This is a genomic window from Rhizobium sp. 01N447_2 (assembly GCF_056399245.1).
This window is the reverse complement of sequence record NZ_JBFTQY010000054.1, coordinates 1-45,357: the sequence shown is the minus strand read 5'-3', so window position 1 is coordinate 45,357 and position 45,357 is coordinate 1. Positions and strand designations below refer to the sequence as shown.

Here is a 45,357-nt window from a genome sequence, read left to right as displayed (position 1 = left end):
TCGTTCAAGCGCAGATCGGTGGTCACAACAGCCGGAAGCTTGATCTCGATCGTCTGCAGGCCGCCATCGACTTCACGGGTCACCTGAGCCTTGCCATCGCCRATCTCGATCTTCGAGGCGAAGGTCGCTTGGGGCATGCCCATCAGTGCCGCCAGCATCTGGCCGGTCTGATTGCTGTCGTCGTCGATCGCCTGTTTGCCGACGATGATCAGACCGGGCTGTTCGGCATCGGCGACAGCCTTGAGGATCTTGGCGACAGTGAGCGGCTCGATTTGATCGTCGGTCTCGATGAGGATCGCCCGGTCGGCACCCATGGCAAGTGCGGTGCGCAGCGTCTCCTCGGCCTTGGCTGGACCAATCGAGACGACCACCACTTCCTCGCACTTGCCGGCTTCCTTCAGCCGCAGCGCCTCTTCCACCGAGATCTCGTCGAACGGGTTCATCGACATCTTCACATTGGCAAGCTCGACACCCGTGCCATCCGGCTTCACCCGGATCTTCACGTTGTAGTCGACAACCCGTTTGACGGGCACGAGTATCTTCATGGGGTCCTTCCTTCAGGAGAAACTGGTTTCAGAGACTTTTTAGAAAATGCGCGCTCGGGCGCCGCTCCGATTGTCGAATGGCGACATGGATACGCGTTTTTCCTCCAAATTCAACGCTTCCATGACGCCGGCAGGCGATTTGCCTCGGCAATATATGGACGTTTACGTTCACGTCAATATTGCGTCAGCGACGACCCCAGGGAAATCGCTGTGCCGTGCGCCCGTCCGTGCCGGCCGCGATGGCTGGGCCGGCGCCCGGCTCGTTTCTGACGGCGCGGGGCGTGACGATCTGCCGGTCGAAGAGCGGCACACCAGGCCGGCGCAACACCAGGATCAGGAAAGCCCCGGCAAGGATGCCGCCGACATGCGCGCCCCAGGAAACGTCGCCGTCAGGTGCGATCGCCAGCATGAAGAACTGCTGCCCGATCCACAGAAGCAGCGGCACGAAGGCCGGCAGGGGCAACGGCACACGGAAAAACACCAGCACCCAGACCCGGACGCGCGGATGCAGCATGACATAGGCGGCAACGACGCCGGAGACCGCCCCCGATGCGCCGACCAGCGGCGCTTCCGAGGTCATGGTTAGCAGGCCGTGGCAAAGCGCGCCGGCGGCTGCGCAAACGAGATAGAAAATCAGGAAGCGCAGATGTCCCATCGCATCCTCGACATTGTCGCCGAAGACCCAGAGGAAGATCATGTTGCCGGCGAGATGCCAGAAGCCGGTGTGGACGAAGGCATAGGTARGGTAAGTCAGCGGCTCCGGCACGATTTCGAGCCCCTGCGCCAACACCGCGTGGCCGAAGGCGATTGCCGGGATATAGCCGAGCCCGACGGTCGTCGCCTGGGCTGCCTGTTCGCTCTCAAAACTGGTCAAAAGCCAGGCCGCGATATTCAGTGCGATCAGTGCGAGCGTCACCCACTGAACCTTGATATGTTTCAGCGTGTTGGCATCGTGAAGTGGTATGAACATAAAGGCCCCCGGGCGATCGTGATCGCGGCTAGCCTATCTGTTTTTTCCCGGAACCCAAAGCACATCCGCATGACCCCGGTCGTTTGCATGACGTGCGGCGACGAAGAGGAAATCGGAGAGCCGGTTGACATATTTCATCGCCGGCTCGCCGACGATTTCGCCGTCGGTGCGGGCAAGCGCCACCATCAAACGTTCGGCGCGCCGCGCAATCGTGCGGGCAAGATGCAGATGTGCGGCGGCCGGGCTGCCGCCTGGCAGGATGAAGGATTTCAGCGGCTCCAGACCGGCGTTCAGCTGGTCGATATCGTGCTCGACGCGGTCGACCTGCGTCTCGATGATCCGTAGCGGCTCGTAGGCCGGCGGCTCACCCGTGTCAGGGGTGGCGAGATCGGCGCCGAGATCGAAGAGGTCGTTCTGGATCGACATCAGCATGGCGTCGAGTTCGGGCAAGCCGGCCGTGTACAGCCGCGCCAGGCCGATCGCGGAATTGGCCTCGTCGATCGTACCGTAGGCCTCGATGCGCAGATCGTCTTTGAGCCGGCGCGGGCCGGACACCAGCCCGGTCGTGCCGTCATCGCCTGTTTTCGTGTAGATCTTGTTGAGCTTGACCACGGTTTCCCCCTTGAAGTCTGGTCAGGTCGGGCGGCCACCGCCGGTCAGCCAGAGTGTCAGCATGATCAGGATGACGGCAATCGCCTGCAGCAGCACACGAAGCTGCATCAGTTTGTTGGAAAGGTTGGGATCGCCGCCCTTCATCATGTTGAAGAGACCGCGGATCAGGACGAGGGCGACGACGCCCATGACGATGATCGCGAGGATATAGGTGACCGTGGACATGGTATTCAGCTTTCTCAGTMAGTCCGTCCGGCGCATCAGGCGGYAGAAGAGGTCTGCCGGAAGCAGCCGCTTCAGGAACATACCCTGCTTAGCCGGAGTCGTTACGGGATAATGTGGCCTCGGATTTTTCGAGTTCAATGCGTGGTTCAATACGGAATAGACCGCTTCCGGGCCGAGTTTGTGGCGATTGACCAGTCCCGATCCGTCGAGTCTCGCCAGTTGCCTGATGTAATCGACCGCGTGCGGCGAATTCTCGAGGTCGATATGCTCTTTGATCTTTGCGAGCGCATTGGCGGTGAAACGCGTGGCGATCGGTCCCGGTTCGATCAGGCTCACATGGATGCCGCTGCCCTGCAGCTCCATGCGCAGGGTGATGCTGAGGCCTTCGAGCGCGAATTTGGAAGCGGTGTAGGCGCCGCGATAGCGATAGGGGACGACGCCGAGGATCGACGAGCATTGCACGATCCGCCCTTGGCCACGTTTGCGCATCGGCGGAATGACCTGCCGCGTCAGTTCATGCCAGCCGAAGAAATTCGCCTCGAACTGTGCGCGCAGCGTTGCCGTCGAAAGATCCTCGACAGCGCCCGGCTGGCCGTAGGCGCCGTTATTGAAGAGTGCGTCGATGCGACCGCCGCTGCGTTCCAGAACCGCGCCGACCAGGTCGGAAATCGTCTCGGTCCTGGCATAATCCATCAGGAAGGCTTCGATGCCCTCCGCTTCCAGCCCCTTGAGATCGTCCGGCTTGCGCACCGTCGCGAAGACACGCCAGCCATCGGCTTTCAGCGCCCGCGCGCAATGAGCGCCGATACCGGACGAACATCCGGTCACGACGATGGTGCGCTGCTCCGCCATGGAATGATTCCTGTACAAAATGGGACTCGTTTCCCATATTCGGCCAGAGGATACAATCTGAAAGCCGGAGACAGAATGCTGAAGGTGCTGCGCACGATCTACGAGGTGGTCTATGACGCGATCTGTCACATGGTCGAGGACGACGGCTTCGCCATGGCAAGCCATGTGGCGCTTTCAAGCCTGCTTGCAGTTTTCCCCTTCCTGATCTTCGGCACGGCGCTTGCAAACTTCCTCGGCGCCGATCAGTTTTCCTCGACCGCCATCCACCTGATCTTCGACACTTGGCCCGAGGCGATCGCCAAGCCGCTCGCCGACCAGGTGCTGCAGGTGCTGACCATTCCACGCGGCGGGCTGCTGACGATCTCGGTGCTGGCGGCCGCCTATTTCGCCTCGAACGGCGTCGAGGCGCTACGCATCTCGCTCAATCGCGCCTACCGGGTGCAGGAAACGCGGCCCTGGTATTTCACGCGTCTCGCCAGCCTGGGCTACGTGCTGATCGCGGTCATCATCTTCGCGGCAATCAGCATCCTGCTCGTCGCCCTGCCGCTGGCACTCGACTATGCCAGGAAGTGGTTTCCGCTGTTTGCCGATACGCTCGACATCGTCTTCAGCTGGCGCATCTACGGCACGCTGGTGGTTCTGACGGTCGGACTGCTGGTCATGCATCTCTGGCTGCCAGCCGGCAAGCGGCGGGTCTTCGACGTCATTCCCGGCGTGCTGCTGACGCTGCTTCTCTGGCTCGCCGGCGCGCTGATCTTTGCCTATTACCTGGTGACCTTCGCCAACTATACGGCAACCTATGCCGGTCTCGCCTCTGTCATGATCGTGCTGATCTTCCTCTACATGGTCGGCGTCATCTTCATCATCGGCGCGGAGATCAATGCGGCGCTGATCAAGTTCCGCGTCTTCCGGATGTTCTCCCACACGCTTTCGATCGTCGGCAGAGAGCGTGTCGAAAGGCAGTCAGAGCCCGACAAGGCGGCGAATATCCGCTCCTGACATGCCCTGGGCGCGCAATTCGCCAAGCCCAGTGTCGCCTTGGCTTTTCGAAAGCTTGYGGCCATCCGCGCCAAGAATGAGACGGTGATGGTGATAGACCGGCTGCGGCAGGCCGAGCAGCACCTGCAACAGCCGGTGCACCGATGTCGCGTGGAAGAGGTCGAGCCCACGCACGACATGGGTGACGCCCTGCAGCGCATCGTCGACGACCACGGAAAGATGATAGCTCGACGGCGCATCCGAGCGCGACAGGATGACGTCGCCCCAGACGTCGGGCTCGGCGGCGATCTCACCTGTCCTGCCGTCGCCGGTTTCCGTCCAGAACAGCAGCTCGCCGATCAGGTCGAGCGCTTTGCGCATATCGAGCCGCCAGGCATGTTTCTTCCCAGGGGTCAGCAGGTCCCGCCATTCGTCTGCCGAACGCTCGCGATCATTTGCGGTATAATGCGGAGTGCCGTCGGGATCGCGCGGCCAGGATTCACCAGTCGCCTCGTAGGCAGCGACGCGCGCCTTCACCTCGCCGCGCGTCAGAAAGGCTGGATAGACCAGCCCGCGCTCGATCAGCGTGTGCAGCGCCGTCTGATATTCGGGAAAATGGTCCGACTGGCGCCGCACCGGGCTTTCCCAGCTGATATCAAGCCATTCGAGATTCCTGAGGATGCCGGCCTCGAACTCGGGCGTGCAGCGCGTCTGATCGATATCTTCGATGCGTAGCAGCAAGCGTGCTTGTTCGGCCTCGGCCATGTCGCGGTTCAGCAGGGCCGAGAGGGCATGTCCGAGATGCAACGGCCCGTTGGGGCTCGGCGCAAAACGAAAGACAGGTTTTTGACGCTCACTCGTGGTCATGCTTTCTTCTGCCATGGATTCGGCTTTTGAACCACTGCGAGGCAAAATGCAGATCATCCGCAACGAAGACGATGTCAGGCAGGGGCTCGAAGCGCTGCTTCGCCTCGATCCACGTCTTGCGCCGATTGTCGCGGAGGCCGGACCTATTCCGCTGCGGCTGCGTGAGCCCGGCTTTGCCGGTCTTGCCCATATCATCGTCTCGCAGATGGTGTCGCGCGCCAGCGCCGATGCGATCTGGCGGCGCATGCTGCCGGCGGACGGTCTTTTAACCGCCGGAGGCTACGCACTGCTTCACTCCGAGGCATGGCGCGAATTCGGCCTGTCGCGCGCCAAGGCCGAGACGCTGTCGCGGATCGCCGAGGCGGTCGCCTCCGGCCGCCTCGATCTCCCCGGGCTCTGCCTGAAGCCGCCGGGCGAAGCGCTTGGCGAACTCACCGCGCTGAAAGGCGTCGGTCCGTGGACGGCGGAGGTCTATCTGATGTTTTGCGGCGGCCATGCCGATGTTTTCCCGGCCGGCGATGTCGCGCTGCAGAATGCCGTCGGAGCGGCATTCGGTCTTGCAGCACGGCCGCCGGCAAAGGCGCTGACCCAGCTTGCGGAAGTCTGGTCGCCGTGGCGTTCGGTGGCGGCACGGCTTTTCTGGGCCTATTACGCCACGAAAATGCGCCGTGACATGGTGCCGATCGGCTGATCGGCAACACTCTTCAAATTGCCTTTATCCTCTGAATTTATTGGACTTCACAATCCTGTAACAACCGGCCTAATATACAGGTGCAGATGCCGAATCGATCAGGAGAGTCCCTTGACGATTGCAGTCTCCCCACAGGCCCTGCCGGCGCTCGTCCTGAACGCTGACTACCGGCCACTGAGTTATTACCCCTTGTCGTTGTGGTCCTGGCAGGACGCGATCAAGGCGGTATTTCTCGACCGTGTGAACATCATTGCAGAATATGAACATTCGGTTTCCTCGCCGAGCTTTTCGATGCGGCTTCCGAGTGTCGTGTGCCTGAAGACTTACGTTCAGCCGTCCCGCAATCCCGCCTTCACCCGGTTCAACGTCTTCCTGCGTGACCGGTTCGAATGCCAGTATTGCGGCGCCCATGACGACTTGACCTTCGACCACGTCATCCCGCGCGCCCATGGCGGCGAGACGACCTGGCAGAATGTCGTGGCAGCCTGCTCGCCCTGCAATCTGCGCAAGGGCAGCAAGCTTCCGAAGCAGGCAGGCATGTTCCCGGCGCAGAAGCCCTACCAGCCGACGGTGCAGGATCTGCACAATAACGGCCGGCTGTTCCCGCCAAACTATCTGCATGAAAGCTGGCTCGACTATCTCTACTGGGATACCGAACTGCAGCCATGATCGAACGGCCTACAGCGTCGCGCGTCTTTTCGGACGCGCAAAAGACGCTGTAGCATTTCGGTTTCCTGCATAATTTATTCAGTGGCGGCCTTGCGAACGCCGACAAAGGCGAAGGCCGCAAGCAGGATTCCGGCAATCACGTTCCAGCCGGCAAAAGACAGGCCGAGCACCCGCAGGGCCGCGTCGGTGCAGGACGGGCCCTTGATGGTGTTGAGCTCACCGAGCAGATCACCGGCATTGGTCGTCATGCTGCTTGCCGTCGTCGAGCAAGTGGCCGGGCCGGGCCAGAAATGCCATTCGACGCCGGCGTGATAGACACCCATGCCTGCCGTCACCAGCATCAGGATGCCGGCCGCGAGAATGAGCGCCCGGGTGATCCAGTTCGGCAGTCCGACGAGTTCGGAGATTGCGGCCAGGATCGCGATCGGGATGGCGTAATAATAGGGCTGACGCTGCAACAGGCAGAGCGCGCAAGGAATATAGCCGCCGATATACTGGAAGCCGAGCGCGGTGCCGACCGCCGCCGCCATGCCGATGGCGAGCAAAATGGAGTAGACAAAGCCSGGGCGGGCGAGCGGCGAGGAAGTGGCGGTCATGGCGGAGCTCCGCGAAATTGGCGCAGTGGGCAAACAGTTTATAAGCGATTCCGAGTGTGATGAGGACGCCTGCACCGATGCCGACGATCTGACCAAGGCGCTTCTCGACGAAGTGGCGGATCGGCTCGCCATATCGACGAAGCAGCCACGCCAAAAGCAGGAACCGAGCACCGCGAGCTATGATGGCTGAGATAACGAAGAAGCCTAGATTCATGCCAATGACGCCAGCCATAATGGTCACGACCTTAATCGGCGGAAGGTGTGCTAAGCCGGAAGTCACCAGCAATAGTAACAGGATTTCCCATTCGCCGTGAATTTCGCGTCGCAATCGCTCGAAATCATCGAATTTGCTGTAGAACTCAAGGACTGGTCTGGCGATTGCATCATAGGCGTAATAGCCGAGCGCCCAGCCGGCGATGCCGCCGAGGACGGAGGCGACAGTCGCAATCAGCGCATAGCGATAGGCGCGTTCCGGCTTGGCAAGCGCCATCGGCAGGAAGAGCACATCGGCGGGGACGAGAAAGACGGAGCTTTCGACGAAGGCGATGACGGCGAGCCAGACTTCGGCCGATTTGCGCGAGGCCAAAGACATGGTCCAGTCGTAAAGTCTGCGGAGCATTCCGTTTCCTTCCTGTTGCGGTGCAAAAAGCTTTAGGGGCCGTGCGCGGCGCTGTAAATGCTCGGCCGTGTCCTTCCTGCCACCGCCGTCGAAAAATTTTCGTGATGCGGGGTATCGGCACCTCTCCCAAGATTTCGTGGGATTGCGAATYGGCCATTCTGCGGCAAGCTGATTTGGGGTCGACGTGCAGGGTGGCAGGGGAATGTTCAAAGTGATCGAAGGCGGCCGTGGGCAGGCCGTGCAAATGGATGACCGATCCGAAGAGGGTCGTGGACCGAGCAAAGACGACGTGCGCCGGGAGGCTGCGCGGCGGCTGAACGAGAGCGGCTATCATCTCTCCCGCATCCGGGAATTCGCGACCGGCGTACCGATGCTGGCGTCTCTTAAATATTTGTCGCTGCAGATCGATTTCGCAGCCGAGACGTTGTCGCGGCATGATCCGATCCCGGAGGATTTCCACGCCGATGGCTATTGGCCGGCGGGCTGAAGCAATCACGGTGGCGCGATTGCCGCTGACATGCGGTGGCGTTTGCGTCAGGACAGGTCCATCGACTTTTCCCGTTGCTGACGCAGGACGTTCATTTCCGTCCGCTGCTGGGCCATTTCGCTAACGGCGGCGCGCAGATGTGGATGGTGCGACATGAACATGTTGAAGTCGCGCCGTTCGAGCACCTCGAACTGGCAGAAGTCGACGGCGATGACGTCGGCTGTCCGCCGTCCGCCGGTCAGGAGCGCCATTTCCCCGAAGAAGGCTCCCGGCTCCAGGCGGATCGCGCCGCTGGCGAGCCGCACTTCCACCGCGCCCGAGGAGATGAAATACATGCTATCGCCGCGATCGCCGCGGCGGATGACGCGTTCGCCGGGCGGCGCGGATTTCGCCTTGAAGAGCAGCAGCAGCTCCTCCTGCGCGTCCTCGTCGACCTCGGAGAACAGCGGGAAAGTCTCGATCAGCTGCTGCATCTTCAGTTGATGCTGGCGCTCGCGCTCTTCGCCGAGCGCCCTGATCTTTTCCAGTTCTTTGCCGAGCGCCTTCTGCCTGCTCCTGCCGTAGCTTTCCCAGAGAGAGGGCCATTTCGAATGGATGTATTTCTTCAGGCCGTCGGTCGCAAAGATCACGATCGGGTTGAGGGTGATCGACAGGATTGCTGCGGCCAGGATCAGATCCTGGCCCTCATGTGGCAGGAGCCCGAGTGAGACGCCGAGGCCGGCGAGGATGAAGGAAAATTCGCCGATCTGGGCAAGGCCGCCGGCCAACGTTAACCCCATGCTGATCGGGTATCGCAGCAGGATGACGATGAGGAAGGTGATGATGCCCTTACCGAGGATCACGAGCGCCAGCGCGCCGATCACGGCCAGCGGCTGGCGCACCAGGATCGAGGGGTCGAAGAGCATGCCGACGGAGACGAAGAACAGCACGGAGAAGGCGTTCTGCAACGGCAGCGAGTCGGCGGCTGCCCTGTGGCTGAGCTGGGATTCGCTCATGACGACGCCGGCAAAAAATGCGCCGAGTGCAAAAGAAACGCCGAAGATCGCCGCCGAGCCGAAGGCGATGCCGAGTGCGATTGCCAGCACCGTCAGCGTAAAGAGTTCGCGCGAGCCGGTGCGGGCGATCATCGTCAGCAGCCAGGGCACGATGCGAGGGCCGAGGAAGATCGCCATGGCGGCGAAGGCCACAACCTTCAGCAGCGTCAGGCCGATCGTCAGCACCAGTGGCAGGTCGCCGAGGCCGTGGTTGGTCGTATCGCTGGCGTTGCCACCCAGAAGCTCTGCGAGCGCCGGCAGCAGCACCAGCGCCAGCACCATCACCAGATCCTCGACGATCAGCCAGCCGACGGCGACGCGTCCGCTGGCCGCGTTAACGAGATTGCGCTCCTCCAGCGCCTTCAAGAGAACGACGGTGCTCGCCACCGACAGGCTGAGGCCGAGGACGATGCCGGCGCCGAGGCTCCAGCCCCAGAGTTTGCAAAGACCGATGCCCAACAGGGTGGCGAGGATAATCCGCCCGATCGCGCCCGGCACGGCGATGCCGCGCACGGCGAGCAGGTCGGAAGCGGAAAAATGCAGGCCGACGCCGAACATCAGAAGAATGACGCCCATTTCGGCGAGCTGGCCGGCAAGGGCGGTATCGGCGACGAAGCCCGGCGTGAACGGGCCCATCAGGATGCCCGCCATCAAATAACCGACGAGTGGCGGCAGCCGAAGCCTGTCGGCTCCATAGCCCAGGATCGCTGCGAAAACGAAACTGACGGCGACCGTCGCGATGAGTCCTACTTCCTGATGCACGTCCGCCCTCTCTTGTGATAGCGGCGGCCACTTTGGACGAAGCGCAAGCAAAATTAAACAGTTGATTTGGGGATGGGCTGCTGTTCGGGCCTTCGTTCTCAGTCCTGGCTGGTGCGGCGCAGACGTCGTCCGCGGCACGGTMGGGCCGTCACCGATGTTGGAACCACTTGCGTCTTGCCTCGTTGCCCTTTCATCAAGAAAGGAGAAACGACATGCGGAAGATGATCTTGAACTGTACTGTGGCGACCCTTGCCGTCTGTTCGTTTGCGGCGCCTGTTCTTGCCGACAGCGTGTATGTCAGGGAGCGTTCTTATGATGACGGCTATCGCCACGAGCGGGTACGACCCGGTATCACTATCAGCGAGCGTGGCGTCACTTTCGGTGCGGTGCGCGAACGTGAGCACCGCCGCTATCGCGATAATGGCTGCGAAACCAGGAGCGTCACCCGACAGACCGACGAAGGCGAGGTCACCAGGACGGTCCGACGCTGCAATTAACGAAAAAATATGCGATAAGGACGAAGCCCGGTTCCGACGAGCCGGGTTTTCGCCTTTTGTGGCAAGAATATCTCAATGCGGTGGTGAAAGTCGTCTGTCGGTGTTATGAGCACGCCTTTGGTAAAAGCGCGTTCCCAGCGCAAACACCGCCCGCACAGGATCTTTTAGTATGATTGAGCTTACGCCGTCCCAGATCGCCGCACTTAAACTCGCCAGGGATGGAGACCTTTATCCTCAGCCAGCCAACAAATGGACGCACGAGAACGCGACAGTGACTTATGCAAAAACTGACCGGTGGAAAGAGCGCCCGCAGAAAATAAAGTCGGTCACTGCCAAGACGCTCGGCGAGTTGAAGGAGCCGGGTTTTCTGGAGAGGCGGCATCTGGATGACGACGCATCAAAAGACGTCTACGGCATCACGATGGCCGGCAAGATGTGGCTGCTGAAAAACAAGTAAGGTCCGCTTAAGCGCTGAGTATTTTCACAAGCCTCCCAGCCTAACGGGATATGACGGCCTCATATCTGACTTTTCGGGAGGGACTTGAGATCGCCGCCAAAGCGACCTGGCCAATAAGAATTCTATCAGGTACGGGCGGCGGTCGAGACGGTGATGCAGTGTCGTCTTTCGCTGGCGCACAGCCGCCAGCGACCGTTATGACGCTCAAGCTTCACAGTGTCTTCGTTCGGAACTATGCGACTTCACGTGCCTGCTCGCAAAGCCATACGCAGAGTTGCCGTGGCGCCTGGCGCGCGTCATTGGAGCGCATGAGCGCAAAATGCCAGGCTGGCCCGCTCAGCACGTAGGGGAACGGCGCGATCAACCGGCCCTCGGTCAAAAGCGGCCGAAACAGCGACGGCGACAACAGCGCCACACCCACGCCTGCCAGCGCCGCATTGGCATCCAACTCGTGCGTGGGGTAATCGACCGCCAAAAAGCGCAAACCCTGCGGGGTCGCGCATTGAGCCTCCTTAAACCATTGCTCCCAATCAGGGTGCGGCAAAAGCTCGAAGTCAGCCAGCGCCTCCGGCGCGGCAAGCGTCCGCGTTCCAAGCAGGGAAGGCGACAGCATCGGCGTCACTTCTACGGGAGCGAGCCGATATTCTTCCAGCCCGGCCCATCCACCGCGACCCGTCCTTATGGCGACGTCGAATGCGCCCGTGTCACGTATTTCCGCCGAGACGTCGACCTCGATGATGGAAGCTCCAGGCGTAGGATAGCGCGCCAGACGCGGTGCAAGCCAGCGTGACGCAAAGGTCGGCGGCGCCGTGAGCCGGAGTGGCGGCGTCGCCGCCTGAAATTCTGCGAGCGCCTCACCGATCCCGGTTAATGCCTCCCGGATCCGGTTTGCCAGAACGGAGGCGGCGCCCGTCGGGACCACTCGCCGACCGGCGCGGATAAATAGCGGCTGACCGAGTTCAGCCTCCAAGGTGCGAATACGAAGGCTGACCGCCGCCGGCGTCAGAAACAAGCGTTCGGCTGCGCGCGCGAAGCTGCCGGCCGAGACACACGCCTCCAATACGCGCAGAGACTCCAATGACGGTCGCATGACCAGCTTCCCTTCACGATCAATTTATCTTGCGGTGACGACAAGCAAAGCGCGTTTTGAAGGCGGAACGCTCTGGTGCAATTTGGGGGCCAAGAATAGGAGATCTACTGTGTCCCTGCAATCTCAGCACCTGTTTACACTCTTTATCGCGCTTCATCCGACGCTGGAGCTTGGGCAGACGCCAGCCGGCGGCCGGCGCATTTTTCCTGTCTCGGGCGGACATTTCCAAGGGGAGCGCCTGAAAGGAGAAGTATCGCCGTTGATCGGATCGGATCTCCTGCTCGCTCGTACCGACGGAACATTTCAGCAAGATGTCAGGCTCCTCCTCGTCGCCGACGACGGGGGCCTCGTCCTCATGACCTATCGCGGCATAAGGCGTACGTCACAGGCCGTCGACGAGCGTTTGGCGCGCGGCGAAACGGTCGACGCTTCGGAATATTATCTGCGCACGACACCGTATTTCGAGACCGCCGCGCCAGCGCATGCGTGGCTCAACAGCATTGTCGCGGTCGCAAAGGGCGGCAGGTGTCCGGGCGGTGTCGAATACGAAGTCTTTGAAGTTCTGTGACCACGATATTGTCCTCGCCGCTCTCACATCGCGGGGGGGCCAGATCGTCCGCGCGAGACGACGCAGTCCGCTTGCGTTGCTTGAACTATCTGACGAAGAGCTTGAAGATTTTGGTGGTGCCCCATGCCGGAGTCGAACCAGCACTTCTTTCGAAACTCGATTTTGAGTCGAGCGCGTCTACCAATTCCGCCAATGGGGCAACGGATACGAACGGGCGGCTGTCTAACATGCGAGCGCCCGCGCGCGCAAGACGGGCAAGCGAAGTTATCGGACTGATCCGGTAGAGAGATCCGGCCTCGTTTCGAGGCCGGATCCTGTTTGACATCAATGGGCGGCAGCCGGTGCCGGGCTGCTCAGGCCGGACTTCTTCAGCGTGATCGCCAGGATCGAGGCCAGCAGGCAGAAGGCGCCGGCGACGAAGAAAGCAGGCAGGTAGCTCGAAAGCTCCGTGCGCGAGAGGCCGGCGCCATAGGCGGCGGTGGCGGCTCCCAGCTGATGTCCGGCAAAGACCCAACCGAAGACGAGGCCGGTCTTTTCGCGGCCGAAGCGGTCGGCGGCGATCTTGACGGTCGGCGGCACGGTGGCAATCCAGTCGAGGCCGTAGAAGACGGCAAAGATGGACAGGCCGTAAAAGCTGAAATCGCTGAAGGGCAGGTACAGCAGCGACAGGCCGCGCAGGCCGTAATACCAGAAAAGCAGCCAACGATTGTCGAAGCGGTCGGACAGCCAGCCGGAACCGATGGTGCCGAAGAAATCGAAGATGCCCATGACAGCCAGCACACTGGCCGCGGCCACCGGCACGATGCCGAAGTCGCCGCACAGGGTGACGAAATGGGTCTGGATCAGGCCGTTGGTGCTGAGACCGCAGATGAAGAAGGTGGCAAAGAGGATCCAGAAGGTCGAGGTCTTCGAGATTTCCTTGAGGACGGTGATCGGCGTCATCAGCGCGGCGCCGAGGGAGGTGCTTGCCGGCGGCGGCGTCACCTGCGTCTCACCGAAGGCGGGCAGGTTGAGGTCGGCGGGGCGGTCGCGCATGAAGGCAAGCACGGCAAGGGCTGCGACCATGATCATGGCGCAGACGAAAAACACCGTCGAGCGCCAGCCATAACGTTCCGTCAGCTCCGCCATCAACGGCAGAAAGACGAGCTGGCCGGTGGCCGAGCTTGCCGAGAGCATGCCGACGACGAGACCGCGATGCTTGGTGAACCAGCGGCTGGAGATCGTTGCGGCGAGCACCATGGCCGTCAATCCCGTGCCTAAACCGACGACGATGCCCCAAAGCAGCAGCAACTGCCACAGCGTCGTCATGAACAGCGAACCAACGAAGCCCGCGCCGATCAGCGCCAGTGCGAAGACGATGACCTTGCGCACGCCGAAATAATTCATGAAGGCGGCGGCGAACGGACCCATGAAGCCGAAAAGGATCAGGCGGATCGCAAGGGCCGAGGAAATCTGCGAGGTCTCCCAGCCGAACTCGTCCTGCAGCGGCTTGATGAGCACGCCGGGTGCGCCCATGGCGCCGGCGGTGACCAGCATGGTGAGGAAGGTCGCGGCGACGACGACCCAGCCGTAATGGATGTTGCGTCGGGCAAGGGAGGAGGCGAGGGCTGTGGAAACCATGGGCAAGATTCCGTTTGAATTCAGGTTCGAGAAGATACTAGATCGATTTACATGATGGCCATCATATTTCTTGCGTATTGATGATGGACGTCATATATTTTGTCAAGCGACTATTTCTGGAGACGACAATGCGGGTCAGCCGCGAAAAATTTGCCGAAAACCGCGAAAGGATTCTGAGCGTTGCCGGCGTGCTTTTCCGCGAAAACGGCTTTGACGGGGTCGGCGTCGCCGACATCATGAAGGCGGCGGGGCTGACGCATGGCGGCTTCTACGGTCATTTCGGTTCGAAGGACGACCTGGCGCTGGAGGTCAGCCGCAAGCTGATCGATAGGGTGGAAGAGCGCTGGAAGGAACATATCGCCGAATCGCCCGACCGGCCGCTGGCCGCTCTTCTCGACCATTATATCCACTGGCGCACGGTTGACGATCCCGGCGGCAGCTGTGTCTTCGCAACGCTGATCCAGGAAGTCAGCCGCAGCCGCGGCGCCGTCCGCGCGGTTTTCAGCGATGGGCTTTCCGTGCTGGTCGAGACGCTTGCCGATATCGTTCCCGGCGAAACGGAGGAGGAGCGCCGCGCCAATGCGACGACGACACTCTCATCGATGATGGGCGCTGTCATTCTTGCCCGCGCGGTCGAGGACAGGGCGCTTGCCGAGCAGTTTCTGGTGACCATGCGCCGGCAGCTCGATCCTGACAGCCAGACATAATCTCAGTCGCGAAAGGCGATGAGGACGTTGCTCTCGACGATCTCGGTGAATTTTCCATCCGGCGAGAGGGTTGCGAGTTCGTTTCGCAGCGCCTGCTCGAATTCTATCGTCCTGTCGCCGAGCGCGTGTGGCGAGGTGACCGACATGGAGAAGGCGCGGCCGATGATCTCGTCGGCATCGATCACCCGCTCCGTAACGATGCCGATGCGTTCGAGATTGCGGAAGGGGGAGCGCAGCAGAAATTCTTCGTGCTTTTTCCAGTCCGCTCCATGGCGGAGCTGCCGCTCGGTCCGCATCCGTTCCGGTGAAAAGCGTTCGGATAGCCTCTCCATCGCCTCGCGCCAGGCCGGTGAGGAGGAGATATGCCGGTCGCCGAAAAGGGCGACTGCTCCTCCGGGCTCTGTCAGCGTGTCCAGCATCGCAAGCGTTGCGGCGCGATCCATCCAGTGGAACGAGCGGCCCATGGTGGTCATCTTCAGCGGTCCGAAGGCGAAGCCGAGATCATAGGATGAACCAAGGACGAATTTGACGGCGACGCCAGCTGCCGCCGCATCCTCGCGTGCCGCCTCCAGCATTTCCGGCTCCGGATCGAGGCCGGTGACGTCGGCGCTGCCAAGGCGGGCGAAAGCGATGCCGATCTGGCCCGGGCCGCAGCCGAGATCAAGCAGACGATCGCCCGGCCGAAGGCCGGTTCTGGCCGTCACACGCTCGATCAGCGTGTCGGGATAGGGAACGCGGAAACGGCTGTAATAGGCGGCGGTGGTGCGGAAACGGCGGGGCTCGAAAGGAATGGTGGTCATGACAAACGATTCCTCGATATCTCAGGGCAATCGCTAGGGCCGAACTATGACCGCCGTGTGATGCCTTGCCGCCAGAGGTGCTGTTGCTTGGATAGGAGATGGTCGGTTCGATCTCCCTCTCCCGCAGACGGGAGAGGGGTTGCCTTACATGCACCGACGGATGGAGTCAGTCGGCCAGAGCCTATTTGAAGCCGGCGATGGCGTGCGGGACATAGGGTGCTTCCAGTGCTGCGATTTCCTCGGCGGTGAGCTTGACCGAGAGCGAGGCAACGGCGTCTCTGAGGTGGTTCGGTTTGGACGCACCGATGATCGGGGCGGTCACCGCACTCTTCTGCAGGATCCAGGCGGTTGCGACCTGGGCGCGGGAGATATTGCGGGCCTTGGCGATTTCGGCCACGGCTCCGACGATCTTGCTGTCGGCATCAATGGACTGGGTGTAGAGCGTCTTGCCGAATTCGTCGGTTTCGCTGCGCGCCGTCGTTTCATCCCAGTCGCGGGTCAGGCGGCCGCGGGCAAGCGGGCTCCAGGGGATGACGGCGATCTTCTGATCCTCGCAGAGTGGCAGCATTTCGCGCTCTTCCTCACGGTAAAGCAGGTTCAGGTGGTCCTGCATGCTGACGAATTCGGTCCAGCCGTTCAGCCTGGAGACGTAGAGCGCTTTGGCGAATTGCCAGGCATACATGGAGGAGGCGCCGATATAACGCGCCTTGCCCGATTTGACGACGTCGTGCAGCGCTTCCAGGGTTTCCTCGATCGGCGTCGTGTAGTCGAAGCGGTGGATCTGGTAGAGATCCACGTAGTCGGTGCCGAGGCGACGCAGGCTGTTGTCGATCTCGTCGAAGATCGCCTTGCGCGACAGGCCGGCGCCGTTCGGGCCTGGCCGCATGCGGTTGAACACCTTGGTCGCCAGCACGATGTCCTCGCGTTTGGCGAAGTCTTTTATGGCTCGGCCGACGATCTCCTCTGAGGAACCATTGGAATAGGTGTTGGCGGTGTCGAGGAAATTGATGCCGAGGTCGATCGCCTGCTTGATCATCGCCCGGCTTTCTTCTTCCCTGAGGCTCCAGGCATGATTGCCGCGGCCGGGGTCGCCGAAGGTCATGCAGCCCAAGCAGATTTTCGACACTTCGAGACCGGTCTTGCCAAATTTTGCGTATTCCATGAAACGACTCCGTGATGAATTGGATGACCCCCAGGCGGCTTTCCATGATTTAGCGCGCGATGGCCAAAGTCGCAGGGCGGCAAATGAAGAATCTATGCTGCATGCGCACAATGATCCGTGATCGACTTCTGAAGCTCATCGCTGTCGATTCCGGCTGYAGCTTGCACTTCCGCGCCGCAAGATGTTAGCTGATGCAGCATTTTACTGGAATCCGACCATGCAATTGCCGTCCCACGATCGCTACGACGATCTTTATCGCGATTTCTCCTGGCGGATTCCGGAGGATTTCAATATCGGCCGCGCCGTCAGCGACGACTGGGCGGCTAGAGATCCGGAGCGTGTCTGCCTTGAGCATTTCAGCCCCGATGGCGATCACCGCGCGATGACCTATCGCGAGCTCGCCGACCGTTCCTCGGCCTTTGCAAATGCGCTCGTTTCACTTGATATCAAACGCGGCGATCGCGTCGCGCTGCTCTTGCCGCAATCCTTCGAAACGGTGATCGCACATGTGGCGATCTACAAGACCGGCGCGATTGCGCTGCCACTGGCGCTGCTCTTCGGCGTCGAGGCGCTGGAATACCGGCTGAAGGCGGCAGGTGCTGTGGCCGTCGTCACCAACGGCTTCGGTCTCGAACGCATCCGGCAGATCCGCGGGCGCCTGCCGGGGCTGAAGCATATCGTCAGCATCGACGGGGCGAGTGCCGATGCGGCTGCTTTCGCCGAACTGGTGGATGGCCATCCCCCTGTCTTCAACATCGCCACAACCGGTCCTGATGATCCGGCGCTGATGATCTTTACCTCCGGTACGACGGGGCCGCCCAAGGGCGCTTTGCATGGCCATCGCGTCCTGCCCGGCCATATTCCCGGCATGCAGTTCGCCCATGAGGGTTTTCCGCGGCCGGGCGACAAGGTCTGGACGCCGTCCGACTGGGCGTGGGCGGGCGGTCTGCTCAATGCGTTGCTGCCGAGCCTTCTGCTCGGAATTCCCGTCGTCTCGTCGCCGGCGCAGAAATTCGATGCCCATATGGCCTATCGCGTCATGGCGGAGATGGATGTGCGCAACGCCTTCATTCCGCCGACGGCGCTGAGGCTGATGAGATCCGTGCCCGATCCACGCTCGAAATATGATCTGGTGCTGCGCACCATCGGCTCGGCCGGAGAATCACTCGGCCGCGAGACCTATGAATGGGCGCGGCATACGCTCGGCATCACCGTCAACGAATTCTACGGCCAGACGGAGTGCAATTTCGTGCTCGCTTCCAGCGCTGCCTATGGCGTCACCAAGGCCGGTGCCATCGGACGCGCAGTGCCTGGGCATCGCGTCGCGATCGTCAGCGAGACGGGCGACGAGTTGCCCGTCGGCGAACCGGGCCAGATCGCCATCGCCAGTCCCGATCCTGTGATGTTCCTCGGCTATTGGGACGATGCGGCGGCGACCGAACGAAAGTTCGCCAAGGGCTGGCTGCTCACCGGCGATATCGGTCGGCAGGACGCCGAAGGCTACGTCACCTTCGAAGGCCGCGATGACGACGTCATCACCTCGTCGGGATATCGCATCGGCCCGGCCGAGATCGAGGACTGCCTGATCGGCCATCCCGCCGTGCAGCTCGCCGCCGCCGTCGGCAAGCCCGATGCCGTGCGCACCGAGATCGTCAAGGCCTATATCGTGCTTTCACCGGGCCATCACCCAAGCGAGGCGCTGGCCGCCGAGATAAGGGAGTGGGTGAAGACGCGGCTTTCGATGCATGAATATCCGCGTGAGGTGGAGTTCATCGATGCATTGCCGCTGACCACCACCGGCAAGGTGATCCGCCGGCTGCTGCGGGAGAAGGCGGCCAGCGAGGGATAGATCATTTCCGAAGGTGATCTATCTTTTTGTTTTTGCGCAATTCCGGACGCAAAACCGCAACGCACTTTTGCTGGAATTGCTTTAGCCCCGGCCAGCGAGCGACATGATCTTTTCGCGCAGCATCTTCGCCATGTTGCGGGTGCTGCGGTACATGTGGAGCTGGGCTGAGACCTGGCGCATGTCGCGGTCGCCGTTCTGCGTCAGGCCGATCACCAGCGTTCCCATCTCCTCGCGCTCCTGCCAGAAGCGGCTCATGATCGGATGATCCGAGACAGCGCAGGAATCGGAGCGCACGATATTGGCATCGTCGAGATGCCATTCGGTGAGTTCGCTCATCAAAAGCTTGCCCGGCGAATAGCGGGCGTAGTTCTCGTCATACGCGGTCTTCCACGTATAGGCCTCGCCGCCCATCATCAGCACGACGATGGCGGCGATCGCCTTGCCGTTGAGATCGATCGTGTGAATACGCACGGCATCGATGGCGGCAAGGTTCGACACCGCCTCGCGGGCGAAGGCCGTATGATAACGATCGGTGACGAGAGCGCTTCGCCGCTTGCCCTTCCAGCCGCCGGCTTCCATCGCCAGGAATTCCTCGAAGCGGACATGGATTTCGCGCGGCTGGCGGGCGACGGTATAGACCGCTGTTCCCACGTCCTCCAGCAGGCGCCACTGGCGGCGCATCTCGCGCATATGCGAGGAGGAGATGGTTTTGCCAAGATAGGCGGGCGCCTCTTCGTCGCTCTGCAGCATCGGGCGAAGGTAGGGATTGGTGACAGTAACGGGAAGATTGCGGCTGAGCGCCACGGCCTTGAGCATGCGCACGAAGATACCGTTCAGCCTGAGATCCGGCAGAACCAATATGCCGGGCAGATTGAGATCGCGGGCGGTCAGTCCCTCGAAGAGATTGTCGAGCGTCTCGGCGGCATCCTCGCCATCGACGAGCGGCGTGCCGAGCGGACCGAAGCTGTTCGACCAGCCGCGGATGATCGATGGGCCGACGGCGAAGCCAGGCTTGTCGACCGAAAACGGCAAGAGGAACCGCATGCGGCTGCGGCCGGCATTGTGATCGCGGATCAGGGCGAAGTTCACTTGCCGATCTTCGAGCCGCGGCATGGCGGGGGCGAGGAAGCGGCCGGAGAAAAAGACGTTCGGCTCCATCGCCCGGTTGGAGAGGAAATCGAGCTCATCCTGAAGCTCATAGCCCAGCTTGCCGGGATAGAGGCAGAGCTCGCGCCCCGGCCGGCCGATCTCGGCGCGAGCCTCGGCCCGCGGTGCTTCGAAATTCAACGCGGCGAGATCATGCACCATGCGGTTTGCGGCGCTGTCGGTGCTTTCGGTAACGGGGGGAACACGCACCATCTATCGAACTCTCATTTCAGGCGTTGCGGTGGAGGGGCTGGCGAAGGCGAAAAGGACGATGCCGAGCGTGTGGCGCACGGCGACATGCAGCAGGATCGCCTCAACCGCCATGGCCGAGGCCGTGGCGATCGCCGTGCCCTCGATGCCGTAATGCGGGATCAAAGCGAGGTTGAGGCTGACATTGGCCGTCAATGCGCCGGCATAGAGTGCGACGCAGAGGTTCTGCTTGCCTGCCATCATCAGCAGCGTTTCGGCCGGGCCGACCAGCGATTTGGCGAGGATGCCGGCGAGCAGGATCGCCATCACCAGATAGCCTGATGTAAAGGCGCCGCCGAAGAGCGACAGCAGCAGATGGCCGGCCGCAAGCACGACAAGGCCGACCCCGAGCGCCGGCCAGAAGGTCCAGCGGGCGGCGTCGATGGCAGCGGTTGCCAGCTGGGCGTGGTCGCCTTCGGCGATGATCGAGGAAAAGCGCGGGCCGGAGGCCGCCTTGACCGAGAAATTGATGAAATGCACCAGCGCCATCGTCTTGGCGGCGGCGAAATAGATGGCGACGTCGTGCGGTTCGAGGAAGATGCCGACGACGACGACATCGGAATTGGTGAGCAGGAAGCTCACGCCCTCGATCAGGAAAATCGGGAAGGCGACGCTGAACCAGGCGAGAAAATCGACCTTGCGCGGGCCTTCGTCATAATGCCGGCGAAGGCGGTAGAGCGTTGCGGCATACTGACCAAGGGCGGTGACGAAGGTGGCGACGAGTGCTGCCTGCATCGCGGTGACGGCCGTGTGCTCGGCGCCGATGGCAATCGCGATCAGCATGAAGAGGATGATGAGGATCGGGCGGACGATGTAAACCGGGCTCAACGCCATCACTGGCCAATGGTTCGCCCGTGACGTGCCTTCCAGAATATCGCCGAGCGCGATCATCGGCATGGCGAGCAGGCCGATGAAGATCGGGACGAGATAATAGACCTGGATCATATCGCCGAAGAAATGCAGTCCGAGCATGCCAGCGGCGAGCACCGTCGTGCCGGAAAGCAGCGCAAAAATCCGAGCCGTGCCGGTCAGGCCGCGGATTTCCTCGAAAGCGCCCGCTGCCCTGTATTGCGGCAGGAAGCGGATGATCGCGGTGTGGAAACCAAGGCATGAGAGATCGCCGAAGACGACGACCAGCACCCAGACGAAAACGAAGATACCGTATTCATATTCGCCCATCAGCCGGGCAAGTACGATCTGGGAGACGAAGGCAAGTGCTGCGCTGAGGATGCGGATCGAAAACGCCGTCAGCGCCATGCGCTGGGCGGCCGCCTTCTCCCCGCGTTCGTTGAGCACGGCCGCAAGCATGCGCAGCGTACGGCCGCCGATTGGGCGCAGGCCCGCTGGCAGCATCTTCTCCGCTGTTTCTATGACCGCCATGATGAACACGCAAAACTCTGAGGTCAGGCAAATCGCCCCTGAAGTCTTGACAGAACAGGGTTAAGAAACGGTTCCGCATCGGGCTGCCGTCCAACGCTGAAATTCCGGTTTTCCGGCGTTGCCGCAGAAAAGAAAATGCCGCCCGAAGGCGGCATTTTCGCGGATCTTTGCGGCTTGCCTCAGACCTGCTCGAAGGCGCCGTGGCAATGCTTGTATTTCTTGCCGGAGCCGCAGGGGCAGGTCTCGTTGCGGCCGACCTTGCCCCAGGTGGCGGGATCATCCGGGTTGCGGTTTTCAGGAGAAACGATGACTTCCGATGCCTGGTAGATCGCCGGGGCGAAATCGTCCTCGCCGGTCGTCGGATCCAGGTGGTGGGCCTGCATCAGCGGCGGTTCAGGCTCGGCAGGCGCCTGCTGCACCAGTTCGACGCGCATCAGCTGGGCGGTGACGGCCTCGCGCAGATTGTTGAGCAGCGCCGTGAAGAGCTCGAAGGCCTCCGACTTGTATTCCTGCAGCGGATCGCGCTGGGCATAGCCGCGGAAGCCGATGACGGAGCGCAGATGGTCGAGGTTGACGATGTGCTCGCGCCAGAGATGATCAAGCGTCTGCATGACGATCGAGCGTTCGACATAATGCATGATGTCGTCGCCGAAACGCTCGGCCTTTTCCGTGAAGGCCGCATTGGCGGCTTCCGTCAGGCGCTCGCGGATATCGTCCTCGCCGATGCCTTCTTCCTTCACCCAGTCCTCGACCGGCAGGTCGAGATTGAGGATGTTCAAAGCGCCGGTCTTCAGGCCGACGGCATCCCATTGTTCGGCATAGGCGCGCTCAGGGATATGCTTGTCGACCATGTCCTCGATCACCTCACGGCGCATGTCGGAAACGGTCTCGGAAATATTGGTCGATTCCATCAGTTCGAGGCGCTGCTCGAAGACCACCTTGCGCTGATCGTTGAGAACGTCGTCATACTTCAGGAGGTTCTTGCGGATGTCGAAGTTGCGGGCTTCGACCTTCTTCTGGGCGCGCTCCAGGGCCTTGTTGATCCAGGGATGGACGATCGCCTCGCCCTCCTTGAGGCCGAGCTTGGTCAGCATGCTGTCCATGCGGTCGGAACCGAAGATGCGCATCAGGTCGTCCTGAAGCGAGAGGTAGAACTTCGAGCGGCCGGGGTCACCCTGACGACCGGAGCGGCCGCGCAGCTGGTTGTCGATGCGGCGGCTTTCATGGCGTTCGGTAGCAATGACGTAGAGACCGCCGGCTTCGAGCGCCTTCTGCTTGAGTTCCTTGATCTCCTCGATGATCGCCTGGATCCGGGCGTCACGCTCCGGACCGGCTTCGACTTCACCGAGTTCGCGCTCGATGCGCATGTCGAGATTGCCGCCGAGCTGGATGTCGGTGCCGCGGCCGGCCATATTGGTGGCGATTGTGATGGCACCCGGTACACCCGCCTGGGCGACGATATAGGCTTCCTGCTCGTGGTAGCGGGCGTTCAGCACCTTGAAATCGTCGAAGCCTTGCTTGCGCAGGCGCTCGGCGAGCAGTTCCGATTTCTCGATCGAGGTGGTGCCGACCAGCACCGGCTGGCCGCGCTTGTGGGCGTCGAGGATCTCCTCGATGATCGCCTTGAACTTCTCGTCGAAGGTCCGGTAGACCTCGTCGTCCTCGTCGAGGCGCTTGATCGGCAGGTTGGTCGGGACCTCGATGACATCGAGATTGTAGATGTTGGCGAATTCTTCCGCTTCCGTCTGTGCCGTACCCGTCATGCCGGCGAGCTTGTCGTACATGCGGAAGTRGTTCTGGAAGGTGATCGAGGCCAGCGTCTGGTTTTCCGGCTGGATCTGCACCTTTTCCTTGGCTTCGAGCGCCTGGTGCTGGCCTTCCGAATAGCGGCGGCCCGGCATCATGCGGCCGGTGAACTCGTCGATGATGACGACTTCGTCGTTGCGGACGATATAGTCCTTGTCGCGCTGGAAGAGCTTGTGGGCCTTCAGCGCGTTGTTGACGTGGTGGACGATCGCAACGTTCTCGATGTCGTAGAGCGCGTTGCCTTTCAAAAGGCCGGCCTGGCGGAGCAGGTTTTCCAGCTTCTCGGTGCCCTCTTCGGAGAAGTTGGCGGAACGCTGCTTCTCGTCGATCTCGTAATCGCTGGGCACCAGCAGCGGAATGTAGGCGTCGATCGTATTATAGAGTTCGGAGCGGTCGTCGAGCGGACCGGAGATGATCAGCGGTGTGCGCGCCTCGTCGACGAGGATCGAGTCCACTTCGTCGACGATTGCGAAGTTGTGGCCGCGCTGAACCATCTGGTTCTTCTCGTACTTCATGTTATCGCGCAGATAATCGAAGCCGAGTTCGTTGTTGGTGGCGTAGGTAATGTCGCAGGCGTAGGCCGCGTGGCGTTCCTCGTCGGAGAGGCCGTGGACGATGACGCCGGTGGTCATGCCGAGGAAGCCGTAAACGCGGCCCATGGTCGCGGCATCGCGCTGGGCGAGGTAATCGTTGACGGTGACGACGTGCACGCCCTTGCCGGAAAGCGCGTTCAGATAGACCGGCAGGGTGGCGACGAGGGTCTTGCCTTCGCCGGTCTTCATCTCGGCGATCGCATTCGAATGCAGGATCATGCCGCCGACCAGCTGTACGTCAAAAGGTCGCAGGCCGAGAACGCGGCGCGAGGCTTCGCGCACGACGGCAAAGGCCGGGATCAGAATGTCGTCCAGCGTCTTGCCCTCGGCGAGCAGGGCGCGAAACTCCACGGTCTTTGCCGCGAGCTGCTCGTCCGTCAGGGCCTTCGTCTTCTCTTCGATAGAGTTGATGGCAGTGACGTTCGGCTGGAAGGACCGCACGCGGCGGTCGTTGGAAGACCCAAATAACTTGCGGGCTATACCGCCAAAGCTGACCATATGACTGGCCCTTTCTCAATATTCATCCCCGGCGTTTCTTGTTCGCGGCCCAGCCGAAAATCAGGCGCGCGCCTTAAAACGCCCGGAAACTGTTCTGGACGCGAGGTTGCGTGACAGATAAGAGGGGGGTCGAATGATGTCAACGGATTTGGCGGATACAGAAAGGCCACAATCCGATGTTGATGGCTATTTTGGGCTGGATTCAGGGGATGCTGAAACCGGCAATGTAACTGTGAAGGGTATTTCATGTTGAGCACCAACAAACTTGCCGTTCTGGCGTTCGCAACTTTTGTTGCGCTCCAGGCTCCGGCCTATGCCGATGACGCCGTCATCGCCAAGGTCGGCACTCTGGAGATCCACCAGTCGGAACTCGACCTCGCCGTCGCCAATCTCGACCCGCAGCTGGCACAGCTTCCCGATGACCAGAAGAAGGTCGCAGCCCTTTCCGCCGCCATCGACGTCAAGCTGCTCGCCGCCGATGCTGCGGCCGAGAAGCTCGATCAGACCGACGAATTCAAGAAGCGCATGCAGTATCTCACCGACCGCGAGCTGCACAATGCCTATTTCAAGAAGCATGTCGTCGACATCGTGACGCCTGACGAAGTCAAGGCCCGCTACGACAAGGAAGTCGCTGCCCTGCCGAAGCAGGAGGAAGTCCACGCCCGTCACATCCTCGTCAAGACCGAGGACGAAGCCAAGGACATCATCAAGCAGCTCGACGCCGGCAAGGATTTCGCCGAACTCGCCAAGGAAAAGTCCACCGATCCGAACAAGTCGGAAGGCGGCGATCTCGGTTATTTCTCGCGCGGCCGCATGGTCAAGGAATTCGAAGACGCAGCCTTCGCGCTTGAGAAGGGCACCTATTCCAAGACGCCCGTCAAGACCGATTTCGGCTTCCACGTCATCAAGGTCGAAGATAAGCGCGACGCTCCGCCGCCGCCCTTCGATCAGGTGCAGGATCAGGTTCGTCAGCTCGTCATGCGCGACAAGTATCTTGAGCTTCTGAACAAGGCGAAGGCTTCGGCCAAGATCGAGATCACGGACGAGACGCTGCGCAAGGGTTACGACCAGGCCAACAAGCAGCCGGAGCCGGGCAGCGAGCCCGTCGCGCCGGCGCCGCAGCAGTAATATTCGCATCAGGGCCCGGTTCTTCCGGGCCCTTCATTAGATCCGGATGTTTTTGGCCTGATCGACCTGAAATCTGAATCCGGATCTAAATCAAAAAGCAGAGCATGATGTCGTCCGAAAACCGCTGACACTTTTCGGCATCATGCGCTGGCATCGTTTGTTGTCGCATTTCCGGACGGCGAACCGGTTTCCAATTCGCCTGGAAATGCTCATTGGCAGGTCTCATCATGTCCGGTTCCGTCTCTCCGCTTGCTCCGAAATCCTTCGTCTCGATGCCACCGCTGCGCGGCGTGCGCATGGCGACGGCTTCCGCCGGCATCAAGTACAAGAACCGTACCGACGTGCTGATGATGGTCTTCGACAGGCCGGCGACCGTCGCGGGCGTTTTTACCCGCTCGAAGTGCCCGTCGGCGCCGGTCGATTTCTGCCGCGCCAACCTCCCCCATGGCAGCGCCCGCGCCGTCGTCGTCAACTCAGGCAATGCCAATGCTTTCACCGGCCTGAAGGGCCGCCAGGCGACTGCGCTGACGGCGAAATCGGCTGCCGCTGCTGTCGGCTGCGCCGAGAATGAGGTCTATCTGGCCTCGACCGGCGTCATCGGCGAACCGCTCGATGCCACCAAATTTTCAGGCGTTCTGGAACGGATGCAGGTCGAAGCGACCGGCGATTTCTGGTTCGAGGCTGCCAAGGCGATCATGACGACCGACACCTATCCGAAGGTTTCCACCCGCAGCGCCGAGATCGGCGGCGTGGCCGTGACGATCAACGGCATCGCCAAGGGCGCGGGCATGATCGCGCCTGATATGGCGACGATGCTCTCCTTCGTCGTCACCGATGCCGACATCGCGCCTGCCGCGCTGCAGGCGCTTCTGTCTGACGGCGTCGGCCCGACCTTCAATTCCATGACCGTCGACAGCGATACCTCCACCTCCGATACGCTGATGCTGTTTGCGACAGGTGCCGCAGCCGAGGACGGCCAGGTCCGCATCGAACGCGCCGATGATCCGCGCCTTGCCGCCTTCCGAGCCGCACTCAACGAAGTGCTGAAGGATCTGTCGCTGCAGGTGGTGCGGGACGGCGAGGGCGCCACCAAGATGCTCGAAATCACCGTGACGGGCGCAGAGAGCGATGCCGCCGCCAAGCGCATCGGGCTGTCGATCGCCAATTCGCCGCTGGTCAAGACGGCGGCCGCCGGCGAGGACGCCAATTGGGGCCGTATCGTCATGGCCGTCGGCAAGTCCGGCGAGATGGCCGACCGCGACCGGCTCGCCATCTGGTTCGGCGACATCAGGGTCGCCGTCAATGGCGAGCGTGATCCCGATTATTCCGAGGAGGCGGCCTCGAACGTCATGAAGGCGCAGGATATCCCCGTCAAAGTCGATATCGGGCTCGGCACCGGCACGGCAACCGTCTGGACCTGCGACCTCACCAAGGAATATGTTGCGATCAATGGCGACTATCGGAGCTGATCGTTCATTGGCGCAGGCATCCATTTCCTCACACAATCTGCCGCTGGTCCGCAGGCTGGAGGCCGTCGGCTTTCGCGCCTGGCCAGCGGCATCCGTGCAATATGACGGCAGCTGGCAGGTGCGGCTGACGGCCGGTCACCCGTCCAACCGACTGAATTCGATCGTGCCGCTTGATCCTTCGGATCATCGCGACGTCGAAATCCGCCTGGAAAAAGCGCGCCGGAAGTTCGAGGCCTATGGCCGCGCTGCCGTGGTCCGCCAGACGCCGCTTGCCTCGCCGGTGCTGATCGAACTTCTGCGCGCGCAGAACTGGACGCGCTTCGACGATACGGTGGTGATGACCTGCGACCTTGCCGAGGCAGAGCTGCCGGATACGCTCGATCACCTGCCGACCCATGATGTCGGCCGTTTCGTCGACGCCAACCTCGCCGTCGAGCAGGCGCCACTGAGGCTGAAGCCGGCGCTTGCCGAGATCATTTCGGCGATCAAGCCGCCATCCGGCCTGTTCATGATCGAGAACGCGGCGGACGGCCCGCTTGCGACCGTGCTCTGCGTCCAGGACAACGACCTCGCCGGCATCATGTCGCTTTCGGTCTCCGAGGCGCGGCGGCGCGAGGGGCTCGGCACCGAAATCCTGACCTCGGCGCTACGCTGGGCGCGCATGCGTAGCGCCCGTTCGGCCTGGCTGCAGGTGAAGCTGTCCAACCGCCCGGCCATCGCACTTTATGAGCGCCTCGGTTTTCGCGACGCCTATCATTATTGCTATTGGCAAAAGGAGCCGCGATGAGCGAGGCGGGCCGGAAGATATTGCTGGTCGCCGCCTGTGCGCTGATCGATGCCGACGGGCGTATCCTGTTGGCACAGCGCCCCGAGGGAAAGTCGCTCGCCGGGCTCTGGGAGTTTCCCGGCGGCAAGGTCGAGCCGGGTGAGACGCCGGAGGAAACACTGGTGCGCGAGCTCGAGGAAGAACTCGGCATCAACACCAAGATCGCCTGCCTGGCGCCGCTGACCTTCGCCAGCCACTCCTACGAGACCTTCCACCTTTTGATGCCGCTTTATATCTGCCGGCGCTATGAGGGCATTCCCCAGGGCCGCGAGGGTCAGGCGCTGAAATGGGTGCGCCCGCAGGCGCTGCGCGATTATCCGATGCCGCCGGCTGACGAGCCGCTCATCCCGATGTTGCAGGATTTACTTTAGCATTGTCTGATTATTATTGTGCCACACCGTTTTCGGCTGTGGATATTAATGGATCGTTTAACACCTTCTGCCAAAGATCGGCCTCAATCAAGCATCTGGCGTGCGTGTATTAAAAGGCTTGACGTCATGGACGATGATTTCTGGAAAGCTGTCCGGGAAAAGGAACGGGCCTCGTCTGCCTCGCGCAGGACGGGTGCGCTGAATATCGCCCTTCTGTTCGGCACGGCGGTGGTCGCGCTGACGCTCATCCTGACGCCAATGCTTGCGGATTCCTCGAAGAAAAGCGTCTTTGCCAGTGCTCCGGCGGATTTCGATACGATCACGACAGGATCAATCCCGAAGAGCGAAAGCGGCAAGCGTTATACGATCCGCCGCAGCGTCCTCCAGGATACGCCAGGCTCGGTCTGCGTCGTCCAGGGCTACGGCGTCGGCGCCGGTTGCTGAAGAATGCCGGCCGTCGCCCGATGGTCGTGGAATTGGTCGTTTGCTGTCGGTTTCGCTCAGAGGGTCGCGTAATAATGCGTATTTTGAAAGCATTTCTTGCTGATAACAGAGGTGCGACGGCAATTGAGTATGGCTTGATCGCCGCCCTCATTTGTGGCGCGCTCGTCTCTGGTCTCGGGGTCTTCACCGGCGCCTTGCAAGACGTCTTCAACGTGATCAACAACAATATGACGGTGAATTGAAGAAGCAGCCGGCCCTTACTGCTTGAGCTTGTGTTCGTCCACCTTCAGTGCATCGGCAAGGCGCGCCTTGGCCGAACCTGGCCTGAGCGGCTTTTGCTGGCTCTCATGGGCAGACCATCCCGAGACATAGATGATCGAGAAGGTGGCGCGGATACGTCCGTCGGGATCGGAATAACGTTCGGCGTAGATCTCCGCTGCGCGCAGGAAGAAGGCGCGCGTCAGCGGCATCCGGGCGCGGGCTGCAAGCGGATTGCTCATGCCCATCGCTCTCAGATCCCGCATCAGCGGAAAGAGCGAATCATATCGCACCGTATAGTTCTCCGCATCGATCACCGGCAACGTGAAGCCGGCGCGCTGCATGAGGCTGCCGACATCGCGCACATCAGCGAAGGGGATGACACGCGGGCTTGCGCCACCCGTCATCTCGACCTCGGTGGCCAGCAGCACATCGCGCAGTTCCTGCAATGTGCCGGCGCCGGAGATCGCGGCCATGAACAGGCCGTCCGGCTTCAGGGCGCGGCGGATCTGGATGAAGACACCCGGCGTATCGTTGGTCAGATGCAGGCTGAGCGGCGCAAGGATAAGATTGGCCGATTGCGGTTCGAGCGGCACATCCTCCAGCGGCGCCTCGATCAAGGTTTCGCCCGGTCCGGCATAGGCCTTCTCGCTTTCGATGCGGATCATCGTGCCGATTTTGCCCGTCGCTAGCGCGGCACGGGCGGCAGCACCGGTTGCGCCATGCAGTTCGACGGCGGTCTCGAAGGTCCGCTCGACCACAGTAAGCCTCTCTGCCATTTCCTCAGCGGCAATGTCGAGCAGGAAGGCGGCTTTCGGGTCGTTGTTTACAAGCGCACGATGGCGATGTGCGGCGATCAGGGCGCTGTCGAAGATCGTTTCCATGGCGATGTCCTTAGTCCCGCGCCGTCTGTGCGGCAAGACGATTTTCCTTTCGTGGAGAACGCGCTAGTCTCTGCGGCATGGGGCCAATCGAATTGAAAAGACCGGCAGAATTCTTGCGGACGCATCTCTTGCGGCCGTTTTCGGCGCTTGCCGATTTCTTTTATCCGCCCGCCTGTTCCGTCTGCGGCATTTCCACAGGCGGCCATCGCGGGCTCTGTGCGAAATGTTGGTCCAGTATCCGCTTCATCGAACGGCCCTATTGCGAGGTGCTCGGCATTCCCTTCTCGCACGATCTCGGCGCCGGGATCCTCAGCGCCGAGGCGATCGCCAACCCGCCGCCCTTCGACCGGCTGCGGTCGGCTGCGACCCACGATCATGCGGTCCGTGATCTCGTCCATGGGCTGAAATATCGCGATCGTACCGATCTGGCGCCGATGATGGCCGCCTGGATGCTGCGCGCCTCCGACGAAACCGTCGAACGTTGCGATGCGCTGATCCCGGTGCCGTTGCACCGCACCCGCATGCTGTCGCGCAAGTTCAACCAGGCAGCAGAGCTTGCCCGCCACATGGCAAAGCTCCAGGGCAAGCCGCTGCTTGCCGCCACGCTTATTCGCGTCAAGCGCACCAGCCAGCAGGTCGGCCTTGGCGCAAAGGTGCGCGAGGACAATGTCAGGGGCGCTTTCGCGATTGCCAAGGGTTGCGAAAACGACATTTTCGGCAAGCGCATCGTGCTGGTCGACGACGTCTATACAACAGGGGCGACGGTCGCTGCCGCAACCCGCGTGCTGCGCAAGGCAGGTGCCCTCGACATAACGGTTTTGACCTTTGCAAGGGCTCTTCCCGAGCCTATATGACAGACATACCCCGGCATCCGTCTGGAGATCTTTATGGTACCCGTCACTATCTATACACGGCAGTTTTGCGGTTATTGCAGCCGCGCCAAGTCCCTTCTCGAAGAAAAGGGCGTCGAATATGTTGAGCACGACGCGACCTTTTCGCCGGATCTTCGCCAGGAGATGATCGGCAAGGCAAACGGCCGTACCACCTTTCCGCAGATATTCATCGGCACCGATCATGTCGGCGGTTGCGACGATCTCTTTGCACTCGATCGGGCCGGCAAGCTCGATCCGATGCTTGTTGCCTGAGGAAAAACCGATGAGCTTCAAGGCCGCCGCCGTCCAGATGTGCTCCGGGGTTGATCCCGTAAAGAACGCCGCCGCCATGGCGCGCCTAGTGCGCGAGGCCGCAGCCCAGGGCGCGACCTATGTGCAGACGCCCGAGATGACCGGCATGCTACAGCGTGACCGCGCAGCGGCGCATTCCGTGCTTGCCGACGAGACGGACGACATCATCGTCAAGACCGGTTCGGAGCTTGCAGTCGAACTCGGCATCCATATGCATGTCGGCTCGACGGCGATCGCGCTTGCCGACGGCAAGATTGCCAATCGCGGTTTCCTCTTTGGCCCCGACGGCAGGATCCTCAATCGTTACGACAAGATCCACATGTTCGACGTCGACCTCGACAATGGCGAGAGCTGGCGTGAAAGTGCCGCCTATACCGCCGGCTCGGAGGCGCGCGTGCTGTCGCTGCCCTTTGCCGAAATGGGCTTCACCATCTGCTACGACGTGCGTTTCCCGGCGCTTTTCCGTGCCCAGGCGGTGGCCGGCGCCGAGGTGATGACCGTTCCTGCCGCCTTCACGAAGCAGACCGGTGAGGCGCATTGGGAGATACTTCTCCGGGCGCGGGCGATCGAGAACGGCGTCTTCGTCATCGCCGCCGCTCAGGCCGGCCGGCATGAGGACGGCCGTGAGACCTTCGGCCATTCGATGATCATCGATCCATGGGGCACGGTGCTGGCCTCGGCCGGCGCCACCGGCGAGGCGGTCATCGTCGCCGAAATCGATCCCGGCGCAGTCAAGGTTGCGCACAACAAGATCCCGAACCTTAGGAACGGCCGGGAATTCTCGGTCGAAAAGATTGCGGGGGCAGTCGCCGGAGGCGTCGCCGCTTGATCCGCTATTCGCTCACCTGTGACAATGCTCATGAATTCGAAGGCTGGTTTTCGGAAGGCGCGGATTTCGACCGTCAGGTCGCGACCGGTTTTCTGACCTGCCCGGTCTGCCATTCCGCCGCCATTTCCAAGTTGCTGATGGCACCCTCGGTCTCGACTGCGCGCAAGAAGGACGAAATGCAGACGCTGGCGATGGATGCCATGCGACGCGAGGCGCTGGAGAAGCTCAAGGAGGCCGTCGCCGCGGTCAAAGCCAATTCCGAGGATGTCGGCACGCAGTTTCCCGAGGAAGCCCGTAAGATCCACTACGGCGAGGCGGATGCTCGCGGCATCATCGGCCAGGCGACATTCGACGAGGCGCAGGCGCTTCTGGAAGAGGGTATCGAGATCGCCGCCATTCCTGTTTTGCCGGAAGACGTCAACTGACAGAATAGCCGGCTCAATGATCGTGGGAACTATGCCGGTCGCTTTGCCACCAGCATATAGTTCACATCCATATCCCTGGACAGGTTCCACTGGTTCGATAGCGGATTGAAGAAAACGCCGGTACGGTCGGTGATCTCGAGGCCGTTTGCGGCCAGCGGCTTTTTCAGTTCTTCAGGGCGCACCAGCTTTTCATACTGATGGGTGCCGCGCGGCAGCCAGCGCAGAATGTTTTCGGCGGCGAAGATCGCAAGGGCCGCCGCCTTCATCGTGCGGTTGATGGTGGCGACGAAGATTAGGCCGCCGGGGCGGACCATTTTCGCGCAGGTCGTCATGAAGAACTCGACGTCGGCGACGTGTTCGACAACTTCCATGTTCAAGACGATATCGAAGGTCTCGCCAGCCTCAGCGAGCTCCTCGGCGGTGACGGCGCGATAGTCGACCGAAACGCCGGAGGCCTTCGCATGGGTGGAGGCGATGCCAATATTCTTCTCAGACGGATCGGCGCCGACGACGGAGGCGCCCATGCGGGCGACAGGTTCGGACAACAGGCCGCCGCCGCAGCCGATATCGAGCACGCGCAACCCCTCGAGCGGGCGCGCGCTCTTTGGATTGAGGCCGAAATTCTTGCAGGCTTTGTCGCGGATATAGGCGAGGCGGACAGGATTGAACTTGTGCAGCGGCTTGAATTTGCCGGTCGGGCTCCACCATTCCGCCGCCATCGCCGAGAAGCGGTCCACTTCGCCCTGGTCGATCGTGCTTCTGGCGCCTTCCGTCATCGTCCACTCCTTCATTCGCTAAAAGTGAAGTCGGACGATCGGGGGCATAAGTCAAGGGTGCAGACCAAAGGACTGGCGAGGGCGGAACCGCTCGCCAATAGCTTTTATCGCGCGCGCTTGCCTCCCCCCGCCAAACTCGCTAAGAGACGCCGCAACTTGGGGCCTTTGGGGACCTGGGCTTTAGAGCGGTTCCGGAAGTTGGAAATCCGGCTCTTGGCCAAGCGGTCTGCCCCAGAGCTTTCGTGATGCCGGGTCCGGTTTTCCGCTTTCCCGGCGCCAGTCGTGGTAGAGGCATATGGCACGCATCGTAATGAAATTCGGCGGCACGTCCGTCGCTGACCTGGACCGCATCAAGAATGTTGCCCGCCACGTAAAACGCGAAGTCGATGCCGGGCACGAGGTGGCGGTGGTGGTGTCGGCCATGTCCGGCAAGACCAATGAACTGGTTGGCTGGGTCCAGGGCACACCGAAGGTGATCGGTGCCAATTCTCCGTTTTACGATGCGCGGGAATATGATGCGGTGGTCGCATCCGGCGAGCAGGTGACATCTGGGCTGCTGGCGATCGCATTGCAGGCGATGGATATCAATGCCCGTTCCTGGCAGGGATGGCAGATCCCGATCCGCACCGATAACGCGCATGGCGCGGCGCGGATCATGGAGATTGACGGTTCTGACATCGTCAAACGCATGGGCGAGGGGCAGGTCGCCGTCATCTCCGGCTTCCAGGGGTTGGGACCCGACAACCGTATCGCGACGCTCGGGCGCGGTGGATCGGACACCTCGGCCGTCGCAATCGCGGCAGCTGTCAAGGCAGACCGCTGCGATATCTATACCGATGTCGATGGCGTCTACACGACCGATCCACGCATCGTGCCGAAGGCGCGCAGGCTGAAGAAGATCGCCTTCGAGGAAATGCTGGAAATGGCCTCGCTCGGCGCTAAGGTGCTGCAGGTGCGCTCAGTCGAGCTTGCCATGGTGCACAAGGTGCGTACCTTCGTGCGCTCGTCATTCGAAGATCCCGATGCTCCGGGCATGGGCGATCTGTTGAACCCGCCCGGAACGCTGATTTGTGACGAGGATGAAATCGTGGAACAGGAAGTAGTCACCGGCATCGCCTATGCCAAGGATGAGGCTCAGATCTCGCTTCGCCGTCTTGCCGACCGGCCGGGCGTTTCCGCGGCGATCTTCGGGCCGCTCGCCGAATCTCATATCAATGTCGACATGATCGTCCAGAATATCTCCGAGGACGGATCGAAGACCGACATGACCTTCACCGTACCATCAGGCGACGTCGAGAAGGCGATCAAGGTGCTCGGCGACCATAAGGAGAAGATCGGCTACGACGTCGTGCAGAACGAATCGGGGCTGGTGAAAGTATCGGTCATCGGCATCGGCATGCGCAGCCATGCGGGCGTCGCTGCGACTGCGTTTCGTGCACTTGCCGAAAAAGGCATCAACATCAAGGCGATCACGACCTCCGAGATCAAGATTTCCATCCTGATCGACGGTCCCTATGCAGAACTCGCTGTCAGGACTTTGCATTCCTGCTACGGTCTGGATAAGAATTGATTCCCAGCGGGCGGCCTGCCCCTTCAGGTTGAGGAGATGAGGGCCGGCCCGCCGGGACTGAGTGCGTTGTTTCGGGAGCTTGAGACGCCATGAGAGACCTTTCCGGCGGTCCGCGCGTGCTGCTCAGGCGGTTGCGCGAGTTGATGGCGGAGCCGCTGGAGCCGCAGGAGCGTCTTGACCGGATCGTCCGCCAGATCGCCGGCAATATGGTGGCGGAGGTTTGCTCCGTCTATGTGCTGCGCGCCGACGGCGTACTCGAACTTTATGCGACAGAAGGCCTCAACCGCGAGGCCGTTCACTTAGCGCAACTGAAGATGGGGCAAGGCCTGGTCGGCACCATCGCGGCCTCGGCCCAGCCGCTCAACCTTTCCGACGCTCAGTCGCACCCTGCCTTCCGCTACCTGCCGGAAACGGGCGAAGAAATCTACCATTCCTTCCTCGGCGTGCCGATCCTCAGGACCGGGCGCTCGCTCGGCGTTCTCGTCGTGCAGAACAAGGCGAGCCGTAACTATCGCGAGGAAGAGCTGGAAGCGCTCGAGACGACGGCGATGGTGCTTGCAGAGATGATCGCCACCGGCGAGCTCAAGAAGATCACCAAGCCGGGCCTCGAACTCGATCTGACGCGTTCGGTGACCGTCGACGGCGATACTTATAATGACGGCATCGGCCTCGGTTACGTCGTGCTCCACGAGCCGCGCATCGTCGTCACCAACCTGTTGAACGAAGATGCCGAGAAGGAAATCCGGCGGCTGGCCGAAGCCATGGGCTCGCTTCGGATTTCGATCGACGACATGCTGTCGCGTCGCGACGTCTCGATGGAGGGCGAGCATCGCGAGGTGCTCGAAACCTATCGCATGTTCGCCCATGACCAGGGCTGGGTGCGCAAGCTCGAGGAGGCGATCCGCAACGGCCTGACGGCGGAAGCGGCGGTCGAGAAGGTGCAGAGCGACACCAAGGCGCGGATGATGCGGTTGACCGACCCTTATCTGCGCGAACGCATGCATGATTTCGAGGATCTGGCGAACCGTCTGCTTAGACAGTTGACCGGTTATACCGGCCGGACGACCGCCGAAGGTTTCCCCAGCGACGCAATCATCCTGGCGCGGGCGATGGGAGCAGCCGAACTGCTCGATTATCCGCGTTCCAATGTGCGTGGGCTGGTGCTGGAAGAAGGGGCGGTGACGAGCCACGTGGTAATCGTCGCGCGCGCCATGGGTATTCCTGTCATCGGTCAGGCAGCGGGCGTGGTGGCGCTCGCCGAGAACGGCGATGCCGTGATCATCGACGCCGACGAGGGACATGTGCATCTGCGGCCGATGGCCGATCACCGGCGCTCCTACGAGGAAAAGGTCCGCTTCCGCGCCAGGCGGCAGGAGCAGTTCCGGGCGTTGCGCGCCGTCGAGCCGGTGACCAAGGACGGGCAGCGGATCGCGCTCATGATGAATGCCGGCCTGCTGGTCGACCTGCCGCAGCTTTCGGAATCGGGTGCCGAGGGCATCGGCCTCTTCCGCACCGAGCTGCAGTTCATGATCGCTTCCACCATGCCGAAGGCGGAGGAGCAGGAGCAGTTCTATCGCAATGTGATAAAGCAGGCGGCGGGCCGCACCGTCACCTTCCGTACGCTCGATATCGGCGGCGACAAGGTCGTGCCGTATTTCCGTGGCCATGAGGAAGAAAATCCCGCACTCGGCTGGCGCGCCATCCGGCTGTCGCTCGACCGGCCGGGACTGTTGCGCACCCAGTTGCGCGCCCTGCTGAAGGCATCGGCCGACACCGAGCTGAAGCTGATGGTGCCGATGGTGACCGAGGTTTCCGAGCTGAAGATGGTGCGCGAGCTCTTGCAGAAGGAAGTGCAGCATCTGTCGCGCTTCGGCCACGGGCTGCCGCGCAAGCTGCAATTCGGGGCGATGCTGGAGGTGCCGGCACTGCTTTGGCAGCTCGATGAATTGATGGAGGCGGTCGATTTCGTCTCGGTCGGTTCGAACGATCTCTTCCAATTCTCGATGGCGGTCGATCGCGGCAATGCGCGGGTCTCGGATCGCTTCGATCCGCTCGGCAAGCCGTTCTTGCGCATCCTGCGCGATATCGTGCGCGGGGCGGACCGGAACAAGACACCGGTGACACTCTGCGGTGAACTCGCCAGCAAACCGATCTCGGCAATGGCGCTGCTCGGTATCGGCTTCCGCTCGATCTCGATGTCGCCGGCCTCGATCGGACCGGTGAAGGCGATGCTGCTCGGGCTCGATGTCGGGGCGCTGACGAAGGCGATGGACGAGGTGCTGGACGATATCCACGCCTTGATGCCGATGCGCGAGGTGCTTGCCCGTTTCGCCGAGAGCCACAATATTCCCCTTTAGACGGATAAAAGAAGAATCGGAGTGAAGGGTGGCGAAGCTTCCCGTTGAAAAGATGCGCGAGCTGGAACGTCGTTTCGGCGAGATCGAGGCGCGCATGTCGGCTGGCCCGGCTGCCGATGTCTATGTGAAGCTCGCATCCGAATATTCCGAGCTGCAGCCTGTCGTGACGAAGGTCCGCGTCTATGAGAAGGCGATCGCCGAGCTTGCCGATCTCGAAACACTGCTCGAGGACAGGTCGGTCGACCGCGAGATGCGCGACCTCGCCGAGCTGGAGCTGCCCGAGGTGAAAGAGCAGATCGAGGCGCTGGAACAGGAGATGCAGATCCTGCTTCTGCCGAAGGATGCAGCCGACGAAAAGAGCGCGATCCTCGAAATCCGCGCCGGCACGGGCGGCTCGGAAGCGGCCCTTTTCGCCGGGGATCTCTTTCGCATGTACGAGCGTTTTGCGGCGGAAAAGGGCTGGAAGGTGGAGGTGCTCTCGGCGAGCGAGGGCGAAGCCGGCGGCTACAAGGAAATCATTGCGACGATCACCGGCAGGGGCGTCTTCGCCAAGCTGAAATTCGAATCCGGTGTGCATCGCGTGCAGCGTGTGCCGGAAACCGAAGCGGGCGGGCGCATCCATACGTCGGCGGCAACGGTTGCGGTGCTGCCGGAGGCCGAGGAGATCGACATCGAGATCCGGGCTGAGGATATCCGTATCGACACGATGCGCTCTTCGGGTGCAGGCGGCCAGCACGTCAATACAACGGACTCGGCGGTGCGCATTACCCACCTGCCGAGCGGCATCGTCGTCACCAGCTCGGAAAAATCACAACACCAAAATCGCGCCAAGGCCATGCAGGTGCTGCGCTCCAGGCTCTACGATGCCGAGCGGCAGAGGGCCGACAGCGAGCGCTCTGCCGATCGCAAGAGCCAGGTCGGCTCCGGCGACCGCTCGGAACGCATCCGCACCTATAATTTCCCGCAGGGGCGGGTGACGGACCATCGCATCAACCTGACGCTCTATAAGCTCGACCGGATGATGGAAGGCGAGATCGAGGAGGTCGTCGACGCGCTGATGGCCGATTACCAGGCCAGCCAGCTGGCGCAGCTCGGCGAGCAACAATGAGCTCGACGGTCGCCGATATGCTTGCCGATGCGCGTCGCCGCTTCACCGAAGCAGGTATGGTCGACCCGGCGACCGATGCGCGGCTGCTTGTCGCGGGCCTTCTGAAACTGTCGCCGACCGAGCTGTTGACGCGATCGGCCGAGCGGCTTTCTGCTGAGCAGGCCGAAGTGATTTTCAAGGCGCTGGAGCGGCGGCTTGGCCATGAGCCGGTGCATCGCATTCTCGGCGAGCGGGAATTCTATGGCCTGCCACTCCGGCTCTCGGCGGAAACGCTGGAGCCGCGGCCGGATACGGAAATCCTGGTCGATACGGTTCTCGTCTATCTCAAAGACCTTGCAAAGGCGCAAAGCCGTCTCCATATCCTTGACATGGGAACCGGGACCGGGGCGATATGCCTTGCGCTTTTGAGCGAATGTCCTGATGCGTCAGGTGTCGGCAGCGACATATCGGCGGATGCACTTTTGACGGCAAGATCGAATGCAGAAAGAAACGGGTTGCAGGATCGTTTTGAGGCCGTACAGTCGAATTGGTTCGAGGACATCCAAGGATCCTTTCACGCGATTGTCTCAAATCCGCCCTATATTGCTTCCAATGTCATTCACGATCTCGCTCCCGAAGTGACCAAATTTGATCCGGCTGCGGCTCTGGATGGCGGCCCGGATGGGCTTGACGCTTACAAAGCCATAGCCAAGGATGCGGCAAAGTTCATCAGGCCCGATGGGGTCGTCGGACTGGAGATCGGCTACGATCAGCGAAACGACGTGACGGCGATCTTTGAAGCGAAAGGCTTCAGGTGCCTCAAATCCGTGAAAGATTATGGTCAGAACGACAGGGTGCTCGTGTTCGCGCTCGCGTGAAAGACGATAATGCGGCATTGGACGAGACATTATTGTTATTGCGAAGAAAAGGCTTGGATTTCCCGGTGAAGCAATATAGGTTGCGGTCACGTGTTGGGCAGATAGGAATGAACGAGATTCGTTCGGTACTTGGTTTGCCTCGGGGGTCCGCTCTTTTAAACGAGAGTTTCAACGGTTGAACACGACCCAATGCGTGAATCAGTCAAACTGACTTGAGAACCAAGCGGCAGGTCGGCGCAAAGGCGCAGTATGCTCGCGGCACAAAGGTCCTGATCCGGTTTTCCGGTCATGGCGGTTGGTGCCATGTATCCATCACAAACAGAGAATTCAGGTGAACGATCTATGAGGCCAGGACAGCAGAACAAGCGCGGTCGAGGGCGTGGTAACAATAATAACGGCGGCGGCGGCGGTGGAAATAACAATAACAACAATTTCAACCGCAAGGGCGGCAATCCGCTAACCCGGACCTATGACAGCTCCGGCCCCGATGTGAAGATTCGCGGTACTGCGCAGCATATCGCCGAAAAATATGCGCAGCTCGCCCGCGACGCCCAAAGCTCCGGCGACCGCGTGATTGCCGAGAACTATCTCCAGCACGCCGAACATTATAATCGTATCATTGCCAGCGCCCAGGCGCAGATGCAGGAACGCTTCCAGCGCGACGACCGCGGCGAGTACAATGATCGCGACGGTGCGGATCGCGACGGCGACGATATGGACAACAATGACAATGAGAATGACAATGATGGCGACGATGTCGTTATCGTCCAGCCGCCGCAGAGCAGGCCGCACCAGCCGCAGCAGAGCAGACAACACCAGCCGCAGGCACAGCCGAAGCCGGTAGCCGCTCAGGCGCCTGCACCGGCACCCCAGTCCGAGGTCATCGATGGAACCGGCCCGCAGCCGGAGATCGAAGGCATTCCGGCCGAAGTCGCCATGGACGAGGAAGGTGCCGGCGGCCAGCCGCGCGAACGCCAGCCCCGCCGCCGCAGCACCGGCAGCCGTCCCCGTCGCCCGCGTCGCGGCGCTGAGGGCGAAGAAGCAGCCGCTGAAGGCGAGGGTGCCTCTGCCGAGGCGCCAGTGCTGGCTGATGTCGCATCGGAATGAGGATTTCGCTTCCCCCCTCAGGGAGAGCGTGACGTTCATGCCATCTGCTCGAATTAGCTTGAAAATCCCCGGCCTCGTGCCGGGGATTTTCATTTTATGGGCTCTTTAAACTCGCAGAACAGGCTACCATATTCTCCTCGAACTGCTTCGCCCAAATCTCAGACGGGCCAGGCGCGGCCTGCCTTTTCAGGGGGTCGATCTCAATCATCGGTCTGCGCCTCGTCAGGGCAGGGCGATCCATGGAGGTAGAATATGAATATCGAGAAATATTCGGAGCGGGTGCGCGGTTTCATCCAGTCCGCCCAGACCTATGCGCTGGCGCAAGGTCACCAGCAATTTACGCCCGAACATGTGCTGAAAGTCCTGCTCGACGACGATCAGGGCATGGCGGCGTCGCTGATCGAACGCGCCGGCGGCGATGCCAAGGCCGCCCGTCTTGCCAATGACGCGGCCCTTGCCAAGCTGCCGAAGATCTCCGGCGGCAACGGCAATATCTATCTGGCACAGCCGCTCGCCAAGGTGCTTTCGACCGCCGAAGAAGCGGCGAAGAAGGCCGGCGACAGCTTCGTTACCGTCGAGCGCCTGCTGCAGGCGCTGGCGATCGAATCCTCCGCCTCGACCTTTTCGACCCTGAAGAATGCCGGCGTGACGGCCCAGGGTCTCAATCAAGTCATCAACGACATTCGCAAGGGGCGGACGGCGGATTCCTCCAATGCCGAGCAGGGTTTCGACTCGCTGAAGAAGTTCGCACGCGATCTCACCGCCGAAGCCCGTGAGGGCAAGCTCGACCCGGTGATCGGTCGCGACGACGAAATCCGCCGCACCATCCAGGTGCTTTCACGCCGGACGAAGAACAATCCTGTGCTGATCGGCGAACCCGGCGTCGGCAAGACGGCGATCGTCGAGGGCCTGGCGCTACGCATCGTCAACGGTGACGTGCCGGAATCGCTCAAAGACAAGAAGCTGATGGCGCTCGACATGGGCGCGCTGATTGCCGGTGCGAAATACCGCGGCGAATTCGAGGAGCGGCTGAAGGCCGTGCTCAATGAAGTCCAGGCGGAAAACGGCGAGATCATCCTGTTCATCGACGAGATGCATACGCTGGTCGGCGCCGGCAAGGCGGATGGGGCGATGGATGCCTCCAACCTGCTGAAGCCCGCCCTTGCCCGTGGCGAGCTGCATTGCGTCGGCGCGACCACGCTCGATGAATATCGCAAACATGTCGAGAAGGACCCGGCCCTTGCCCGTCGCTTCCAGCCMGTCGTCGTCGACGAACCGACGGTCGAAGATACGATCTCTATCCTGCGCGGCCTGAAGGAAAAATACGAGCAGCATCACAAGGTGCGCATCGCCGATGCGGCGCTGGTGGCCGCGGCAACACTTTCCAACCGCTATATCACCGACCGTTTCCTGCCCGACAAGGCGATCGACCTGATGGACGAGGCGGCGGCGCGGTTGCGCATGCAGGTGGATTCCAAGCCGGAAGAGCTCGACGAACTCGACCGGCGCATCATGCAGCTGAAGATCGAGCGCGAGGCGCTGAAAAAGGAAACGGACGTCGCGTCCGCCGACCGGCTGAAGCGGCTTGAAACCGAAGTGACCGATCTCGAGGAACAGGCCGATGCGCTGACTGCCCGCTGGCAGGCGGAAAAGCAGAAACTCGGCCTTGCCGCCGATCTCAAGAAGCAGCTCGATGATGCCCGCAATGAACTGGCGATCGCCCAGCGCAAAGGCGAATTCCAGCGTGCCGGAGAGCTGACCTACGGCGTCATTCCGGACCTTGAAAAGCAGCTCGTCGATGCCGAGAAGCAGGATGGCGACCGCGGCGCGATGGTGCAGGAGGTGGTCACCCCCGACAACATCGCCCATGTCGTGTCCCGCTGGACCGGCATTCCGGTCGACAGGATGCTGGAGGGCGAACGCGACAAGCTGCTCCGGATGGAAGACGAGTTGGCGAAATCGGTGATCGGCCAGGGCGATGCGGTGCAGGCCGTGTCGCGCGCTGTCCGCCGCGCGCGTGCCGGTCTGCAGGATCCGAACCGGCCGATCGGCTCGTTCATCTTCCTCGGCCCGACCGGCGTCGGCAAGACGGAACTCACCAAGGCGCTCGCCCGCTTCCTCTTCGACGACGAGACGGCGATGGTGCGCATGGACATGTCGGAATATATGGAGAAGCACTCCGTTGCCCGGCTGATCGGTGCGCCTCCCGGCTATGTCGGTTATGATGAAGGCGGAGCGCTGACGGAAGCCGTGCGCCGCCGGCCCTATCAGGTCGTGCTGTTCGACGAGATCGAAAAGGCGCATCCCGACGTCTTCAATATCCTGCTGCAGGTGCTGGACGACGGGCGTCTGACGGACGGCCAGGGCCGGACGGTCGATTTCCGCAACACGATGATCATCATGACCTCGAATCTCGGCGCCGAATATCTGACGCAGCTGAGGGACGGCGACGACAGCGACACGGTTCGCGAGCAGGTGATGGAGGTGGTGCGCGGGCATTTCCGGCCGGAATTCCTGAACCGCATCGACGAGATCATCCTCTTCCATCGCCTGAAGCGCGAGGAGATGGGCGCGATCGTCGATATCCAGCTGAAGCGGCTGGTGGCTCTGCTGTCCGAGCGCAAGATCGTCATCGACCTCGACGAGGAAGCCCGCCACTGGCTGGCGAACAAGGGTTACGATCCGGTCTACGGCGCAAGGCCGCTGAAGCGGGTGATCCAGAAGTTCGTGCAGGATCCGCTGGCCGAGCAAATCCTGTCCGGCCAGGTGCCGGACGGATCGACGGTGACGGTGACGAGCGGTTCGGACCGGCTGCAGTTCACGACGAGGCAGACGGTGAGCGAAGCGGCGTAAGCCGGTTTATCGAACGGATGGGAAATGGCGGCTTCGGGCCGCCATTTTCGTTTGGTGGCTTTTTTCGTTTGGTGGCGGGGGCGACTCTTGAAGGGRAAGCAGCGTAGATGGACGCTACTTGCTCGCCACCTGGTCCGGCGTCTGGTTGTTCAGCAGCGTATCGATGCGCTTGCGCTCGTCTTCGAATTTCGCCAGCGCCTCGCCCTGCAGCGATTTGCCGCCCGGCAGGCGGATGCGCAGCGGATCGACCTTGGTGCCGTTGACGATCAGCTCGTAATGCAAGTGCGGGCCGGTGGATTCGCCCGTTGTGCCGACCCAGCCGATCACCTGACCCTGGCGGATCTTGGCACCGGGGACGACGCCCTTGGCAATGGCGCTCTGGTGATTGTAGGAGGATTCATAGCCGTTGGCATGGCGCACGATCGTCTGGTTGCCATAACCGCCGGAATCCCAGCCGGCTTTTTCGACCGTGCCGTTGCCGGCGGCGATGATCGCCGTGCCGCGGGGTGCAGCCCAGTCGACGCCGGTGTGCATGCGGGCAAAACCGAGGATCGGGTGGCGGCGCATGCCGAAGCCCGATTTGAAGATGCCGTTCGGCACCGGGTTGCGCAGCAGGAACTGGCGGATACTCTTGCCGTTCTCGTCGAAATAATCGACCGTGCCGTCCTCGGGGTCCTGGAAGCGGTAGAAGCGCGTCTGCGTATCGCCGAAACGGGCGTTGACGTAGAGCAGTTCGGAATCCTCGGTCRCCTGGCCGCCGCTGTCGGCGACGGAGAAGAAGGCCTCGAGACTGTCGGTCGGCCTCAGCTGTGCCTGGAAATCGACATTGCTGGCGAGCAGCTTGATGATCAGCGCCGTCATATCCTTGGTCATGCCGTAGGAAAGGGCGGCACGATAGATGCCGTCATAGACGCGCGGCAGGTTCTGGCCGGGGGGCGGTGCAAAGGAATTATCATCGAAGGCGGTGGCGATGGCATCCAGCATCGGCGGCTCGCTGCCGGGCACGTATCTGCCCTTGTCGTCGACGGCCACGGTGACGAGATGGCGCGTGCCGCGATAGACGCTGGCTCGGATGATCTTTGCCTGTTCGCCCTTCTGAATGATGCCGATGCGCAGCACATCACCCTTGTCGAGATCACCAGAACCCAGTTGCTGCGCGATATAGCCGGCAATGCCGTCGGCATATTGCTGCGGATAGCCTGAATCCGTCAGCGCCTTGGCGATGGGCGTATCGACGCGCACGGGCAGGATGTCGTCGGCGAATTCTTCGGTCTGCGGCGTGATCGATTCCGATGCGGAGACCGTCATGTTCTGTTCGAGGACGCGGGCGGACAGACCGGCGGTCAGATCGACGTCGGCGTCCTCGTTGGAGAAACGACGCGGATCGACGTAATAAAGGGCTGCGAGCTGCGTGTTGCCGTCGGTCAGCACCGAGCCGTTGGAGCGCACGTTCTCTTCAACCTCCTCGAGCGACAGGCCGGACGCCATCTGCATGCTGGTCTTGCCGGTCGGGAAGGGGATGGTCTTCAGGCTGACTTCGGATTCGACGTCGGAGCCGTAAAGCGCACCGGTGCGGCTTTGCGGCGCGGGCTGAGGCTCGTCGGCGGAAAAGATCGCCAGGGGATCGAAGTCGGGATAGTCCTCGGTCGCCACATGGTTGGCGGCCAGCGTCATCTTCACATGTGCGAAGGGCTGGCGGCGCACCACTTCCTTTTCGCCGTCGTGGACGACGGTTGAGACTTCCATGATGGCACGGTCGGATGGTTTTGCGGCGATGGCGGGCGCGATGAGCCGGCCACCGCGGACCACTGTCGTATCCTCATGCGCGTCCGCCGCAACACTTGCATAGGCCTCGGCGGGGATCGCCAATTGCTGGCGGCCGTCAAGGGCGGCAAAAAGGGCGACCCCCATCAGGACGGACGATGTGATGCCGGTGAGGAACGTGCCCGAGAGCCAGCGCAAGGAAACTTCGCGCCGGTCGGGCGCGCGTCTGCCGTCGGCCAGAAGCGGAGGCTCGTTGCCCAACGAGCGGATCATCATTTTCTCCGTCATCATGGCAGTCGGGTCCGCGTCCTTACATCAGGCGTCTGTGGGAGCATGTAGCCATCCTGGCTGGGGCGAAAGATGTGCATATTTTGGGCATGGAAGTCAAATCACTCAGGAAAAGGCAGTCTGCCTGCATTTGCCTGTGTGAATCATGTGTGTCTCTTAAGACCAGCAGATTGTGATGATGTCGGGGCGCGGGAGACAAAACAGCGTTCTTTCCACGAAAAGTCGAAAGACGTTCATCTTTCCTGTCCGTGTAAGGCCGGTCGGAATCCGGGAAACGAACGCATTTGCGTGCTGTCTGAAATTTTTCCTGTAAAAACAATGGCCTGAAAGAAAAATCAATTTTTTCGAAAAGCGCTGTTGACTGTTCTAATGGGTTAGTTCTATAAGCCCACTCACTGAACGAGGGCGGCGGCGCTGCTGGCGACGAAGTCTTTCGTTCTAAAGAAACTCAAGCGGATTGGCGATTGCTGGTTTGTGTTCTGGGCGCGAGTTTGGAACGGGTTTTGTCGACGGCTGAAGCGGCTGAAGCG

General features: G+C 61.5%; 42 protein-coding genes, 1 tRNA gene and 2 pseudogenes. 25 read left to right on the top strand and 20 right to left on the bottom strand.

Going from position 1 to position 45,357, the window contains the following annotated elements; translation table 11 throughout:
- The 5 genes and pseudogenes from AC1ECN_RS27705 to AC1ECN_RS27685 form a co-directional block, all read right to left on the bottom strand.
- Positions 1-545 (bottom strand): electron transfer flavoprotein subunit beta/FixA family protein (locus AC1ECN_RS27705; protein ID WP_477954762.1); only part of this gene is annotated, 545 nt, incomplete at its 3' end.
- A 184-nt stretch (positions 546-729) separates the two neighbouring features.
- Entirely contained in the window at positions 730-1,515 is a 786-nt protein-coding gene (locus tag AC1ECN_RS27700; protein ID WP_477954760.1) for a rhomboid family intramembrane serine protease, read from the bottom strand.
- Between the two features lie 33 nt (positions 1,516-1,548).
- A complete protein-coding gene (locus tag AC1ECN_RS27695) occupies positions 1,549-2,127 on the bottom strand; it encodes a cob(I)yrinic acid a,c-diamide adenosyltransferase (protein WP_130662327.1) in 579 nt (192 codons plus the stop codon).
- Between the two features lie 21 nt (positions 2,128-2,148).
- On the bottom strand, positions 2,149-2,352 hold the full coding sequence (locus AC1ECN_RS27690) for a twin transmembrane helix small protein (protein WP_018069234.1): 204 nt from the start codon (positions 2,350-2,352) through the stop codon (positions 2,149-2,151).
- A 21-nt stretch (positions 2,353-2,373) separates the two neighbouring features.
- Positions 2,374-3,204: pseudogene (locus AC1ECN_RS27685) on the bottom strand (SDR family oxidoreductase); the annotation flags it as partial.
- Between the two features lie 75 nt (positions 3,205-3,279).
- Here AC1ECN_RS27685 and AC1ECN_RS27680 point away from each other — a divergent pair.
- Positions 3,280-4,203, top strand: a complete 924-nt coding sequence (locus AC1ECN_RS27680) for a YihY/virulence factor BrkB family protein (RefSeq protein ID WP_018069232.1) — start codon at positions 3,280-3,282, stop codon at positions 4,201-4,203.
- Here AC1ECN_RS27680 and gluQRS read toward each other — a convergent pair.
- Positions 4,168-5,049, bottom strand: coding sequence for a tRNA glutamyl-Q(34) synthetase GluQRS (gene gluQRS, locus AC1ECN_RS27675; protein WP_477954758.1), 882 nt, complete (start codon positions 5,047-5,049; stop codon positions 4,168-4,170). The two genes, AC1ECN_RS27680 and gluQRS, sit on opposite strands and share 36 nt — an antisense overlap.
- On the opposite strand from gluQRS, the gene AC1ECN_RS27670 reads away from it, so the two are divergent.
- Positions 5,048-5,740 carry a DNA-3-methyladenine glycosylase family protein gene (locus AC1ECN_RS27670; RefSeq protein ID WP_130662846.1) on the top strand — a complete coding sequence of 231 codons (693 nt, stop codon included), beginning with the start codon at positions 5,048-5,050 and terminating at the stop codon, positions 5,738-5,740. The genes gluQRS and AC1ECN_RS27670 overlap by 2 nt on opposite strands.
- A gap of 111 nt (positions 5,741-5,851) precedes the next feature.
- On the top strand, positions 5,852-6,409 hold the full coding sequence (locus tag AC1ECN_RS27665; RefSeq protein WP_018069229.1) for an HNH endonuclease: 558 nt from the start codon (positions 5,852-5,854) through the stop codon (positions 6,407-6,409).
- A gap of 74 nt (positions 6,410-6,483) precedes the next feature.
- Here the strand turns inward: AC1ECN_RS27665 and AC1ECN_RS27660 are convergent, their stop codons facing one another.
- Positions 6,484-7,005 (bottom strand): disulfide bond formation protein B, encoded by a 522-nt coding sequence (locus AC1ECN_RS27660; RefSeq protein ID WP_024323604.1) that lies wholly within the window; start codon positions 7,003-7,005, stop codon positions 6,484-6,486.
- Positions 7,006-7,030: 25 nt separating this feature from the next.
- Positions 7,031-7,624, bottom strand: a pseudogene (locus AC1ECN_RS27655) (YqaA family protein); the annotation flags it as partial.
- 202 nt (positions 7,625-7,826) lie between these two features.
- Between AC1ECN_RS27655 and AC1ECN_RS27650 the strand changes: the two are divergent.
- Positions 7,827-8,111, top strand: a complete 285-nt coding sequence (locus AC1ECN_RS27650; RefSeq protein WP_130673166.1) for a hypothetical protein — start codon at positions 7,827-7,829, stop codon at positions 8,109-8,111.
- A gap of 47 nt (positions 8,112-8,158) precedes the next feature.
- Here AC1ECN_RS27650 and AC1ECN_RS27645 read toward each other — a convergent pair whose 3' ends face one another.
- The gene (locus tag AC1ECN_RS27645; protein ID WP_018069225.1) at positions 8,159-9,907 is read right to left on the bottom strand and encodes a cation:proton antiporter domain-containing protein; all 1,749 of its coding nucleotides are present in this window, start codon (positions 9,905-9,907) and stop codon (positions 8,159-8,161) included.
- A 212-nt stretch (positions 9,908-10,119) separates the two neighbouring features.
- Between AC1ECN_RS27645 and AC1ECN_RS27640 the strand changes: the two genes are divergently transcribed.
- Both AC1ECN_RS27640 and AC1ECN_RS27635 read left to right on the top strand, forming a co-directional pair.
- A complete protein-coding gene (locus tag AC1ECN_RS27640) occupies positions 10,120-10,404 on the top strand; it encodes a hypothetical protein (protein ID WP_018495855.1) in 285 nt (94 codons plus the stop codon).
- Positions 10,405-10,573: 169 nt separating this feature from the next.
- Positions 10,574-10,861 carry a hypothetical protein gene (locus AC1ECN_RS27635; protein ID WP_003543268.1) on the top strand — a complete coding sequence of 96 codons (288 nt, stop codon included), beginning with the start codon at positions 10,574-10,576 and terminating at the stop codon, positions 10,859-10,861.
- A 232-nt stretch (positions 10,862-11,093) separates the two neighbouring features.
- On the opposite strand, the gene AC1ECN_RS27630 is transcribed toward AC1ECN_RS27635, so the two are convergent.
- Entirely contained in the window at positions 11,094-11,951 is an 858-nt protein-coding gene (locus AC1ECN_RS27630; protein WP_130662324.1) for a LysR family transcriptional regulator, read from the bottom strand.
- Positions 11,952-12,060: 109 nt separating this feature from the next.
- On the opposite strand from AC1ECN_RS27630, the gene AC1ECN_RS27625 reads away from it, so the two are divergent.
- A complete protein-coding gene (locus tag AC1ECN_RS27625; protein WP_130662845.1) occupies positions 12,061-12,519 on the top strand; it encodes a DUF3237 domain-containing protein in 459 nt (152 codons plus the stop codon).
- A gap of 114 nt (positions 12,520-12,633) precedes the next feature.
- Here AC1ECN_RS27625 and AC1ECN_RS27620 read toward each other — a convergent pair.
- Positions 12,634-12,718, bottom strand: a tRNA-Leu gene (locus tag AC1ECN_RS27620).
- 125 nt (positions 12,719-12,843) lie between these two features.
- Entirely contained in the window at positions 12,844-14,139 is a 1,296-nt protein-coding gene (locus AC1ECN_RS27615; protein WP_130662323.1) for an MFS transporter, read from the bottom strand.
- Between the two features lie 128 nt (positions 14,140-14,267).
- Here AC1ECN_RS27615 and AC1ECN_RS27610 point away from each other — a divergent pair, with 128 nt between their 5' ends.
- On the top strand, positions 14,268-14,846 hold the full coding sequence (locus tag AC1ECN_RS27610) for a TetR/AcrR family transcriptional regulator (protein ID WP_130662322.1): 579 nt from the start codon (positions 14,268-14,270) through the stop codon (positions 14,844-14,846).
- Positions 14,847-14,848: 2 nt separating this feature from the next.
- Here the strand turns inward: AC1ECN_RS27610 and AC1ECN_RS27605 are convergent, their stop codons facing one another.
- Both AC1ECN_RS27605 and AC1ECN_RS27600 read right to left on the bottom strand, forming a co-directional pair.
- The gene (locus AC1ECN_RS27605) at positions 14,849-15,646 is read right to left on the bottom strand and encodes a class I SAM-dependent methyltransferase (RefSeq protein ID WP_130673165.1); all 798 of its coding nucleotides are present in this window, start codon (positions 15,644-15,646) and stop codon (positions 14,849-14,851) included.
- Between the two features lie 181 nt (positions 15,647-15,827).
- Complete coding sequence (locus tag AC1ECN_RS27600) at positions 15,828-16,808, bottom strand: aldo/keto reductase (RefSeq protein WP_130662320.1); 981 nt, start codon at positions 16,806-16,808, stop codon at positions 15,828-15,830.
- 217 nt (positions 16,809-17,025) lie between these two features.
- On the opposite strand from AC1ECN_RS27600, the gene AC1ECN_RS27595 reads away from it, so the two are divergent.
- Positions 17,026-18,657, top strand: a complete 1,632-nt coding sequence (locus tag AC1ECN_RS27595) for an AMP-binding protein (protein WP_130673164.1) — start codon at positions 17,026-17,028, stop codon at positions 18,655-18,657.
- A gap of 81 nt (positions 18,658-18,738) precedes the next feature.
- On the opposite strand, the gene AC1ECN_RS27590 is transcribed toward AC1ECN_RS27595, so the two are convergent.
- The 3 genes from AC1ECN_RS27590 to secA all read right to left on the bottom strand — a co-directional run bounded on the left by AC1ECN_RS27590 (position 18,739) and on the right by secA (position 24,329).
- A complete protein-coding gene (locus AC1ECN_RS27590; RefSeq protein ID WP_075225956.1) occupies positions 18,739-20,016 on the bottom strand; it encodes a GNAT family N-acetyltransferase in 1,278 nt (425 codons plus the stop codon).
- Positions 20,017-21,432 carry a lipopolysaccharide biosynthesis protein gene (locus tag AC1ECN_RS27585; RefSeq protein ID WP_130662318.1) on the bottom strand — a complete coding sequence of 472 codons (1,416 nt, stop codon included), beginning with the start codon at positions 21,430-21,432 and terminating at the stop codon, positions 20,017-20,019.
- A 179-nt stretch (positions 21,433-21,611) separates the two neighbouring features.
- Positions 21,612-24,329 carry a preprotein translocase subunit SecA gene (gene secA, locus AC1ECN_RS27580; protein WP_477954752.1) on the bottom strand — a complete coding sequence of 906 codons (2,718 nt, stop codon included), beginning with the start codon at positions 24,327-24,329 and terminating at the stop codon, positions 21,612-21,614.
- A gap of 246 nt (positions 24,330-24,575) precedes the next feature.
- Between secA and AC1ECN_RS27575 the strand changes: the two genes are divergently transcribed.
- The 6 genes from AC1ECN_RS27575 (at position 24,576) to AC1ECN_RS27550 (ending at position 28,809) form a co-directional block, all read left to right on the top strand.
- Complete coding sequence (locus tag AC1ECN_RS27575; RefSeq protein WP_024323596.1) at positions 24,576-25,457, top strand: peptidylprolyl isomerase; 882 nt, start codon at positions 24,576-24,578, stop codon at positions 25,455-25,457.
- Positions 25,458-25,684: 227 nt separating this feature from the next.
- Entirely contained in the window at positions 25,685-26,926 is a 1,242-nt protein-coding gene (argJ, locus tag AC1ECN_RS27570) for a bifunctional glutamate N-acetyltransferase/amino-acid acetyltransferase ArgJ (RefSeq protein WP_075225957.1), read from the top strand.
- On the top strand, positions 26,907-27,713 hold the full coding sequence (locus AC1ECN_RS27565; RefSeq protein ID WP_018069212.1) for a GNAT family N-acetyltransferase: 807 nt from the start codon (positions 26,907-26,909) through the stop codon (positions 27,711-27,713). The genes argJ and AC1ECN_RS27565 overlap by 20 nt, the downstream gene beginning before the upstream one ends.
- Positions 27,710-28,123, top strand: coding sequence for an 8-oxo-dGTP diphosphatase MutT (gene mutT, locus AC1ECN_RS27560; protein WP_012759141.1), 414 nt, complete (start codon positions 27,710-27,712; stop codon positions 28,121-28,123). The genes AC1ECN_RS27565 and mutT overlap by 4 nt, the downstream gene beginning before the upstream one ends.
- 126 nt (positions 28,124-28,249) lie before the next feature.
- Positions 28,250-28,567 (top strand): hypothetical protein, encoded by a 318-nt coding sequence (locus AC1ECN_RS27555; protein WP_003543245.1) that lies wholly within the window; start codon positions 28,250-28,252, stop codon positions 28,565-28,567.
- Between the two features lie 74 nt (positions 28,568-28,641).
- Complete coding sequence (locus AC1ECN_RS27550) at positions 28,642-28,809, top strand: Flp family type IVb pilin (RefSeq protein WP_024323594.1); 168 nt, start codon at positions 28,642-28,644, stop codon at positions 28,807-28,809.
- A gap of 15 nt (positions 28,810-28,824) precedes the next feature.
- Here AC1ECN_RS27550 and AC1ECN_RS27545 read toward each other — a convergent pair whose 3' ends face one another.
- Entirely contained in the window at positions 28,825-29,709 is an 885-nt protein-coding gene (locus AC1ECN_RS27545) for a methyltransferase domain-containing protein (protein WP_018069210.1), read from the bottom strand.
- A 77-nt stretch (positions 29,710-29,786) separates the two neighbouring features.
- Here AC1ECN_RS27545 and AC1ECN_RS27540 point away from each other — a divergent pair, with 77 nt between their 5' ends.
- From AC1ECN_RS27540 to AC1ECN_RS27525, 4 genes are read left to right on the top strand one after another with little or no spacing between them, the layout of a single operon-like run.
- Positions 29,787-30,563 (top strand): ComF family protein, encoded by a 777-nt coding sequence (locus AC1ECN_RS27540; protein WP_130662316.1) that lies wholly within the window; start codon positions 29,787-29,789, stop codon positions 30,561-30,563.
- 33 nt (positions 30,564-30,596) lie between these two features.
- Positions 30,597-30,854, top strand: a complete 258-nt coding sequence (grxC, locus tag AC1ECN_RS27535) for a glutaredoxin 3 (protein ID WP_018069208.1) — start codon at positions 30,597-30,599, stop codon at positions 30,852-30,854.
- Positions 30,855-30,864: 10 nt separating this feature from the next.
- A complete protein-coding gene (locus AC1ECN_RS27530) occupies positions 30,865-31,722 on the top strand; it encodes a carbon-nitrogen hydrolase family protein (RefSeq protein WP_130662315.1) in 858 nt (285 codons plus the stop codon).
- Positions 31,719-32,147, top strand: coding sequence for a DUF1178 family protein (locus AC1ECN_RS27525; protein WP_024323593.1), 429 nt, complete (start codon positions 31,719-31,721; stop codon positions 32,145-32,147). The genes AC1ECN_RS27530 and AC1ECN_RS27525 overlap by 4 nt, the downstream gene beginning before the upstream one ends.
- 29 nt (positions 32,148-32,176) lie before the next feature.
- Here the strand turns inward: AC1ECN_RS27525 and ubiG are convergent, their stop codons facing one another.
- Positions 32,177-32,923 carry a bifunctional 2-polyprenyl-6-hydroxyphenol methylase/3-demethylubiquinol 3-O-methyltransferase UbiG gene (gene ubiG / locus AC1ECN_RS27520; protein ID WP_130673163.1) on the bottom strand — a complete coding sequence of 249 codons (747 nt, stop codon included), beginning with the start codon at positions 32,921-32,923 and terminating at the stop codon, positions 32,177-32,179.
- Between the two features lie 295 nt (positions 32,924-33,218).
- Here ubiG and AC1ECN_RS27515 point away from each other — a divergent pair, with 295 nt between their 5' ends.
- From AC1ECN_RS27515 to clpB, 6 genes are all read left to right on the top strand, one after another.
- Positions 33,219-34,493: an aspartate kinase gene (locus AC1ECN_RS27515; protein WP_011653679.1), complete on the top strand. Its 1,275-nt coding sequence runs from the start codon at positions 33,219-33,221 to the stop codon at positions 34,491-34,493.
- A gap of 89 nt (positions 34,494-34,582) precedes the next feature.
- Positions 34,583-36,850 carry a phosphoenolpyruvate--protein phosphotransferase gene (gene ptsP / locus AC1ECN_RS27510; RefSeq protein WP_075225961.1) on the top strand — a complete coding sequence of 756 codons (2,268 nt, stop codon included), beginning with the start codon at positions 34,583-34,585 and terminating at the stop codon, positions 36,848-36,850.
- Between the two features lie 28 nt (positions 36,851-36,878).
- Positions 36,879-37,958, top strand: a complete 1,080-nt coding sequence (gene prfA / locus AC1ECN_RS27505; RefSeq protein ID WP_130662313.1) for a peptide chain release factor 1 — start codon at positions 36,879-36,881, stop codon at positions 37,956-37,958.
- Positions 37,955-38,815 carry a peptide chain release factor N(5)-glutamine methyltransferase gene (gene prmC, locus AC1ECN_RS27500; protein WP_075225963.1) on the top strand — a complete coding sequence of 287 codons (861 nt, stop codon included), beginning with the start codon at positions 37,955-37,957 and terminating at the stop codon, positions 38,813-38,815. The genes prfA and prmC overlap by 4 nt, the downstream gene beginning before the upstream one ends.
- Positions 38,816-39,157: 342 nt before the next feature.
- Positions 39,158-39,922 carry a DUF4167 domain-containing protein gene (locus AC1ECN_RS27495; protein ID WP_130673162.1) on the top strand — a complete coding sequence of 255 codons (765 nt, stop codon included), beginning with the start codon at positions 39,158-39,160 and terminating at the stop codon, positions 39,920-39,922.
- Between the two features lie 252 nt (positions 39,923-40,174).
- The gene (clpB, locus tag AC1ECN_RS27490; RefSeq protein WP_130662312.1) at positions 40,175-42,775 is read left to right on the top strand and encodes an ATP-dependent chaperone ClpB; all 2,601 of its coding nucleotides are present in this window, start codon (positions 40,175-40,177) and stop codon (positions 42,773-42,775) included.
- Between the two features lie 114 nt (positions 42,776-42,889).
- Here the strand turns inward: clpB and AC1ECN_RS27485 are convergent, their stop codons facing one another.
- The gene (locus AC1ECN_RS27485; protein ID WP_477954744.1) at positions 42,890-44,830 is read right to left on the bottom strand and encodes a M23 family metallopeptidase; all 1,941 of its coding nucleotides are present in this window, start codon (positions 44,828-44,830) and stop codon (positions 42,890-42,892) included.
- Between the last annotated feature and the right edge of the window lie 527 nt (positions 44,831-45,357).

Coding starts and splice junctions, on each gene's coding strand:
- AC1ECN_RS27690 (WP_018069234.1), bottom strand. CDS start 2,352: ATGTCCACGGTCACCTATATCCTCGCGATCATCGTCATGGGCGTCGTC.
- AC1ECN_RS27680 (WP_018069232.1), top strand. CDS start 3,280: ATGCTGAAGGTGCTGCGCACGATCTACGAGGTGGTCTATGACGCGATC.
- AC1ECN_RS27670 (WP_130662846.1), top strand. CDS start 5,048: ATGCTTTCTTCTGCCATGGATTCGGCTTTTGAACCACTGCGAGGCAAA.
- AC1ECN_RS27650 (WP_130673166.1), top strand. CDS start 7,827: ATGTTCAAAGTGATCGAAGGCGGCCGTGGGCAGGCCGTGCAAATGGAT.
- AC1ECN_RS27640 (WP_018495855.1), top strand. CDS start 10,120: ATGCGGAAGATGATCTTGAACTGTACTGTGGCGACCCTTGCCGTCTGT.
- AC1ECN_RS27635 (WP_003543268.1), top strand. CDS start 10,574: ATGATTGAGCTTACGCCGTCCCAGATCGCCGCACTTAAACTCGCCAGG.
- AC1ECN_RS27630 (WP_130662324.1), bottom strand. CDS start 11,951: ATGCGACCGTCATTGGAGTCTCTGCGCGTATTGGAGGCGTGTGTCTCG.
- AC1ECN_RS27615 (WP_130662323.1), bottom strand. CDS start 14,139: ATGGTTTCCACAGCCCTCGCCTCCTCCCTTGCCCGACGCAACATCCAT.
- AC1ECN_RS27610 (WP_130662322.1), top strand. CDS start 14,268: ATGCGGGTCAGCCGCGAAAAATTTGCCGAAAACCGCGAAAGGATTCTG.
- AC1ECN_RS27605 (WP_130673165.1), bottom strand. CDS start 15,646: ATGACCACCATTCCTTTCGAGCCCCGCCGTTTCCGCACCACCGCCGCC.
- AC1ECN_RS27600 (WP_130662320.1), bottom strand. CDS start 16,808: ATGGAATACGCAAAATTTGGCAAGACCGGTCTCGAAGTGTCGAAAATC.
- AC1ECN_RS27595 (WP_130673164.1), top strand. CDS start 17,026: ATGCAATTGCCGTCCCACGATCGCTACGACGATCTTTATCGCGATTTC.
- AC1ECN_RS27590 (WP_075225956.1), bottom strand. CDS start 20,016: ATGGTGCGTGTTCCCCCCGTTACCGAAAGCACCGACAGCGCCGCAAAC.
- AC1ECN_RS27585 (WP_130662318.1), bottom strand. CDS start 21,432: ATGGCGGTCATAGAAACAGCGGAGAAGATGCTGCCAGCGGGCCTGCGC.
- AC1ECN_RS27575 (WP_024323596.1), top strand. CDS start 24,576: ATGTTGAGCACCAACAAACTTGCCGTTCTGGCGTTCGCAACTTTTGTT.
- argJ (WP_075225957.1), top strand. CDS start 25,685: ATGTCCGGTTCCGTCTCTCCGCTTGCTCCGAAATCCTTCGTCTCGATG.
- AC1ECN_RS27565 (WP_018069212.1), top strand. CDS start 26,907: ATGGCGACTATCGGAGCTGATCGTTCATTGGCGCAGGCATCCATTTCC.
- mutT (WP_012759141.1), top strand. CDS start 27,710: ATGAGCGAGGCGGGCCGGAAGATATTGCTGGTCGCCGCCTGTGCGCTG.
- AC1ECN_RS27555 (WP_003543245.1), top strand. CDS start 28,250: ATGGACGATGATTTCTGGAAAGCTGTCCGGGAAAAGGAACGGGCCTCG.
- AC1ECN_RS27550 (WP_024323594.1), top strand. CDS start 28,642: ATGCGTATTTTGAAAGCATTTCTTGCTGATAACAGAGGTGCGACGGCA.
- AC1ECN_RS27545 (WP_018069210.1), bottom strand. CDS start 29,709: ATGGAAACGATCTTCGACAGCGCCCTGATCGCCGCACATCGCCATCGT.
- AC1ECN_RS27540 (WP_130662316.1), top strand. CDS start 29,787: ATGGGGCCAATCGAATTGAAAAGACCGGCAGAATTCTTGCGGACGCAT.
- grxC (WP_018069208.1), top strand. CDS start 30,597: ATGGTACCCGTCACTATCTATACACGGCAGTTTTGCGGTTATTGCAGC.
- AC1ECN_RS27530 (WP_130662315.1), top strand. CDS start 30,865: ATGAGCTTCAAGGCCGCCGCCGTCCAGATGTGCTCCGGGGTTGATCCC.
- ubiG (WP_130673163.1), bottom strand. CDS start 32,923: ATGACGGAAGGCGCCAGAAGCACGATCGACCAGGGCGAAGTGGACCGC.
- AC1ECN_RS27515 (WP_011653679.1), top strand. CDS start 33,219: ATGGCACGCATCGTAATGAAATTCGGCGGCACGTCCGTCGCTGACCTG.
- ptsP (WP_075225961.1), top strand. CDS start 34,583: ATGAGAGACCTTTCCGGCGGTCCGCGCGTGCTGCTCAGGCGGTTGCGC.
- prmC (WP_075225963.1), top strand. CDS start 37,955: ATGAGCTCGACGGTCGCCGATATGCTTGCCGATGCGCGTCGCCGCTTC.
- AC1ECN_RS27495 (WP_130673162.1), top strand. CDS start 39,158: ATGAGGCCAGGACAGCAGAACAAGCGCGGTCGAGGGCGTGGTAACAAT.